The 55323-nt window shown below is 69.0% G+C and carries 53 protein-coding genes (2 of these 53 only partly in view); 23 read left to right on the top strand and 30 right to left on the bottom strand.

Features of this window, described 5'->3' with window-relative positions; translation table 11 throughout:
- The 3 genes in view from ACIP5T_RS17805 to ACIP5T_RS17795 are tightly spaced (each overlapping or abutting the next) and all read right to left on the bottom strand, a layout consistent with a single transcriptional unit that may run on beyond the window.
- Positions 1 to 483 carry the 5' portion of a carbohydrate ABC transporter permease gene (locus ACIP5T_RS17805; RefSeq protein WP_295103432.1) on the bottom strand. It extends 408 nt beyond the left edge of the window, so only the first 483 of its 891 coding nucleotides appear in the window; the start codon lies at positions 481 to 483; the stop codon falls past the left edge of the window.
- Positions 480 to 1502, bottom strand: coding sequence for a carbohydrate ABC transporter permease (locus tag ACIP5T_RS17800; RefSeq protein WP_400866443.1), 1023 nt, complete (start codon positions 1500 to 1502; stop codon positions 480 to 482). The genes ACIP5T_RS17805 and ACIP5T_RS17800 overlap by 4 nt, the downstream gene beginning before the upstream one ends.
- Entirely contained in the window at positions 1483 to 2778 is a 1296-nt protein-coding gene (locus tag ACIP5T_RS17795) for an ABC transporter substrate-binding protein (protein WP_400866440.1), read from the bottom strand. The genes ACIP5T_RS17800 and ACIP5T_RS17795 overlap by 20 nt, the downstream gene beginning before the upstream one ends.
- A gap of 163 nt (positions 2779 to 2941) precedes the next feature.
- On the opposite strand from ACIP5T_RS17795, the gene ACIP5T_RS17790 reads away from it, so the two are divergent.
- The gene (locus ACIP5T_RS17790; protein WP_400866437.1) at positions 2942 to 3940 is read left to right on the top strand and encodes a LacI family DNA-binding transcriptional regulator; all 999 of its coding nucleotides are present in this window, start codon (positions 2942 to 2944) and stop codon (positions 3938 to 3940) included.
- On the opposite strand, the gene ACIP5T_RS17785 is transcribed toward ACIP5T_RS17790, so the two are convergent.
- The 6 genes from ACIP5T_RS17785 to ACIP5T_RS17760 form a co-directional block, all read right to left on the bottom strand.
- The gene (locus ACIP5T_RS17785; protein WP_400866434.1) at positions 3918 to 4793 is read right to left on the bottom strand and encodes a PaaX family transcriptional regulator C-terminal domain-containing protein; all 876 of its coding nucleotides are present in this window, start codon (positions 4791 to 4793) and stop codon (positions 3918 to 3920) included. The two genes, ACIP5T_RS17790 and ACIP5T_RS17785, sit on opposite strands and share 23 nt — an antisense overlap.
- Positions 4783 to 6036: a kynureninase gene (locus ACIP5T_RS17780; RefSeq protein ID WP_400866431.1), complete on the bottom strand. Its 1254-nt coding sequence runs from the start codon at positions 6034 to 6036 to the stop codon at positions 4783 to 4785. The genes ACIP5T_RS17785 and ACIP5T_RS17780 overlap by 11 nt, the downstream gene beginning before the upstream one ends.
- Position 6037: 1 nt before the next feature.
- Complete coding sequence (locus ACIP5T_RS17775) at positions 6038 to 7204, bottom strand: amidohydrolase family protein (RefSeq protein WP_400866428.1); 1167 nt, start codon at positions 7202 to 7204, stop codon at positions 6038 to 6040.
- On the bottom strand, positions 7204 to 8058 hold the full coding sequence (locus ACIP5T_RS17770; protein ID WP_400866425.1) for a tryptophan 2,3-dioxygenase: 855 nt from the start codon (positions 8056 to 8058) through the stop codon (positions 7204 to 7206). Before ACIP5T_RS17770 ends, ACIP5T_RS17775 begins: the two co-directional genes overlap by 1 nt.
- A 92-nt stretch (positions 8059 to 8150) precedes the next feature.
- Positions 8151 to 9866, bottom strand: coding sequence for an amidase (locus tag ACIP5T_RS17765; RefSeq protein WP_400866422.1), 1716 nt, complete (start codon positions 9864 to 9866; stop codon positions 8151 to 8153).
- On the bottom strand, positions 9863 to 10903 hold the full coding sequence (locus ACIP5T_RS17760) for an agmatine/peptidylarginine deiminase (RefSeq protein WP_400866419.1): 1041 nt from the start codon (positions 10901 to 10903) through the stop codon (positions 9863 to 9865). The genes ACIP5T_RS17765 and ACIP5T_RS17760 overlap by 4 nt, the downstream gene beginning before the upstream one ends.
- A 92-nt stretch (positions 10904 to 10995) precedes the next feature.
- Between ACIP5T_RS17760 and ACIP5T_RS17755 the strand changes: the two genes are divergently transcribed.
- Together ACIP5T_RS17755 and ACIP5T_RS17750 are read left to right on the top strand one after the other, a co-directional pair.
- The gene (locus tag ACIP5T_RS17755; protein ID WP_400866416.1) at positions 10996 to 11742 is read left to right on the top strand and encodes a TetR/AcrR family transcriptional regulator; all 747 of its coding nucleotides are present in this window, start codon (positions 10996 to 10998) and stop codon (positions 11740 to 11742) included.
- Positions 11743 to 11751: 9 nt separating this feature from the next.
- Positions 11752 to 13125, top strand: coding sequence for a pyridoxal phosphate-dependent decarboxylase family protein (locus ACIP5T_RS17750; protein ID WP_400866413.1), 1374 nt, complete (start codon positions 11752 to 11754; stop codon positions 13123 to 13125).
- A 99-nt stretch (positions 13126 to 13224) separates the two neighbouring features.
- Here the strand turns inward: ACIP5T_RS17750 and ACIP5T_RS17745 are convergent, their stop codons facing one another.
- Entirely contained in the window at positions 13225 to 14280 is a 1056-nt protein-coding gene (locus ACIP5T_RS17745; RefSeq protein WP_400866410.1) for an alpha/beta hydrolase, read from the bottom strand.
- Positions 14281 to 14402: 122 nt separating this feature from the next.
- Positions 14403 to 14930 carry a TetR/AcrR family transcriptional regulator gene (locus tag ACIP5T_RS17740; protein ID WP_400866407.1) on the bottom strand — a complete coding sequence of 176 codons (528 nt, stop codon included), beginning with the start codon at positions 14928 to 14930 and terminating at the stop codon, positions 14403 to 14405.
- An 81-nt stretch (positions 14931 to 15011) separates the two neighbouring features.
- Here ACIP5T_RS17740 and ACIP5T_RS17735 point away from each other — a divergent pair, with 81 nt between their 5' ends.
- Positions 15012 to 15722: an MBL fold metallo-hydrolase gene (locus tag ACIP5T_RS17735; protein ID WP_400866404.1), complete on the top strand. Its 711-nt coding sequence runs from the start codon at positions 15012 to 15014 to the stop codon at positions 15720 to 15722.
- Here ACIP5T_RS17735 and ACIP5T_RS17730 read toward each other — a convergent pair.
- Genes ACIP5T_RS17730 through ACIP5T_RS17720 form a run of 3 tightly spaced genes read right to left on the bottom strand, consistent with a single transcriptional unit; the run spans position 15719 to position 19042 of the window.
- Positions 15719 to 16270: a cysteine hydrolase family protein gene (locus tag ACIP5T_RS17730; protein WP_400866401.1), complete on the bottom strand. Its 552-nt coding sequence runs from the start codon at positions 16268 to 16270 to the stop codon at positions 15719 to 15721. The genes ACIP5T_RS17735 and ACIP5T_RS17730 overlap by 4 nt on opposite strands.
- Positions 16267 to 17712, bottom strand: coding sequence for a purine-cytosine permease family protein (locus tag ACIP5T_RS17725; RefSeq protein ID WP_400866398.1), 1446 nt, complete (start codon positions 17710 to 17712; stop codon positions 16267 to 16269). Before ACIP5T_RS17725 ends, ACIP5T_RS17730 begins: the two co-directional genes overlap by 4 nt.
- Before the next feature lie 46 nt (positions 17713 to 17758).
- Positions 17759 to 19042 (bottom strand): M18 family aminopeptidase, encoded by a 1284-nt coding sequence (locus tag ACIP5T_RS17720; RefSeq protein ID WP_400866395.1) that lies wholly within the window; start codon positions 19040 to 19042, stop codon positions 17759 to 17761.
- 264 nt (positions 19043 to 19306) lie between these two features.
- On the opposite strand from ACIP5T_RS17720, the gene ACIP5T_RS17715 reads away from it, so the two are divergent.
- The 3 genes from ACIP5T_RS17715 (at position 19307) to ACIP5T_RS17705 (ending at position 22562) form a co-directional block, all read left to right on the top strand.
- Entirely contained in the window at positions 19307 to 20170 is an 864-nt protein-coding gene (locus tag ACIP5T_RS17715) for a hypothetical protein (RefSeq protein ID WP_400866392.1), read from the top strand.
- Between the two features lie 167 nt (positions 20171 to 20337).
- Entirely contained in the window at positions 20338 to 20733 is a 396-nt protein-coding gene (locus tag ACIP5T_RS17710) for a GNAT family N-acetyltransferase (protein WP_400866390.1), read from the top strand.
- A gap of 212 nt (positions 20734 to 20945) precedes the next feature.
- Positions 20946 to 22562 (top strand): DUF222 domain-containing protein, encoded by a 1617-nt coding sequence (locus ACIP5T_RS17705; RefSeq protein WP_400866387.1) that lies wholly within the window; start codon positions 20946 to 20948, stop codon positions 22560 to 22562.
- Between the two features lie 124 nt (positions 22563 to 22686).
- Here ACIP5T_RS17705 and ACIP5T_RS17700 read toward each other — a convergent pair whose 3' ends face one another.
- Entirely contained in the window at positions 22687 to 23340 is a 654-nt protein-coding gene (locus ACIP5T_RS17700) for a response regulator transcription factor (RefSeq protein WP_235558852.1), read from the bottom strand.
- A 226-nt stretch (positions 23341 to 23566) separates the two neighbouring features.
- On the opposite strand from ACIP5T_RS17700, the gene ACIP5T_RS17695 reads away from it, so the two are divergent.
- Positions 23567 to 24709, top strand: coding sequence for a sensor histidine kinase (locus tag ACIP5T_RS17695; RefSeq protein WP_400866383.1), 1143 nt, complete (start codon positions 23567 to 23569; stop codon positions 24707 to 24709).
- A 303-nt stretch (positions 24710 to 25012) separates the two neighbouring features.
- On the opposite strand, the gene ACIP5T_RS17690 is transcribed toward ACIP5T_RS17695, so the two are convergent.
- Positions 25013 to 25756 (bottom strand): GntR family transcriptional regulator, encoded by a 744-nt coding sequence (locus ACIP5T_RS17690; protein WP_400866380.1) that lies wholly within the window; start codon positions 25754 to 25756, stop codon positions 25013 to 25015.
- Positions 25757 to 25925: 169 nt separating this feature from the next.
- Between ACIP5T_RS17690 and ACIP5T_RS17685 the strand changes: the two genes are divergently transcribed.
- The 6 genes from ACIP5T_RS17685 to ACIP5T_RS17660 all read left to right on the top strand — a co-directional run bounded on the left by ACIP5T_RS17685 (position 25926) and on the right by ACIP5T_RS17660 (position 32580).
- Positions 25926 to 26855 (top strand): phosphate/phosphite/phosphonate ABC transporter substrate-binding protein, encoded by a 930-nt coding sequence (locus ACIP5T_RS17685; protein ID WP_400866377.1) that lies wholly within the window; start codon positions 25926 to 25928, stop codon positions 26853 to 26855.
- A 175-nt stretch (positions 26856 to 27030) separates the two neighbouring features.
- Positions 27031 to 27876 (top strand): phosphonate ABC transporter ATP-binding protein, encoded by an 846-nt coding sequence (gene phnC / locus ACIP5T_RS17680; protein ID WP_400866375.1) that lies wholly within the window; start codon positions 27031 to 27033, stop codon positions 27874 to 27876.
- Positions 27873 to 29600 (top strand): phosphonate ABC transporter, permease protein PhnE, encoded by a 1728-nt coding sequence (phnE, locus tag ACIP5T_RS17675; RefSeq protein WP_400866372.1) that lies wholly within the window; start codon positions 27873 to 27875, stop codon positions 29598 to 29600. Before phnC ends, phnE begins: the two co-directional genes overlap by 4 nt.
- Positions 29597 to 30751, top strand: coding sequence for a TIGR03364 family FAD-dependent oxidoreductase (locus ACIP5T_RS17670; RefSeq protein ID WP_400866370.1), 1155 nt, complete (start codon positions 29597 to 29599; stop codon positions 30749 to 30751). Before phnE ends, ACIP5T_RS17670 begins: the two co-directional genes overlap by 4 nt.
- Complete coding sequence (locus ACIP5T_RS17665) at positions 30748 to 31482, top strand: HAD family hydrolase (RefSeq protein WP_400866367.1); 735 nt, start codon at positions 30748 to 30750, stop codon at positions 31480 to 31482. The genes ACIP5T_RS17670 and ACIP5T_RS17665 overlap by 4 nt, the downstream gene beginning before the upstream one ends.
- 9 nt (positions 31483 to 31491) lie before the next feature.
- Positions 31492 to 32580 (top strand): alcohol dehydrogenase catalytic domain-containing protein, encoded by a 1089-nt coding sequence (locus tag ACIP5T_RS17660; RefSeq protein ID WP_400866364.1) that lies wholly within the window; start codon positions 31492 to 31494, stop codon positions 32578 to 32580.
- A gap of 112 nt (positions 32581 to 32692) precedes the next feature.
- On the opposite strand, the gene ACIP5T_RS17655 is transcribed toward ACIP5T_RS17660, so the two are convergent.
- A complete protein-coding gene (locus ACIP5T_RS17655; protein ID WP_400866362.1) occupies positions 32693 to 33223 on the bottom strand; it encodes a CinA family protein in 531 nt (176 codons plus the stop codon).
- The gene (locus ACIP5T_RS17650; protein ID WP_400866359.1) at positions 33220 to 33741 is read right to left on the bottom strand and encodes an FHA domain-containing protein; all 522 of its coding nucleotides are present in this window, start codon (positions 33739 to 33741) and stop codon (positions 33220 to 33222) included. Before ACIP5T_RS17650 ends, ACIP5T_RS17655 begins: the two co-directional genes overlap by 4 nt.
- A gap of 216 nt (positions 33742 to 33957) precedes the next feature.
- On the opposite strand from ACIP5T_RS17650, the gene ACIP5T_RS17645 reads away from it, so the two are divergent.
- The 3 genes from ACIP5T_RS17645 (at position 33958) to ACIP5T_RS17635 (ending at position 36353) form a co-directional block, all read left to right on the top strand.
- Positions 33958 to 34302 carry an ATP-dependent DNA ligase gene (locus ACIP5T_RS17645; protein ID WP_400866357.1) on the top strand — a complete coding sequence of 115 codons (345 nt, stop codon included), beginning with the start codon at positions 33958 to 33960 and terminating at the stop codon, positions 34300 to 34302.
- Between the two features lie 159 nt (positions 34303 to 34461).
- Entirely contained in the window at positions 34462 to 35346 is an 885-nt protein-coding gene (locus tag ACIP5T_RS17640) for an SDR family oxidoreductase (RefSeq protein WP_400866355.1), read from the top strand.
- Between the two features lie 44 nt (positions 35347 to 35390).
- On the top strand, positions 35391 to 36353 hold the full coding sequence (locus ACIP5T_RS17635) for an EamA family transporter (protein ID WP_400866352.1): 963 nt from the start codon (positions 35391 to 35393) through the stop codon (positions 36351 to 36353).
- A gap of 10 nt (positions 36354 to 36363) precedes the next feature.
- On the opposite strand, the gene ACIP5T_RS17630 is transcribed toward ACIP5T_RS17635, so the two are convergent.
- Together ACIP5T_RS17630 and ACIP5T_RS17625 are read right to left on the bottom strand one after the other, a co-directional pair.
- Positions 36364 to 37125, bottom strand: coding sequence for a YidC/Oxa1 family membrane protein insertase (locus tag ACIP5T_RS17630; RefSeq protein ID WP_400866349.1), 762 nt, complete (start codon positions 37123 to 37125; stop codon positions 36364 to 36366).
- Between the two features lie 61 nt (positions 37126 to 37186).
- Positions 37187 to 37459, bottom strand: coding sequence for a DUF6412 domain-containing protein (locus ACIP5T_RS17625; protein WP_400866348.1), 273 nt, complete (start codon positions 37457 to 37459; stop codon positions 37187 to 37189).
- A gap of 103 nt (positions 37460 to 37562) precedes the next feature.
- Between ACIP5T_RS17625 and ACIP5T_RS17620 the strand changes: the two genes are divergently transcribed.
- Positions 37563 to 38609, top strand: a complete 1047-nt coding sequence (locus ACIP5T_RS17620) for an NAD(P)H-dependent flavin oxidoreductase (protein WP_400866346.1) — start codon at positions 37563 to 37565, stop codon at positions 38607 to 38609.
- 1 nt (position 38610) lies between these two features.
- Here ACIP5T_RS17620 and purU read toward each other — a convergent pair whose 3' ends face one another.
- A complete protein-coding gene (purU, locus tag ACIP5T_RS17615; RefSeq protein ID WP_400866344.1) occupies positions 38611 to 39462 on the bottom strand; it encodes a formyltetrahydrofolate deformylase in 852 nt (283 codons plus the stop codon).
- An 85-nt stretch (positions 39463 to 39547) separates the two neighbouring features.
- Between purU and ACIP5T_RS17610 the strand changes: the two genes are divergently transcribed.
- Both ACIP5T_RS17610 and ACIP5T_RS17605 read left to right on the top strand, forming a co-directional pair.
- Positions 39548 to 40762: a cation:proton antiporter gene (locus ACIP5T_RS17610; protein WP_400866341.1), complete on the top strand. Its 1215-nt coding sequence runs from the start codon at positions 39548 to 39550 to the stop codon at positions 40760 to 40762.
- Entirely contained in the window at positions 40759 to 41217 is a 459-nt protein-coding gene (locus ACIP5T_RS17605) for a glutaminase (RefSeq protein WP_400866339.1), read from the top strand. Before ACIP5T_RS17610 ends, ACIP5T_RS17605 begins: the two co-directional genes overlap by 4 nt.
- Before the next feature lie 63 nt (positions 41218 to 41280).
- Here ACIP5T_RS17605 and ACIP5T_RS17600 read toward each other — a convergent pair whose 3' ends face one another.
- The 6 genes from ACIP5T_RS17600 to ACIP5T_RS17575 all read right to left on the bottom strand — a co-directional run bounded on the left by ACIP5T_RS17600 (position 41281) and on the right by ACIP5T_RS17575 (position 49603).
- Positions 41281 to 42003, bottom strand: a complete 723-nt coding sequence (locus tag ACIP5T_RS17600) for a GMP synthase (protein WP_400866336.1) — start codon at positions 42001 to 42003, stop codon at positions 41281 to 41283.
- A 66-nt stretch (positions 42004 to 42069) separates the two neighbouring features.
- Positions 42070 to 42810 (bottom strand): LysR substrate-binding domain-containing protein, encoded by a 741-nt coding sequence (locus tag ACIP5T_RS17595; protein WP_400866334.1) that lies wholly within the window; start codon positions 42808 to 42810, stop codon positions 42070 to 42072.
- A gap of 54 nt (positions 42811 to 42864) precedes the next feature.
- The gene (locus ACIP5T_RS17590; protein ID WP_053097570.1) at positions 42865 to 43272 is read right to left on the bottom strand and encodes a DapH/DapD/GlmU-related protein; all 408 of its coding nucleotides are present in this window, start codon (positions 43270 to 43272) and stop codon (positions 42865 to 42867) included.
- An 82-nt stretch (positions 43273 to 43354) separates the two neighbouring features.
- Positions 43355 to 44128 (bottom strand): DNA-formamidopyrimidine glycosylase family protein, encoded by a 774-nt coding sequence (locus ACIP5T_RS17585; RefSeq protein ID WP_400866330.1) that lies wholly within the window; start codon positions 44126 to 44128, stop codon positions 43355 to 43357.
- Positions 44128 to 44985, bottom strand: coding sequence for an EI24 domain-containing protein (locus ACIP5T_RS17580; protein ID WP_400866328.1), 858 nt, complete (start codon positions 44983 to 44985; stop codon positions 44128 to 44130). Before ACIP5T_RS17580 ends, ACIP5T_RS17585 begins: the two co-directional genes overlap by 1 nt.
- A gap of 34 nt (positions 44986 to 45019) precedes the next feature.
- Positions 45020 to 49603, bottom strand: a complete 4584-nt coding sequence (locus ACIP5T_RS17575) for an ATP-dependent helicase (protein WP_400866325.1) — start codon at positions 49601 to 49603, stop codon at positions 45020 to 45022.
- Positions 49604 to 49672: 69 nt separating this feature from the next.
- Between ACIP5T_RS17575 and ACIP5T_RS17570 the strand changes: the two genes are divergently transcribed.
- The gene (locus tag ACIP5T_RS17570; protein WP_400866322.1) at positions 49673 to 50083 is read left to right on the top strand and encodes a DUF6157 family protein; all 411 of its coding nucleotides are present in this window, start codon (positions 49673 to 49675) and stop codon (positions 50081 to 50083) included.
- 29 nt (positions 50084 to 50112) lie between these two features.
- On the opposite strand, the gene ACIP5T_RS17565 is transcribed toward ACIP5T_RS17570, so the two are convergent.
- Together ACIP5T_RS17565 and ACIP5T_RS17560 are read right to left on the bottom strand one after the other, a co-directional pair.
- On the bottom strand, positions 50113 to 51798 hold the full coding sequence (locus ACIP5T_RS17565; protein ID WP_400866319.1) for an ABC-F family ATP-binding cassette domain-containing protein: 1686 nt from the start codon (positions 51796 to 51798) through the stop codon (positions 50113 to 50115).
- Between the two features lie 254 nt (positions 51799 to 52052).
- Positions 52053 to 52709, bottom strand: coding sequence for an alpha/beta hydrolase (locus ACIP5T_RS17560; protein WP_400866316.1), 657 nt, complete (start codon positions 52707 to 52709; stop codon positions 52053 to 52055).
- 113 nt (positions 52710 to 52822) lie between these two features.
- Between ACIP5T_RS17560 and ACIP5T_RS17555 the strand changes: the two genes are divergently transcribed.
- Positions 52823 to 53422 (top strand): NUDIX hydrolase family protein, encoded by a 600-nt coding sequence (locus tag ACIP5T_RS17555; RefSeq protein ID WP_400866314.1) that lies wholly within the window; start codon positions 52823 to 52825, stop codon positions 53420 to 53422.
- 90 nt (positions 53423 to 53512) lie between these two features.
- On the opposite strand, the gene ACIP5T_RS17550 is transcribed toward ACIP5T_RS17555, so the two are convergent.
- On the bottom strand, positions 53513 to 54580 hold the full coding sequence (locus tag ACIP5T_RS17550) for a threonine aldolase family protein (RefSeq protein WP_400866311.1): 1068 nt from the start codon (positions 54578 to 54580) through the stop codon (positions 53513 to 53515).
- Positions 54581 to 54670: 90 nt separating this feature from the next.
- Between ACIP5T_RS17550 and ACIP5T_RS17545 the strand changes: the two genes are divergently transcribed.
- Positions 54671 to 55323, top strand: partial view of an MFS transporter gene (locus ACIP5T_RS17545; RefSeq protein WP_400866309.1) — the beginning only. It continues 760 nt past the right edge of the window; 653 of the gene's 1413 nt are visible here — the first part of the coding sequence; its start codon is at positions 54671 to 54673; its stop codon lies off the right edge, out of view.

The following is a 55323-nucleotide window of genomic DNA, read 5'->3' as shown; positions in this document are numbered from 1 at the left end:
TCCGCCGAGGGAGTTCATCAGCCCGAGACTGCGCACCACGATGTACAGCGGCGTGATCGCCACGGTCAGCGGAAACATCAGGCCGGCGGCGAAGAAGGCGTACAGCACGCCGCGGCCTGCGAAGCGGTATCGAGCGAGGACGTATGCCGCCATCAGCGCGAGAGCGACGGTGCCCACGGTGGTCGCGAGGGCGACGATGGTCGAGTTGCCCACGAGCCGCCAGAACACGTCTCCGGTGAGGACGTCGAGGTAGTTCGACACCACCCAGGGAGACGGGAACCCCGACGGGTCCGTCGTGATCTGCGCGTTCGTGCGGAACCCGCCGGTGATGATGTACGCGATGGGCGCGAGCATCAGTCCGACGGCGATCAGCGCGACGAAGTACACGGTCGGATGCGCCCACGGGAGCTTCGGCTTGGCGGTTCGACCCGGGCGTCCGAGACGTGCGGGTCGCTGGGTGACGAGCACCGAGGTGGCGGTCATCGGACGTACTCCTTCTGTATGGCGTCTGCATCGGGGCCGGCGTCTGCGCCAGCATCCTGCGGGACGGCATCCTGCGACGCGCGCGACCGGGAGCCGCGCTTGCGACCCGAGGCGCCGGTGAGGGCGCCGTCGGTGTCCTTGCGCAGCACCGCACGCTGATAGATGAGGGCGACCACGAGCGAGATGAGGAACAGGACGACCGCGACCGCGTTGCCGTAGCCGTAGTTGCCGGCATTGCGGCCTTCGGAGACCATGTAGGTCGCCATGGTCGACGTGCCCGCGGTGGACGCGATGTACTGGCCCCAGATGATGTAGACGAGGTCGAACAGCTGCAGTGAGCCGATGATCGACAGGAACGCCCAGATGCGCAGGGTCGGCGCCAGGAGCGGCAGAGTGATGCGCCACTGGATCTGCCAGTAGGACGCGCCGTCGATCGCCGCGGCCTCGTGCAGCTCCTCCGGGATTCCCTGGAGGCCCGCGAGGAACAGGATGACCGCGAAGCCGATGTACTTCCACGTGATGATGGCCATCAGCGTCCAGATCGCGATGCCGGGATCCGACAGCCAGTCGGTGGCGAGGAATCCGAGGCCCATGTTCGTCAGCATCGCGTTGATCGCGCCGTTGGTCTGCAGCATCAGGCTCCAGCCGGTGCCGACGACGACCTCGGAGATCACGTACGGGACGAAGATCAGCACGCGGATCAGCGACTGGCCGCGCATCTTGCGGTTGAGCAGCAGCGCCAGCACGATGGCGATCGGGCCCTGGAGCACGAGGGAGAACACCAGGATGAAGCCGTTGTGCGCGAGCGCATCATGGAACAGCGGATCCTGGAGGATCGTGAGGTAGTTCTTCAGCCCGACGAAGTCGGTGGGAGGACCGTAGCCCTGCCAGCTGAAGAACCCGTAGTACGCCGCCATCAGCACCGGGAAGATGACGAAGGCGAGGAACACGAGCAGGGCGGGCCCGGCCAGAAGGATCACTTCCAGCCGGGCACGCATGTCACGCTTTCGCTGCGGCATCCTGCACAGCCTTGACGAGGTCTTCCGCGCTGCTGTTGCCGGCGAGGAGGTCGACCACGGCGACGTTCAGCGCGTTGCCCACGTTCTGGCCGTAGACCGTGTCGAGCCACTGCGTCGCATACGGAGCGGCGTTGTACGCCTCGAGGATCGTCTGCAGGTAGGGCTCGGTGACGGCCTCCTGTGCGACGGTGTTGACCGGCGGCGCGTTGAAGGCCTTGTAGTACGCGGTCTGCACATCCGAGGTCCCGATGTAGTTCAGGAAGTCGACGCAGGCGTCCGGTGCATCCACCGAGCACGAGTAGCCGTCTACGCCACCCATCATCGAGCCGGGTTCTCCGTCTCCGCCCTCGACCTCGGGGAACGGGAACCAGCTCAGGTCGGCCAGCGGCTTCTGGTCAGGGGTGAGCGAGCCGATGACTCCGGGGTTCCATGCGCCCATGAGCTCCATGGCGGCCTGGTGGTTCGCGATGAGCCCGGCCGAGCTGCCCGCGCCCTGCTGTGCGGGAGTCGTGAGGAATCCGGAGTTGAAGGGCTCGGTCTCGGCGAACGACTTCAGGTCCTCGCCGGCGCGCACCCAGCACTCGTCGCTGAAGTCCATCTCGTCCGCGGCCTTGGCGAGCGTGTCCGAGCTGCACTCGCGCAGAGCCAGCCAGTAGTACCAGTGCGCTGCAGGCCAGGCGTCCTTGGCGCCGAGTGCGATCGGATCGATCCCTTCCGCCTTCAGCGCCTCGGTGGCGACCTCGAGCTCGTCGAGGGTCGTCGGGTTCTCGGTGATGCCGGCCTGGTCGAAGAGGTCCTGGCTGTAGAAGAGGCCGCCGGGGAGCACGGCGACGGGCATGGCGTAGATCTTGCCGTCGAGGCTGTTCGCCTTGTACGAGGCATCGGGGATCTCTTCTGCGGCGGGGCCCGAGATCGCGTCGGTGAGGTCCTTCAGCTGGCCGGCCTTGACCATGGCGGCCATCTTGCCGCCACCGCGCTGCAGGAAGATGTCGGGGGCGTCTCCTGAGTTGAGGGCGGTCTGCAGCTTGCCGTCGAGATCCTCGTTCTGGATCGATTGGATGTCGATCGTGACGCCGGGATTGTCCTTCTCGAAATCTGCGACCGTCTGTTCCCAGAACTCCACTCCCGGGCCGGTGGTGGAGTTGTGCCAGAGGGTCATGCTGGTGTCGCCGCCATCGCCGGTGCCGGACGAGTCTGCTGTGCAGCCCGAGAGCGCGAGCGCTCCGACGGCCATCGCTGCGACCGCGGAGGCGAGGGGGAGCCTTCTGCTGTTCATGTGATCGTTCTCCTCATCGAGTTGCGCGCCGCGTCACTGCGGGGCGCCTGCGGACGCTCAGGTGAGACCGCAGTGGCATGAGTCTCCGGCGGACGCGCCCGATCGTCAAACGTTTTCGAAAACAGTTTCCATCGCATTCCGCGAGAGGCTACGCTGGCGTCTCATGGGGGCACGCACGACGATCCATGACGTCGCCAAGGCGGCAGGAGTGTCTGTGTCGACCGTCTCGAAGGCAGTGAACGGCCGGTACGGGATCGCGGACGCCACGGTGCAGCGGGTGCTCGACGCGGTGAAGGAGCTCGGCTACGAGTCGAGCCTCGTGGCGAGCAGCATGCGCGCACGGCGCACCGGTGTGATCGGCGTGCTGCTGGCGGACTTCGAGCCCTTCAGCGCCGAGATCCTGAAAGGCGTCGGCTCTGCCGTGCACGACACGGCGTTCGATCTGCTCGCGTACAGCGGCTCCAACCTCGGCGCGGGCGACGGATGGGAGCGCCGATCCCTGAGCAGGCTCTCCGGCACGTTGATCGATGCGGCGATCATGGTCACCCCCACGGTCGTCAGCGCCGGCACCGAGATCCCCGTCGTCGCGATCGATCCCCACACGGGTCGGGCTGATCTGCCCACAGTCGAATCCGACAGCTTCGGGGGCGCGCTCGCCGCGACCAGGCATCTGATCGAACTCGGCCACCGCCGCATCGGGTTCCTCGCGGGCCGCCCCGACCTCAGATCCGCCGGGCTCCGAGATGCCGGCTACCGCAGGGCCCTGTGCGACGCGGGCATCCCGGTGGATCCCTCACTCGTCGGCGTAGGCCGTTACGAGCTCGACGCGACCAGGGAGTCCGCCCGGATCATGTTGAGCGGTGAATCCCGGCCGACGGCGATCTTCGCCGCGAACGACCTCTCGGCGATCGCGGTGATCGACGTCGCGCACGAGCTCGGTCTGCGCGTGCCCGACGATCTCTCGGTGATCGGGTTCGACGACGTGCCGGAGGCCACGAGAAGGGCGCTCCCGCTCACGACGATCCAGCAGCCGATGCGCAGGCTCGGGGCTGTCGCGGCCGACATGGTGTTCACGCTGCTCTCGGGGCAGGAGATCGACGAGATGCATGTGATCCTGCCGACGCGGCTGGTGGTGCGGGCTACGACCGCGCCGCCGCGGTGACCTGGGCCGAGGCGGTGTGCGTCGAGGTGACATCGCGCACGCGCTGCCACGCGGCATCCGATACCTCTGTCGACAGCCTCAGGAACTCCGCGACGCTCCGCCTGCCCGGCCAGTCCGCCGGCAGCATCGAGGGCGGCAGACCCGGATCGATGTAGGGCAGCACGCGCCAGCGGTCGATCAGCTGCACGTAGGCGGCGAACGGCGCGGAGGGAAGCGTCGCGAGCGAGGACTGGAACTCGAGGTGCTCGGTGCGCAAGGTGTCGAGGTCCCACCAGTCGGCGGCCGCCTGCGGCAGTGTGCGCGAGGTCGTCGGGGCGCCGGCCTGGAACAGCGTGACCCACTCGCTGGCGTCGAGGTCGTCGACGATCTCGAGAACCTCGTCCTGCAGATGCCCGGGGCAGATCCACAGCGCGGGAGACACGACGCCCGCCCCGATCCACTGCAGGCGGCGGCGAAGCTGGTGCCTCGTGGCGCGGGCGGTCTCGGGCATCGAGAACGAGATGAGGCACCACGTGTCGGCATCCGTCATCTCGCGCATCTCGAAGATGCGCCGATCGCCCCGCTCCAGCATCGTGACGGCATCGGGATTCAGTCGATACCCGACTGCGTTCCTGCGTTCGGCGAGCAGCAGGCCCTTCTGCTTGAGGCGGGTAACGCCGGTCCGTGCCTGCGCCGGAGGAATCCCGAGATCGCCCGCGAGCGCGACCAGGTCGGCCGCCGAGATCCAGCCGCCGAGCGGTCGCAGATACAACCCCACCAGAGTGCGCAGCATCGATGCCGTGCTTCCCGGTCGCGCATCGATGTCGTCGAGCACGGGGCCTGCGGGCGCCTGCTCAGCGGGGTCAGCGGTCATGCGACTCCAGGGCGTCGCGCACGGCGAGGACGCCGGTGAGCGTCTCGACGTACGAGGTGCTCAGCGGTGAGAGCCCCAGGCGGATGCCATCGGGAAAGCGGAAGTCGGGGATGATGCCGTCGGCCCACAGGCGCTGCGTCACGGCCCGGAAGTCAGGGTGGCCGATCGTCACGTGGCTGCCGCGCAGTGCAGCATCTCGCGTGCTCAGCAGCCGCACGCCGAGGGGCGCCAGCACCTCGTCATACGCACGCACGGCGAAGTCGGTGAGTGCCAGTGACTTCTCGCGGACGGCCTCGATCGACGCCTGCTCGATGAGGTCGAGCATCCCCTGCATGGCGAGCATCGAGGTCACGGGCGGGGTTCCGCTCAGCAGCTGCCGGATGTCGCCGGCCGGCACGTACTCCGGTCCCATCGCGAAGATGTCGGCGGCGCTCCACCAGCCCTGGATCGGCTGGCGCAGCACGCCCTGATGCTCGCGTCGCAGGTAGGCGAACGCGGGGGAGCCGGGGCCGCCGTTGAGGTACTTGTAGGTGCACCCGACCGCCATGTCGACGCCCCAGGCGTCGAGCTGCATCGGGATCACTCCGGCCGAATGGCAGAGGTCCCACATCATCAGCGCGCCGACCTCGTGCACGGCGTCGGTGATGCCGGGCATGTCGGCGAGGGCACCGGAGCGGTAGTCGACGTGGCTGAGCGAGACGAGGGCTGTGCGTTCGGAGATGGCGGCGACGACATCGGCGATCTGCACCCCGAGCATCGGGTCGGGCTCGATCCAGTGCACCGTCATGCCGGTCTCGGCGGCGACGCCCTCGGCCATGAACCGGTCGGTGGGGAAGTTGCCCGCCTCGATCACGAGCTCGGTGCGCGACGCGTCGGCGGTCGCGGCGGCGCGCATCAGCTTGTAGATCAGCACGCTCGTCGAGTCGGCCACGACCGTCTGTCCAGGCGCGGCGCCGAGAGTGAGGCTGCCGATGCGGTCGCCGAGCTCCATGGGCAGCGCCATCCACTGCTCGTCCCACGAGCGGATCAGTCGGGTGCCCCAGTCGTCGCGCACGAACGCGGCGAGCCTCTCGGGCGTCTCCTTCAGCGGGCGTCCGAGCGAGTTGCCGTCGAGGTAGGCGCCGACGCCCGGAGCCTCGGCGAACGCGTCGAGGTGGACATGCAGCGGATCGGCGGCGTCGAGGGCGCCGGCGAGGTCGAGAAGCGAGCGTTCGATGGTCGCGGCGTCGCGGATGTCGGTCATGTCAAGCCTTCAGATCGGCGCTGGTCAGCGGTCGGGCGAGTGTCGGGTCGGCGTCGATGCCGGGGAGTGCGAGGAGCAGTGCAGCGGGGTCGAGGGGGTTCTGCGGGGCGAGCGTGCGGAGCAGGTCGATGCCTTCGATGCCGGCGTCGCGCAGGGAGGTGAGCTCGGCGGGGTTCAGACCGATGGGCGTCGGGCCGTTGCCCATGTCGGTGGCGTAGAGCACGGTGCCGCCGGCGGCGTGGAAGCGACGGACATTGTCGACTGCGGTGACTCGCTCCGCGCTGTCGGCGTCGTGGATCGCGAGAGTCGATACCCAGGCGACGGATGCGGCTTGTGCGACGATCTCGTCATCGTCGAGCCGCTCGGTGAACGGGGCGTGTGCGAGGCGGGTGGCACCGAGTCGAGCGGCGCGCTGCGCTTCTCCGGTGCCTTCGGCATGCGCGACGACCGGGAGCCCGCGTGCGGCGGCGGCCCCGACGATCGCGCGGAACAGTTGGTCGCTGAAAACAGGGCCGGCGGTGGCGTTGCTCGCGACCTTGATGCAGGATGCGCCGGCATCCGCCAGCTCGGCCACAGCGCGTTCGGCGGCTGCGGTGTCTGCGATCTCGCGGAAGGACCCCTCCGGCGCCCAGTCCCGGTCGCTCGGGTAGCCGCCAACCGGAGTGAGGAATGCGCCGGCGAACTCGACCGAGACGGGGTGCGTAGTCGGGTGCGGGGCCGTCCCGTGCGGGGTCGTCGACCCGTGCGGGGCCGTCGACCCGTGCGGGGTCGTCGTCCCGTGCGGGGTCAATAACGCACCGGAGAACGTCGATTCGGATGCGTTTTTGGCCCCGCAGGGATCAGCGGATGCGTTTCTGGCCCCGCCCGAGGTCGCGCACGTGTTCTCGGCCCCGCGCATCTTCGCCGAGAGGGCGGCGACGACGGCCGGCTTCGCGCCCAGATCTGTGACGCGACCCAGCGCCGACGCGTGCAGCAGCGTGTGGTCCACGAGCTGCAGGTGCACGTGGTGGTCGGTGAAGCCGCCGACGATCACGCCGTCGAGCCTCGGCAGACCGGAAGAGCGCAGATCGGATGCCGGCGACTCGTCGCGCAGCAGCATCCGTCCGTCGATGATCTCGATGATGCCGTCGCGCCATTCCTCGCCATCGAAGAAGGTCGCTGCGTTCATCAGCTGCCGATCTCGGTGCGCACGGTGTACAGCTCGGGGAAGAACGTCAGGTCGAGCGCGCGCTGCAGGAAGCCCACGCCGCTCGAGCCGCCGGTGCCGACCTTCATGCCGATCGTGCGGGCGACGGTCTTGAGGTGGCGGAAGCGCCAGAACTGGAAGTTGTCCTCGAGGTCGACCAGGTCTTCGCAGGCTTCGTAGAGGTCCCAGTGCTGCTGGTGGTTCTGGTAGATCTCACGGATCGCGGGCACCAGTTCGGGGGTCTCGCGGTAGGGGAGGCGCACGTCGCGGTCGAGGATCTCGGCAGGGATCGGCAGGCCACGCCGCGAGGCGTAGCGGAGGAACTCGTCGTAGAGCGTGGGCTTGTGCCACTCGGCGGTGAGCAGCGCGAGGTTGGCGGGGTGGTCGCTGAAGACGCTGAGCATCTTCTCGTTCTTGTTGCCGAGGGCGAACTCGACCGCGCGGTACTGCACCGACTGGAAGCCCGAGGAGTTGCCGAGCGCTCCGCGGAACTGCGCATACTCGGTGGGGGTGAGGGTCGCGAGGATCGCCCACTGCTGCGTCATCACGTCTTGGATGCGCTTGACCCGGGCCACCCGCTTCAGTGCCTCGCGCAGGTCATCGCTCGCGAGCAGTTCGCGGGCGGATGACAGCTCATGCAGCAGCTGCTTCAGCCAGAGCTCGGTGGTCTGGTGCTGGATGATGAACAGCAGCTCATCGTGGTGCTCTGGAACGCTGACCGGATTCTGCGCGGTGAGCAGCTGGTCGAGCGAGAGGTAGGACCCGTAGGTCATCCGCCCGGACAGATCGGTGACGATGCCGGCCTCGAGCTCGCGCTCGTTGTTCTCGGAGGTCATGGGTCGCTTCCTGTCGTGACGGACAGGGTAAACATATAACAATCGTGTCGAGCGTCACAATAGTGAAATGTCTTGCGTGCGGCGATGCGCAGTCAGAGCCTCGGCGTCCTCGGTGGTGGCGTGCGGCGCTCACCCGGTGCGCCGATCGCCTCGAACGCGGCGGCGAGACGCAGCAGGGACGCGTCGTCATAGGCGCGCCCGGCGAACGTGAGACCGATCGGCATGGCGATGTCGGCCATGAGTCCCATCGGCACTGTCACGGTCGGGATGCCGAGGTGACGCACGGTCAGGTTGCCGTTCGCGATCCAGGTGCCGTTGCGCCAGCCGAGGTCGGCGGATGCCTCGTTCACATCCATGTCGGCGGGGCCCACATCGGCGACGGCCGGGAAGACGACGGCATCGAGCTCGTGCTCGTCCATCCATTCCTCGAGGTCGATGCGACGCGTCTCCTCCAGGCCGCGCAGGCCGTCGGCGAGCTCCGGCATGTCCTCGAACCCGATGCCCTGGTTTGCGCGCACCCAGTCGGGGTATTCGGCGATGTCGTCGTCAAACCCCGTGTAGCGGTCGGGGAGTGCGCCCTCCGGGTGCGGGAAGATCGTCGCTCCGTCGACCTCCCCGAGCGAGTGCAGTCGCGGGTCTCCGTTCGCCTGAAGGAAGTCCTCCCACCCCCACGCAGACAGGTCGACGATCTCGCGGCGCAGATACTCGGGCGTCACCAGACCGCGCGTCGAGATGGTCGGTGCGCCTGGCCGGTCGCCCTCATAGTTCGACACCACGGGGAAGCCGACCTCGACGACGGTCGCGCCGGCACCCTCGAGGTCGCGTCGTGCGGATTCCCAGCGCGCGATCACCGAGGGGCGCGTCTCGATGCGCTGCCCCGTGGGGCCGCCGATGCCGGGGTCAGCGGCGGTGCCGGCAGCCGGGTCCGCATTGATGTACATGCGGGGGATGCCGATGCGGACGCCGCGCAGAGCCGTCGCCGCCTCGGCGGCCAAGGCGCCATACGACTCCGGTCGCACCTCGGAAGACAGCGGCAGCGTCACCCAGGGCTGCGCGCGCCAGAAGTCGCCGCGCGTCTCCGCATCGTCGGCGACGATCACGTCGAGCACCTCCAGCAGGTCGGCCATCGAGCGAGCGTGCGGCACGACGACGTCCATGGTCGGCACGAGCGGCCAGTTGCCGCGCGTCGAGATCACGCCGCGCGAGGGCGTGTAGGCGCAGAGCGCGTTGTTCGTGGCAGGCCCGCGGCCGCTCGACCACGTCTCCTCGCCCAGGCCGAAGGCTCCGAAGCTCGCCGCCGTCGCGGTGCCGGAGCCGTTGGAAGACCCTGAGGCGAAAGGTGCGGTGAGGAAGCCGGCGTTGTACGGATTCTCAGCCCGGCCGTAGACGCCTCGCTGCATGCCGCCGTTCGCCATCGGCGGCATGTTCGTGAGTCCGAGGCAGATCGCGCCACCCGCCCGCAGACGTTCGATCGTGAACGCATCGCGCTGCGCGACGAGCTCGGCGAAAGCGGGGCTGCCGGCGGCGGCGGTCAGCCCGCGCACCAGGTAGCTGTCCTTCGCCGTGTACGGGATGCCGTCGAGCGGGCCGAGCGCCTCGCCGCGTGACCGTCGAGCATCGGATGCGGCTGCCTCTGCGCGGGCATCGGGGTTGCGGACCACGACCGCGTTCAGGGCCGTGTCGGTCTCGGGGCCGTCGTAGGCATCGATGCGGGCGAGATAGGCGTCGACCAGCTCGACGGCGGTCGCCTCGCCGGCCTCGAGCGCTCGCCGCAGTCGGGCGATGGAGGCCTCGACCACGTCGATCATGCGGGCGCCCCCACGCTCGGCTGCTGCTGGGTGATGCAGTGGATGCCGCCGCCGCGGTCGAACAGCGGGCGCGCATCGACGGTCACGACCCGGCGCCCGGGGTAGACGTCGGCGAGGATCGCCCGTGCCGCGGCATCCGCCTGGTCATCGCCGAAACCGCACGCGACCACCCCGTCGTTCGTGACCAGGTGGTTGACGTAGCTCCAGTCGACGAACCCCTCGTGGTCGCGCAGGGTCGCAGGCGCCGGCAGGTCGACGATCTCGAACCGGCGACCGGCGGCATCCGTCTGCTGAGCGAGGTGCGCGCGCAGCTCGCGGGTCACCTCGTGGTCGGGATGCCCGGGGTTCTGCTGCTCGTGCAGCAGCAGTCGGCCGGGGGAGACGATCGTTGCGACGATGTCGACGTGCCCGTTCGTGCCGAAGTCGTCGTAGTCGCGGGTGAGGCCGCGAGGCAACCACACGGCCTTCGTGGCGCCGAGTGTGCGTGCCATCTCGGCCTCGACACGTGCCTTGTCTGCGTATGGGTTGCGCCGGGGGTCGAGCTGCACGGTGTCGGTGAGCAGCACCGTGCCCTCGCCGTCGACGTGGATTCCACCGCCCTCGTTCACGAGGGTCGAGCTCACGAGCTCGGCGCCGACGGCCCCCGCGATGATGCGCGCGTGCTGCGCAGCCTTCTGCCACTGCGCCCATGCCGGCGCGCCCCAGCCGTTGAAGATCCAGTCGACCGCGCCGAGCACGCCCGGCCGCTCGGGGTCGATCACGAAGGTCGGGCCGGAGTCGCGCATCCAGAACTCGTCGACCGGCGCCTCGACGATGTCGATGCCCCCGCTGAGCATCCGTCGTGCTCGAGCGACCTCAGCAGGGTCGACGATCATCGTGACCGGCTCGAACTCGGCGACCGCGTGGGCGACGGCGGTCCATGTCGCGTAGCCCTCGTCACGCTCGGCAGAGGTCTCGCCCAGCGTGGGTCCCTCGGCGGGGAATGCCATCCAGGTGCGGTCGTGCGGTGCGGTCTCGGCGGGCATGTGCCAGGCCATGATTGTCTCCCTCGCTGCTGATCGCGACCTCGGGCGTGAGGAGCCGTGACGCCTATTGAACACGTGATCAACGAGTGATACGGTATCCCGTGATGAAGACAACGTCAAGAGCCGACGCGCCTCGCCGTCTGCCGCCTGAGGAGCGCGAACGCTCGATCGTCGACGGTGCCGTGGCCTTGGCGGCGGAGAGCGGACTCGAGGCCCTCACCGTGCGTGCCGTCGCCGCCAGGGTGGGCGTCACACCGGCCCTCGTCGCGCACTACCGGCCGGTGATGGAGTCGTTCGTCGCCGAGGTGTTCACCACGATCGTCGCGGCCGAACGGGACGAGGTCATCGCCTCGTACGACCCGAGCGTCGACCTGCGCACCAACCTGCTGCGGCTCATCGAGACGCTGCTCGACGACTCGCGCGACGACGTCGCGATGGTGTGGGTGCAGTCGTGGGCACTCGGTGCCCGCAACGAGGCGCTCGGCACCAGGGTGCGCGCTGAGATGGACCTCTGGCACAGCGCCCTCGAAGACCTCATCGCCCGCGCGATCGTCGAAGACCCGGTGCTGAGAGATGACCCGGTGCTGAGAGAAAACCCGGTGCTGAGAGATAACCCGGTGCTGAGAGAAAAGCCGGGGCAAGTCGACCCCGCCTCGTCTGCATGGATGCTGCTCGCCATGGTCGACGGCATGAGCGCCCACTCGCTCGTGCATTGGGCGCCCCGCGATCGAGCCGATCTCGCTCGCCGCACCCTCTCCGCGGTGCTCGATGTTCCGGCGGCCGATCTACCGGTACGCGTCCGCGAACACCCCGCAGAACACCCCACACAGCCCGCAGAAACCCTCAGGTAAGGACAGCTCATGGGAGCAGAACGCATGCACGCGGCCTCGGCCGAATCGACGGCGATCGTCGACGCGGTGCTCGACTACTCGCGCCGGCGGATGCTGGCGGCCGATGTGCCTCTCGACAAGCCCCAGTCGCCGGCCGAGCTCGATCGTCTGGTCGGCACGACGATCACCGATGCCGGGCTCGGCTCGCAGCGAGCGCTCAGCGTGTTCGAGCACATCCTCGCTCCGGCCTGTCTGACGACGAGCCACCCGTCGTATCTGTCGTTCATCCCGACCGCGCCCACGATCGCATCGATCGCCTTCGACCTCGTCGTCTCGGCATCCGGCCTCTACGGAGGCAGCTGGCTCGAAGGCGCGGGAGCCGTGCACGCCGAGAACGAGGTGCTGTCGTTCCTGGCCTCCGAGTTCGGCCTCCCCGACACCGCAGGCGGAGTGTTCGTGCAGGGCGGCACGATCGGCAACCTGTCGGCGCTCGTCGCCGCACGCGAGGCGGCGAAGGCGACGCTGCTCGAGGCGGGCAAGGAGCTCCCTCGCCGCTGGAAGATCGTCTGCAGCGTCGAGGCGCACTCCTCGAACAAGTCGGCTGCGAAGGTCATGGACGCCGACGTGCTGCTCGTGCCCGCGGGCGACGACGGCAAGCTGAGAGCGGATGCCGTGCGTGAGGCGCTCGCGGAGCATGGCGACGAGATCTGCGCGGTGGTCGCCACCGGCGGCTCGACCAACTTCGGCATCGTCGACGACATCGCCGGCATCGCCGCGCTGAAGGACGAGTTCGATTTCTGGCTGCACATCGACGGCGCCTACGGGCTCACCGCGATGCTGGCCCCCGAGGCTCGTGGCGTCTTCGCGGGAGTGGAGCGCGCCGACTCGGTGATCGTCGATCCGCACAAGTGGCTGTTCGCTCCGTTCGACTGCTGCGCGCTGATCTACCGCGACCCCGACGCGGGACGCCGAGCGCACACGCAGCACGCCGAGTACCTCGACACCCTCACCGACGCCGGCGACTTCAGCCCGTCGGACTACTCGATCCAGCTCACTCGCCGCCCTCGGGGGCTGCCACTGTGGTTCTCGCTCGCGACCTACGGCGTGACCGCCTATCGCGAGGCTGTGAGCGCGACGCTCGCTCTGACACAGAGGGTCGCCGCCGAGATCGCCGCCCGCCCCGAGCTCAGACTCGTGCGCGACCCGCAGCTCTCGGTCGTCGTGTTCGAACGCGAGGGCTGGGAGCGTGCGGACTACGACCGCTGGTCGGACGAGCTCCTCGACTCGCAGCGCGCGTTCGTGGTGCCCAGCTCGCACGCGGGGCGCCCGAACACCCGGTTCGCGATCCTCAACCCGCTCACGACGTTCGACGACCTCGTCGGCATCCTCGACACGATGAAGTAGATCGGCGACCGATCTGCACACGATGTCCCGATTCGCGGACCCATCTCGGGACATCTGTTGCGGAACGGGGCACCCTGTGCGGAATGGGGCAAGGCTTCCTCACCGCGTGGTGTGGGCGTCGAGGAAATCGATCGTCTGCTGCAGCGCCGTGCGTGCGTCGGGCATGTCGAGGTGGAACTGATACTCGTGCGGCAGTGCAGGCTCGTGTGACGCCGGCCAGAACAGGGTCGTCACGTCGACGCCGAGCGCGTCCAGCCGCTTCGCCATCGGGATCGACTGCAGCCAGGTGAGCCCGTCGCCGTTCCCGCCCGAGATGTACGTCGTCGGGAAGTCCTCGGTCACCCAGTCGATCGTCGACATCGTGGAGCCGGTCGGGCCCTCTGCCCAGGTCTTGGTTCCGGCATACGCCCACATCGACGTCTTGAGGCCCCAGCCGACGACGCCGTCGAGGGCCGCGAGTGCCGCGAGGTCGTACACGCCGCAGTTCAGCACGGTCGCCACGACCTGCTCGGCCTTCAGCGCCGGGGTGATGTCCATGATCTCGGCGTATTCGGGGCTCGTGATCAGCGTCGCCATCTGACTGGCCAGCTGACCTCCGGCGGAGTCGCCGGCGAGCACGATCTGGTTCGGATCGACGTTCAGTTCCTCGGCGTGCTCGTCGATGTAGGCGAGCGCGTCGTTGAGCTGGTGCACCGCGAGCGGATACTCGCCTTCGGGGCCGATCGTGTAGTTCACCGCGATGGTGGTGTAACCCTCGGCCGCGAGGATGCGCATATACGGATCCACGTTCTCCTTCGACCCCGAGATCCAAGCACCGCCGTGGATCCAGACGACCGCAGGCAGCGGCGCGGTGGCGGATGCCGGCGTGAAGACGTCCATCGTGGTGTCCGCACCGCCGTCGGCGTACGCGACGTCGAGCTGCTCGGTGAGCTTCGTGTCGGGCACGTGCTTGTCCATCTCGGCGGCGGTCTCATCGCCGCCCTTCGTGAACACCGAGCGGATGAGCATGGCGGAGGGCCAGGGCGTGAGTGCGCCGATGATCGCCACCACAGCGGCGACGAGGAGGACCAGTCCCACCGCCACCTTCGTGCGGTGCCACGGGCGTCGAGCCCTCTTCGGGCGGACGGATTCGTCTTCGTGCGCGCTCGTGGTCATGGAAACCCCTCTCCGCGCATCATCTTGGCAGTATTCCGGTCGATCTCGGCGCACCCGCACTGGCAGCGGCAGCGGCACCGCCATCAGTGCCGGCGTATCGGCTTCCGCTCACCGGCGCGTGCTCAATGGGCGGTCAGCCCGGCGATGATCCGACCCATCGCATAGTCGAACGCCTCGTCGACGTCGCCTCCCAGACGGAACATGCCGGCGAGCTCCATCTGCAGGAACCCGGTCGCCCAGGCGGTGAAGAGCCGGGCGGCGTCGAGCGCATGTTCTGTCCCCACGAGGTCGGCGCACGAGCGCAGCACCGGAGCGGACGTCCGGTGGAGGGCGTCTTCGGGCGCGGACGCGGTGAACAGCAGGCGGAACGCCTCGGGGTGTTCGTGCGCGAAGGCGCGGTAGGCAGCGGCGAGGAGGGGGAGTTCGTCGCCCGCGGTGTCGAGGCGGTTCGTCAGCGCATCGGCGGAGGCCTCCGCGACCGCGGACATCAGCGCGTCACGATCTCGGATCCGCTTGTAGAGCGATGGTGCCCGCACACCCACGCGCTCGGCGACCGCCTGCATCGTGAGGCCGGCCGGTCCGGCGGATTCGAGGATGTCGCGGCCGGCGTCGACCATGGCCGCCAACGAGGTGCGTTCGGGGGTCGGCATCAGGGCTCCTTCATGGCTATTGACAATAGCTATGATAGCTACGTACTGTAGCCATCATAGACCACCGCGAAAGGGACGACCATGAAGCTCGCACCGCGCCTGCATCGACTCGGCAATGACGTCGTCGCCTCATATCTGGTCGATCTGCCCGAGGGGATCACTCTCGTGGATGCGGGTCTGCCCGGCCACTGGAACGACCTGCAGCGAAAGCTGGCCGAACTCGGCCGGCCGCTCTCCGACATCCGCGGCCTGGTGCTCACGCATGGCGACAGCGACCACATCGGCTTCGCCGAGCGACTGCGTAGCGAAGCGGGCGTGCCGGTCTTCGTGCACAGCGCCGATGCGCATCGAGTGCGCACGGGGGAGAAGCCGAAGACCGCGATGGGGCCCGCCCGCATCGGTCCGACGCTCGGGTTCTTCGCCTACAGCGTGAGCAAGAACGCGCTGCGCACGAAGCACGTGTCCGAGGTCGTGACCGTCGTCGACGGCCAGGTGCTCGATCTCCCCGGAGCACCGGTGGTCATCGGGATGCCGGGTCACTCGCCCGGGAGCATCGCGGTGCATATTCCCGGTGCGGACGCGGTCTTCGTGGGCGATGCGCTGACCACGCGCCACGTGCTGACGGGGCGCGTGGGTCCGCAGCCCGCCCCGTTCACCGACGAGCCCGAAGAGGCCGCCGCGTCTCTCGACCGACTGGCCGCCGTGTCCGCGTCCTGGGTGCTTCCCGGGCACGGGGCACCATGGCGGGGGTCGCCCGCCGAGATCGCCGCGGCCGTGCGCGCTGCGGGCTAGCGCTCCGCCAGCACTGCCGCCGTGTCGCTGACCGTGATCTGCGGCGGATACAGACCCATGATCCGGATCGCGGCGGCGTGGTTCTCGGCCGTCGATCCGGCGCAGGCGTCGGCGGCGATCGTGACGTGCGCCCCGGCATCCGCTGCGGCCAGCGCCGTCGAGATGACGCAGCAGTCGGTCGAGACTCCCGCCAGCACGACGTGCGCGCCACGGCCGACGATCTCCTCGATCACAGAGCCCCACTTGCCGAACGTCGGCAGATCGAGGGTCGGATGCGGCGACAGGCCGACCGCGTCGGGAACCAGGTCGAACAGCGGATCGCCGGACGGCTGGTCTGCGAACGGCCACGCGGCGAAGTAGGCGCCCCATGACGTCGAGCGGTCGGCGGTCGGCATCCAGCGCGTCACGATCACACGATCGCCGAACGACTCGGCGAGTTCGCGGATGCGGGGCATCACGTCGCCGAAGAACGGAGACGCCCAGGCCGAGTCGGGCGAGGCGAAGATCGCCTGCGGGTCGATCACGACCAGCCAGGAATCCCTGCTCACGCAGCTGCCTCCTGGGCGCGGATCCGTCCGGCGCGAGCGAACCAGGTGAAGACGAACGACAGCACGAGGGCGAAGAAGACCCCGAGGTTCGCATACGCCCAGTCGCCGTCGACCCCGCCGACGAGGCCGAGCAGGTAGCCCTGCCAGTTGTTCCACGGGGCGGCATCGGCGAAGCCGTTGAGCACGAAGCCCCAGCCGATGACGCTGGCGACGACCATGGTGCCGATCGAGATCCAGTCCCAGGCGCCGTATCGGCCGCGGCTGTCGAACAGCGCCTCGTCGTCGTAGTCCTTCTTGCGCCGGAGGATGTCGGCGATCAGGATGCCGGCCCAGGAGGCCAGAGGCACGCCGAGCGTGATGAGGAAGCTCTGGAACGGGCCGAGGAAGTCGGTCGCGAAGAACACCACGTAGATCGTTCCGAGGGTGAGGATCACGCCGTCGATCGCCGCGGCCGACGGACGGGGGATGCGGATGCCGAGGCTCAGCAGAGTCAGCCCGGAGGAGTAGATGCCCAGCACGGCGCCGGAGACGAGCGCGAGCACGGCGGTGAGCAGGAACGGCACGAGCACCCAGAGGGGCAGCAGCGTGGCCAGGGCACCGATCGGGTCGGCGGCGATCGCGGCGCTGAGGTCGTCGTCGGATCCCGCGAGCAGCAGCCCGAAGACGACGAGGATCACGGGCGCGACCGAGCCGCCGATCGTGTTCCAGGCGACGATCGCCCCATCGGATGCCGTGCGCTTCTGATACCGCGACCAGTCGGCTGCGATGTTGATCCAGCCGAGTCCGAAGCCGGTCATCACCATCACGAGCGCGCCGATGACCTGGCCGAGTCCGCCGTCCGGGCGGGCCAGCACGGCGGCGAGGTCGATGCTGGGCGCGGCGAGGATGATGTAGAGGATCGTCACGGCGCCGGTGACCCAGGTGAGCACCGACTGCAGCTTCATGATCGTGTGATATCCGAGCACGGAGGCCACGACGATCAGAGCGGCGACGATGACGGTGGCGGTGATCTTCAGCGCGACGCTGTCGCCGTCACCGCCGAGCTGCGTGATGACGGTGGCCGTGGCGAGCACGGCCATGATCGCGAGGAAGGTCTCCCAGCCGATGGAGGTCAGCCACGAGACGATCCCGGGCACCTTCTGTCCCTGCACGCCGAAGGCGGCGCGCGAGAGCACCATGGTCGGCGCCGAACCGCGTTTGCCGGCGATCGCGATGAGTCCGCACAGCAGGAACGACACCACGATGCCGATGACCGACACGAGAGTCGCCTGCCAGAACGAGATCCCGAAGCCCAGCACGAACGATCCGTACGACATGCCGAACACCGACACGTTGGCCGCGAACCACGGCCAGAACAGGTCGCGAGGCTTGGCCGTGCGCTCGGATTCGGGGATGATCTCGATGCCCGCGCGCTCGATGAGAGCAGGCTTGATGTCCGTCATGCCATCATCCTGGCACTGCGCAGGCCCAGCGAGGGCGCTGCACGGCTCAGCCGGTGAAGAAAGCTCCCGCGACGCGTGTGAGGTCGTGCAGATCCGAGACCCCGGCGAGCTCGCGAGCCGAGTGCATCGACAGGATCGGGATGCCGACGTCGACCGTGCGGATGCCGAGGCGTGTCGCCGTGATCGGGCCGATCGTCGACCCGCAGCGCACGTTGTTGTTCGACACGAACTCCTGCGTGGTCACGTCGGCGGTGTCGCACCAGTCGCGCCAGGCGGCGGAGCCGATGGCATCCGTCGCGTACCGCTGGTTGGCATTGATCTTGAGGATCGGTCCGGAGCCGAGCACCGGCTGCACCACCGGGTCGTGCTTGTGCACGTAGTTGGGGTGCACCGAGTGGCCGACGTCGCTCGACAGGCACCACGACGAGGAGAAGGCGCGGCGGCGCTCGGAGGCGTCGGCGCCGAGCGCGTCGTACACGCGTCCGAGGATGTCCTCGAGGAACGGGCCAGCCGCGCCGGAGCGCGAGTTCGAGCCGAGCTCCTCATGGTCGAACGCCGCCAGGATCGCGATCGGTCCGGACGCCGCGGTGTCGATCGACTCGAGTGCGACCACGCCGGCATGCACCGAGGCGAGGTCGTCGAGACGACCTGAGGCGAAGAACGCGCGATCCTTGCCGAACACCGCTCCGCGTGCCGTGTCGGCGATCACGACGTCGTAGCCGCGGATGTCGGATGCCGAGACTCCGGCGGACTCGGCGAGCTCGGCCAGGATGTCCTCCTGCGTCGGGTCGCCGAGACCCCACACGGGCTGCGTCTGGAACTGCTTGTCGAGTGCAAGGCTCGTGTTCGCCTCGCGGTCGAGGTGGATCGCGAGCTGGGGGAGGCGCAGCAGCGCGCCTGTGTCGGCGAGCACGACGCGTCCGTCGGCGAGGGCGAGTCGGCCTGCGAGACGCAGTTCGCGGTCGAGCCAGGAGGTCAGCAGCGGCCCGCCGTAGACCTCGACGGCGACCTGCAGCCAGCCCTTCGAACCGGTGGTCGGCTGCGGCTTGAGCTTGAAGCCGGGGGAGTCGGTGTGGGCGCCGAGAATATGCGCAGGTGTGGTCGTGGTGGCATCCGCCGGCACCGTCCATGCGATGGCGGCGCCGTCCCGGACGACGACGTAGCGACCGCCGGGGGTCACCTCCCAGGCCTGGTCCTCTTCGAGGCGCGCGAACCCGGCATCCTCGAGTCGCCTCGCCACCTCAGCGGCGGCGTGATAGCTCGAGGGCGAGGCGGCGACGAAGTCGGCGAGATCCTCGGCGTGGGCGAGAGCGTCCGGGGTGACGGGCATGGGAGACCTTCCTGCAGGGGCGGTCCTTCGATCGTAATCGCCGGGCGCACCGCGACGATTCCGTCGGCTGGAAGGACGAGGTCGTTCACCCGCCGGACACCTGCGTCTCTTATCGTCGCTCTCGATAGCGCCTAGGGTTCCGGGGTTCGTCCCGTCTGGTCCGAGCGGCGCCACGGTGCTCCTCCGCAGGGGTGCCGTCATCTGACAGGACAAAAGCCCGGAGGACCCTGTTCGTCGCGCCCGCGATGAACGGAAGGGTCTCTGTTGTCCGCTCTCGCCTTCGCTCTCGTCATCGCCGCAGCCATCACGCACGCCGCGTGGAACATCGTCGCCCATGGCGTGAGTCGGGCGGGGATGCCGTTCCTGTGGTGGGGTGCCGTCGGAGGCACCGTCGTCTGGATCGGCGTCGTCCCCTTCACCGGCGGGCTCGGCACTGACGATGTGCTCGCGTTCCTGTGGGGCGTCGGAGTCTCCGGGGTGCTGCACGTCGTCTACATGGCCGTGCTGCAGCGCGGATACCGCGAGGGCAATCTCTCCACCGTCTACGCGACGGCGAGGGGCACCGGGCCGTTCCTCTCGGTGATCATCGCGGTGCTGGTTCTCGGAGAGCGGCCGTCGGCCCTGGCTCTCGTGGGCGTCGCGGCGATCATCATCGGAGTCGTCGCGATCGGTCTCGTCGACCGCGGAGGCGCCGATCGATCACGACGTCTCGACCCGGGGCTCATGTTCGGTCTGCTCACCGGTGTCGCGATCGCCGTCTACACGATCTGGGATGCCAACGCGGTGCGCACCTGGAACCTCTCGCCCGTCGCCTTCATGGTCGGAACGATGCTGCTCGAGATCCCGTTCTACTCCCTCGGCGTGCGCGGCAGATGGGCGGCGGTCCGCATGCTCGGACGCACACAATGGCGACGTATCGTGGCGTTCAGCATCCTGTCGCCGCTGTCGTACATCCTGGTGCTCACAGCCATCCAGATCGCTCCGGTCGCCCTGGTCGCACCACTGCGGGAAGTCAGCGTCGTGCTGGTGAGTCTCTTCGGAGTCTTCGCACTCAAGGAGAGCAGGCCGGGATGGCGCCTGGGTGCGTCAGCGGTCGTCGCGGGGGGAATCGTGCTGCTCGCTCTGTAGCTGTGCGGTCTGTGGCTGCGGAGGGGGCATGGATGCTGCGCGGTGCTAGTGGTGCGGATGCTGTGCGCGGTGGGTGCCGGTCTGAGAGTGCTGCTCCTGATGGTTGTATGGATGCTGTGTCAGCGGGATGGAGTCTTCGAGCGAGCAGCCCTTCGGATGCCGTCTGGATGGCGGAGCTGAGAGCGGTCGTGATGCGACCTGATCTCGAGCGACTCGGGCGATATGACCGGGTGCGCGTGCGGCAGCGCTTCCTCGACGCGTTCGTTCCCGAGAACACGTGCGTGATCGTCGTCGACGGCGAAGACGTCGGCCTCGTGGCGGTAAGGCGTGAACCGGACGCCCGCTGGATCGAGCATTTCTATCTCGCGCCGCGATCGCAGGGCCGCGGGATCGGGGCAGCCGTGCTGGCCCATCTGCTCGCAGACACCGATGGCGCGCGGCCTTTCCGGCTCAACGTGCTGCAGGCCAGCGCGGCACGTCGGCTTTACGAGCGTCACGGCTTCGTTCTCGAGAGTGAGGACGCTGTCGATGTGTTCATGAAGGCAGAGCCCTCCCTCGGGTGATGCCTCCCGCGGGCGATGCTTCCGCGTTCTCGTCGTCTCGTTCTCTCGTTGTCCTTCTCCGTGCCCCGTCCTCTTGCTCTCTCGTCGTTTTCGCGACCGTGGTTCATCCGCAGTGATGCGCTGTATCGGGAGATTGGAATACGGCTTTGAACTGGGGTAAATGAGGGTGGTTTCGGGCGTCGAATGTCGGTGGTGGCGGGTTGACTGGGGGTATGAACAGCACCGCAGAGCTTCTGGATCGGGTCATCGCCGACCTCGATTCGGTGCTGTCCGATGACGCGCTGGCGGGGTTGTGTGACACGGAACGTGTCACTGTTCTGGTGGCCGCGGGGGCGGCGTTTCGGCGGGTGGAGGCAGTGGTCGTCGAGACCGTCGCGACGGGCGAGATGGGTGGCTTCTCCCATGCCGCAGGCTGTCGCGGTGAGAACGAGCTGCTGCAGCGGACGGTGCTCGTCGATGCGCGAGGTGCAGCGCGGGTGGGGAAGGTCATCGACCGTGTCCGGCGCGATGTGAGTCTCGTGTCGGGGGAGCGGCTTCCTGCCCGGTGGCCGGAGTTGCGGACGGCTTTGCTGGACGGGGTTGTCGGGGTGGATGGGTTTCTTGCCGCGACCGGTCCGATCGAGCGGGTGTGGGAGCGCCTCACGGTCGATCAGCGGTTGGCAGCGGATGTCGCGTTGGCCGGGTGCGCACGCGGGCACGGCCTCGAGATCGATCTCGACCCGGACACGGACCCGGCCCTTGACCCGGACGTGCCTGGTCCGTCGCCGACGACGGAGGATCTGCGAGCTCTCGCTGAGGATCTCGCGTCGATGTTCGACCCCGACGGGGAAGAACCCAAAGACGACGACGCGAAACGGCGCCGGGGCATCACTATCGGCCGGCTCAAGGACGGTGTGCATGCGATCCGCGGGTATCTGACCCCGGATGTCGCGGCGCAGTTCCAGCTCATCATGGACGCGCTCCTCAACCCCAAAGGCGACGGTCCACCCGTGCCCGGGGTGTTCTTCACCCCCAGCGGTGGCACGGACTCTGGTGCTGACGCGGGCGCGCACGGCTTCGCTGAGGCTTTCGGCGCGGATGCCGAGTCGGATGATGGCGCGGACGCGGACGCTGACACGGATGCTCGTACAGGCGGGGATGCGGGAGAGGATCCGTTCAACTCGGATGAGCGGAGCGTGCTCGATGACCGCACCGCGGCGCAGAAGCGTCATGATGCTCTCGCGGCGGCGCTGGCGATCGCGGCCCGACATAAGGACATGCCCACGTTGGGTGGCGCCTCACCGGTCCTCGTCGTCACCGTCGACGTGAAGGATCTCGCGCACGGGACAGTCTTCCGCGTCGGCGTCGGCGCAGGTGGCGCCGCCGGCAACGGCGGGTGGGCGACGATCGCCGGTTCCGGTGCACACGTCCCCGTCTCGGTCGCGGCGCAGGCCGCGTGCAGTGGGGTGATCCAACGGGTTCTGTTCGACGAGGGCAGGATCATCGGGATCACGACCACCGACAGGGTGTTCACCGTGCACCAGCGACGGGCGATCATCGCCCGCGACAAGGAATGCCTGATCCCCGGATGCCATGTGCCGGCGTCCTGGTGTGAGATCCACCACGTCACCGAACACGCACAGGGCGGGCCGACCCACACGGACAACGGTGTGCCGTTGTGCTGGTGGCATCACCGATCCCTCGGCATGTCCGCGTGGGAGATCCGCATGAACGAGGGCCTCCCACAGGTGCGCGGACCGGAGTGGTGGGACCCCGCCCAACACTGGCGCACCCCAAAACTCAGCCTCCCCGCCGACCTGCGCCCTACATCCCTCGCCCGAACGGGTTGAAGCGCTGTCTGGTCGTCGGCCGTCGCGTGCCCTCGCGTCCGGTCGGACTTCAGTGACGCCCGATCTCAGCGCAGCCCGACCAGCGAAGCTCGACCAGTGACGCCGATCTCAGCGAAACCTGATCTCAGCGGAAGTCGACGAGGCCGGCGTGCGCTGCCGTCACCAGGATCTGCACGCGATCGCGCACGTGCCACTTCGACATGATGCGGCCGAGGTGCGCTTTCACGGTTCCCTCCGACACGATCAGCGTGCGAGCGATCTCAGCATTCGACATCCCCTGGGCGAGACGCTGCAGCACCTCCTGCTCGCGATCGGTGAGCGCCTCGAGCGAATCGTCCCCGCCCACCGGCTCCGTGTCGCGCACGTGCTTGATCAGCAGCGAGGCGATGCGCGGTGACAGTGAGCTGGCTCCGCTGTACACCTCTCGCACGCCCTCGAGAATGCTCGCCGCGCTGGAGTCCTTCAGCAGATATCCCGAAGCGCCGGCACTCAGCATCGGAAGCACGGTGTCGCTGCCGTCGAGCGTCGTGACCGCCAAGATCTTGACCTCGGGCCACCGTTCGCTGATGACGGCGGTCGCTTCGATGCCATTCATCTCGGGCATCTGCACGTCCATCATCACGACATCAGGATGCTCGCGTTCGACTGCTTCGATGCCCTCCAACCCCGTCTCTGCCTCGGCGACAACGTTGATTTCGGGGTCGCGCGAGACGAAGTGCGACAGTGCTGAGCGCACCAGTGGGTCGTCATCGACGATGAGAACGCGGATTTCCGGCATGTGGGAAGCCTAACGGGGGTGGATGTACGGTGTGCGGGCCTAGACCTTTGGCTAGAGAGGTCTAGCCCTGAGACAGATGTGCGAGCTGCAGATCACCGAGAAGATGTAGTCATCACTAAACAAAAGACCAACTCAGGAGGTGAATTAATATGACTTTTTGGCAGGGTGTCAGCAAGTTCTTTGGCTTTACTCGCTAATCTACCTGGCGAATAGGAGATACTGAAGCATGGCTTTAGGTCTGAGAAGCGATCTCGAATCCCACGTGACGCGTCTCGGCAAAGGCGAACGACTGGTCGCGATCGAGCGGATCTTCGTTCTCGTGATCATCGGAACGATCCTGGTGGTCGACGTCGTCGGTCTCTTCTTCCCCTCAGATGTGAGTCTGTTCGCCGCCGTGATCGGTATCGCATCCACGGCCGTGATCGCCCTCTATCTCTGGTCGCCGCTCTACGCGACATGCGCCCTCGCGCTCGTGTTCGCACTTTCATTCCTCGCAGGTACCGAGGCTTACGTCCTGACCGCCGCCGCTTTCGCGGCCGGTCTGATCGTGCGGTTGGGGTGGAATGCCCTGATCCTCTCGTATGCCGGTGGGTTCCTCCTCGCGACTGCTCTCGTCGCATGGCTGGACACGCAGGCACCGATCAACATCGCCATCTATCTCGTCACAGCCGCGGTCTCCGGGGCGGTCGGCTTCGCACTGCGCTTGGCCTTCGCCCGAGGGAGCAGGCTCGAGAAGCAGCTGGCCGAGAAGGCCGAGCAGGAACGCCAGGCCGTACTCGCTGAGCGACGTTGGATCGCCGGCGAGTTGCACGACAGCATCGCGCACCACCTCACCGTGGTGGCGCTGCACGTGCAGATGCTCGACGACGATCGCACCAGCAGTGAATCGCAGGAGGCGATCCGCATCGCCGCACGCAAGGCGATGACCGACCTCCGCTTCGTGATCGATCTCGCAGACGACGGGCCCCGATCCGCGGGCATGCCCTCGGGCGATCTGGCGGCCTCCGTCGACGAAGCCCAGCAGGAGTTCGAATCCGCAGGTCATGCCGTGATCGTCGACGGCGACCCCGCCGACGAGCGCATCCCCCGCGCAGCCGAGATCATCCTGGCGCGCATCCTGCGCGAGTCTGCCACCAACGTCCTCAAATACGCGGGCAAGGGCGAGGTCGCGATCCGATTCGACATCGACGACGACGCCGCGAAGCTGACGGTGAGCAGCCCCCTGTCGACGACGCCGCGTCGCGAGCTCTCGTCGAGCCGCACCGGAGTCGGGCGCATGGCGGAGCGCGTCCTCGGTGCCAGTGGCGAGTTCAGCGCCGGGGAAGTGGACGGACGCTGGGTCGTGTCCGCGCTTCTGCCGATCGTCTGATCGAACCAATATTCCAGCATCTCGGCGACGAGATTCGGCCCAAATCGTCAACCGGCATTCCGGTACTTTAGAAGCAAAACCGCGGAATTCCGCGGGTTTTGGCCCAAGGAGTAGACGAAAGTCCAGGGTATGTCTCGACTATAGACCGTGTTCCATGGTGTAGCCGGGAGCATACATTGGGCATACCCCAGAAATAGCGCATCCCCAGCGCTGTGATCGCGAGCGCGGTCTTTGGAATCTGATCCCCAACGCGCTCGCGATCGGCTTCTTCTCAAGGATCGACCGACGTCGACCGGCAGGCTCCTAGCCGCCCACTGCACGCATGTAGTGTCCGTCCGTCGATATCCCGGACGCCGCGACCGTGAATCGCACAACCTCGCTGAGGTAGCGGTCCTCGGATGCCTCGAAGATCCGCCCGCTCGCATCGCGTGAGATGCGGCTGAGTCGAAGGATCGGCGTTCCCATGGGCACGCGCAGCAGGGCAGCATCCTGTTCATCTGCCGCGACCGCGTCGATCTGGTGTTCGAGCCCGACGATGGGGTGTCCGACCGACCCCAGGTACTCGGTGATCGAGATCGCATCGGTGTCGACGTCGAGCAGTCGTCGTCCGACAGCCTCGGTATAGAAGAGGCGCTCGAGCATCGTCGGCCGGCCGTCGAGCAGCCGGAGTCGCACGACGCTGACGATCGTGTCATCGGGGGAGACTCCGAGGAGCTCGGCGCGATCGCCGGCCCTTCGGAGGCTCAGCTCCTGCGTCTGCGCACCGGGAGTCACACCGAGATCTCGGGCCCAGCGCGTGAAAGGCACCGACACATCGACGGCCTGGCTCGCCTTGCGGGAGACGACCCGTGCGGGACGGCCCCGGCCCGTCTCGATCAGGCCCTCGCTGCGCAGAGCGGCCAGGGCATTTCGGATCGGGCCGCGAGACGTGTGCCAGCGCTCGGCGAGCTCAGACTCGGTGGGCACATCATCGCCGGGGCGCAGGGTGCCTGTCGCGATCTGCGCGCGCAGGTCGTCCGCGATCTGGGTGTATACAGCTTCAGCCACATAGGCATACTACTTGGCGGCACGCGGAAAGAGGTCGGCGTTCTGTCGACGTTCATCCGGGGAAAATCGGGGTGAACGAACCTTGAACTCTTCCGAGTTAGGTATATATCTCGATCGCAGCCCTGTCACAGTTGCTCATGGATCACCCCTCCCACTCTGAAAGGTCCTCATGAAGCTCCGCGCTCTCCCCGTACTCGCCGGTGCCGCGATCCTCGCGCTCGGCCTCGCCGCCTGTTCCGGCTCCGCAGAGGCCACCGGTGCGTCCGGTGCCGACGCATCGTCTGCCGCCGGCGGCTTCGCGGTCGACGAGAACACGCTCGTCTTCGGCGTCGTGCCCGACTCGGTCGACACCGAGACGAACTACCAGCCGCTCATGGACTACATCGCCGAGATCACCGGCAAGTCGGTCGAGTATCACGAGTCCACCGACTACGCCGCCCTCATCGAGGCCGCGGTCGCGGGCAAGGTCGACGTCGCCTCGTTCTCGGGCTTCACCTACGTCACCGCGACCAACAACGGCGCCAAGCTCACCCCGATCTCGTCGATCGTCACGGAAGAGGGCCAGGAGCCGGGCTACTTCTCGCAGGCGATCGTGCCGGCCGACAGCGACATCTCGAGCATCGAGGACTTCAAGGGCAAGAAGGTCTGCTTCGTCGACCCGTCCTCCACATCCGGATACCTGTTCCCCTCGTACAACCTGATCGAGGCGGGCATCGACCCCAAGACCGACATCACCCCCGTCTTCGCAGGCAAGCATGACGTGAGCGTGCAGAAGACCGGTGAAGGCGTCGAGTGCGAGGTCGGCTTCGCCGAGGACTCCGAGGTGGAGAAGTCGGATGCCGTGAAGGTCATCGACGAGACCATGGTGCCCGGTGCCCCGCTCGTCTACTCGTCGACCCTGCCCGACGACGTCGCCCAGAAGCTCATCGACGGCCTCTCGGAGATCACGATCGACGACATCATCGCCGCCGGCATCGACAGCGCCGACACCGACTCGTTCCGCAGCGTCTTCTTCGCCACGAAGCCGGTCGACGACGCGTACTACGACCTGATCCGCGACATCTGCAAGGAGACCGAAGCGGAGCAGTGCCAGGGCTGACACCCCGTCGCTGACCCCGGTCAGCCGAGCGCCCTTCGTCTCATCGCCTCGCTCCAGGCGAGAACCGAGACGAGGGGCGCTCACCCGCAGACAGCGCACCGGACAAACCCCGAGCACGACACATCCCCGAGCACGACCAGCCCCGAGCACGACGCGAAGACACTGGAGAACTGACATGAACACGGCATCGGATGCCCTCATCCGCCTGAACGGTGTGACGAAGACCTTCGGCTCGACGACGGCGCTGAAGAACGCGTCGCTGCAGGTGTCTCGCGGCGAGATCGTCGTGCTGCTGGGGCTCTCGGGCTCGGGCAAGTCGACGCTTCTGCGGCACCTCGACGGACTCGAAGTGCCGACATCCGGCGACATCGAAGTGCTCGGATCCCCGGTGCCGACCCTCAAGGGCAAGGCGCTGCGCAGGCTCCGCAGTCGCGTCGGGTTCATCTTCCAGCAGTTCGAGCTCGTGCCTTCGCTCACGGTGCTCGAGAACGTGCTCACCGGATCGCTGTCGGAGGTCCGCGGACCCAGACTCGGCCTCTGGGGGTATTCGAAGGCCGCGAAGCTGCGCGCCCTCGAGCACCTCGACCGGGTCGGACTCCTCGACCGCGCCTACCAGCGCAGCGACACCCTCTCCGGCGGCCAGCAGCAGCGCGTCGCCATCGCCCGCGCTCTGATGCAGAAGCCCGACATCCTGCTCGCCGATGAGCCCGTCGCCTCGCTCGATCCCGAGTCGAGCGACCAGGTCATGGCGCTGATCCGTGAGATCGCCGCCGACGAGGGACTCACCGTCGTCTGCAGCCTGCACCAGGTCGACCTCGCGATCTCATGGGCCGACCGCATCGTCGGTCTGCGCCACGGCGAGATCGTGCTGGACACCCCGACCGGCGACCTCACCAAGGCCGAGGTCATGGAGATCTACGGGCGCGTCGCCACGACCACTGCAGAGATCCGCGCCGTCCGTGATGAGCTCGTCGAGATCACGGTCGATGTCGCCGACATCGACAAGGCCCGGGTCTCATGACCGTGCTCTCGGACGCGCCCGCTGCGCCCGCACGCTCCACCGTCTCCGATCGCGCCCCCCGGCGCCCGATCTCGGCCGAGCGCATCGCTGCCGGGCTCACCCTGGTCTCGCTCCTGGTGCTGGGAGTCCTCGCGGTCGACGAGGTCGGCATCTCGATCCCGGCGATGGTGCAGAGCTGGGGCAACGCCGAGAACTTCATGGCCCGCGTCGGCGGACTCTCGTTCCCCGAGCCCGCCGACCTCGCCTGGTTGATCGCCCTCACCGTGGGGCTCGTGCTCGTCGGCACGCTCCTCGCCGCCGTGCTCTCGGTGCCGATCGCCTACCTCGCCGCCTCCAACACGACACCGGGCAACGGGTGGCGGGCCGCGGCCCGATTCGTGGGTGTCCTGACGCGCGCGCTGCCCGATGTCGTGCTCGCCATGGCGTTCGTGCTCATGTTCTCGCTCGGCACCCTGCCCGGAATTCTCGCGATCGGCATCCATTCGATCGGCATGATCTCGAAGATGTTCGCCGACGCGATCGAGCAGATCGACGAAGGCCCCAGGCTCGCGATCCGCGCCGCCGGCGGATCGAAGATGCAGGAGTTCGCCTCCGGCATCCTTCCCCAGGTGCTGCCGAGCTGGGTCGCGACGGTGCTGCACCGCAACGACATCAACCTGCGGGGCAGCGTCGTGCTCGGCTACGTCGGCGTGGCGGGCCTCGGACTCGAGATGTCCTATGCGTTCAAGTCGTTGAACTACGGCAGGGGTCTCGGCATCGCGCTGGTCATCTTCATCCTGTGCGTCGCGATGGAGATCGTGTCGAGTCTGGTGCGCGGGGCGATGCTCGGCCAGCAGAGGCAGACCCGCTCGTGGATCGACCGCATCATCCACCCGCGGCTGCGTGACGCGACGACAACGGCGGTCGCGGGTCCGCCTGCGTGGGCGGCCAGCCCTCAGACGGCGGTGCGTCGCCCGTGGACGGCAGAGCGTGTGCGCAACACGAGCGGCATCATCGTCGCCGTGCTCGTGGTGATCGGCAGCGTCGTGGTCAGCCAGATCAACTGGCTCGACTTCTTCACCTTCTGGGCCAAGCTCCCCGAGGTCGCGGCCAGGTTCTGGCCGCCGTCGTTCGGCAGCTACGAGGCCTCCGCGATGATCGCCGCCATGCGCGACACGGTCGCGATCGCACTCGCCGCGACCGTGCTCACCCTGCTGCCGTCGCTCATCCTCGGCTCACTCGCGGCGAGCAACGTCGCACCCAGCCCTGGTGCACGAGGCGTCGCGCGGTTCCTGCTCGTCGGCATCCGCGGCATCCCCGAGCTGATCCTCGCGATCGTGCTCGTCGTGATCACCGGCCTCGGTGCGCAGGCCGGAGTCATCGCGCTCGCCATCGGCGGCATCGGGCTGCTCGGCAAGCTGATCGCCGACTCTCTCGAAGAGGTCGACCGTGGCCCCGAGCGTGCGCTCCGCGCGGTCGGCGCCACGCGTCTGCAGACCTACGCGTCAGCGACCGTGCCGCAGGGGATGCAGGCGCTCATCGGGCACAGCTTCTACATGCTCGACACGAACATCCGCGCGGCGACCATCCTCGGCATCGTCGGCGGTGGCGGGGTCGGCTACTACCTGCTCAATGCCAGTCAGGGCTCGCGTTACGAGACCGTCACTGCGATCGTGCTGATGATCCTCGTCACGGTGCTCGTCGTCGAAGGACTCGCGATGTGGATGCGCAAGGTGTTCCGATGAGCGGCACGCAGCGCGGTGGAGACCGTGAACACGCAGATGTCGTCGTCGTGGGCTCCGGCATCATCGGCCTCGGCGCAGCCTACGCGGCAGTCAGACGCGGTCTGACGGTGATCGTGATCGACAGAGCGGATGCGCCGGTCGGGGCGACCATCCGCAACTTCGGCCATCTCTGCATCGGTGCGCAGACCGGCGAGGCGCGCCGGTACGCCGATGTCTCCCGGGACCTCTGGCTGCGTCTCGCGCACGATGCGGGCTTCTGGATCCGCGAGTCAGGCACGCTGGTCGCCGCGCGCCACGCAGATGAGATCGCCGTGCTCGAGCACGCAGCGGCAGACGGCGGCATCCGGATGCTGGAGACTGACGAGCTGCTGCGTCTCGCCCCGCTCCGCGCGGAGGCGCTCGTCGGCGGAGCGCACATCGAGACCGACCTGCAGACCGATCCGCGCACCGCCGCGGCGGCGATCGTCCGGCACCTCGCCGTGCACGGGGTCGACTTCCGCTTCCGCACTGCGGTGACCTCGGTCGCCGGACGACGCGTCGAGACGACGAGGGGTGCCATCACGGCCGGCGCCGTGGTCGTCGCGGCCAATCATGACATCGACCAGCTGCTTCCGGAGGTGGCCGAGCGCGCCGGTGTCGAGCGGTGCGCGCTCGACATGATGCGAGCGGCGGTCACGGTGCAGCATCCGCTCGCGGCTCCGCTGCTCACCGGCTGGTCGCTCGTGCGCTACGGACGCTTCGACGGCGGTGCGGCCTCCGCCGCTCTCCGCGAACGCCTGCACGCCGAGCGCCCCGACCTCGCGGCACTCGATCTCAACCAGATGTACACGCAGCTGCCCGACGGCACGCTGATCATCGGCGACTCGCACGCCACGTCGACGGCGCCAGCGCCGTTCCAGCCCGAGGCGGCCTTCGCCGCATTCCTCGCCGAGGCGGAGGCGCTGTTCGACATGCCGGTGCCGCGAGTGCTGGAGCGCTGGCAGGGCGTCTACGCCAAGGCGCGGCACGACTTCCTCATCGACCGAGTCGAGGAGGGGGTGCTGGTGCTCGCCGCGACCACCGGCATCGGAATGACCACGGGTCTGGGGCTCGCAGAAGAGAATCTCACCGCCGCCTTCGGGTGGGCACCCGCAATGGAAGGAACCTCATGACCACTCAACTCCCCACAGGTCCGGCGAGTCCCGCACTCGAGCTCGTCGTGCTCGACATGGCCGGCACCACGGTGCTCGATGACGGGGTCGTCGAGACGGCATTCCAGCGCGCCGCGGAGCGCACCGGAGTCGCAGATCGGATGCCGTGGGACGACGCGCTCGCCCACGTGCGCGCGACCATGGGGCAGTCCAAGATCGACGTCTTCACTCATCTTGCCGGTGGCGACCGGGCTGCGGCCGAGCGGGCGACGGCGGCGTTCGAGGGCGCCTACGCCGAGATCGTGGCCGAGCAGGGGGTCACGGAGATCCCCGGGGCCGCGGATGCGATCCAGGGCCTGAAGGATGCCGGTCTGACGGTCGTGCTCACGACCGGATTCGCGCCGGTCACCCGCGAGGCGCTGATCGACGGCCTCGGGTGGCACGGCCTCGTCGACCTGGCGCTCTCGCCGGTCGACGCGGGGCGGGGCCGCCCGGCACCCGACCTCGTGCTCACGGCGCTGATCCGCACGCACGCATCGTCGGTCGCGGCGGTCGCCGTCGCGGGAGACACCGTCAGCGACGTCGAGTCGGGTCGCCGCGCCGGCGCCGGCTTCGTGGCCGGTGTGCTCACGGGCGCACACGACTCGAGCGCCCTCGAGCTCGCCGGCGCCGACGTCGTGCTCTCGGACGTCACACGTCTTCGCGGTGCGTTCGCCGAGCGCGGGCTGCTCCCGCTCGTCCGCAGCGCCTGAGGGGCTGACATGGGAACTCTGCTGATCCGACCTCCCGGCCATCGCCGCGACGTCGCCCTGCGTCCCGCTGCCACAGCCATGGTCTGGATCGGCGAGGGCCACCCGCACGAGACGATCGCGGTGCCCGGTGTCGCTCTCGGCGACAACGACGTGCTGGTCGCGGTCGAGATGTCGACCGTCTGCGGGTCCGACGTGCACACCGTGCAGGGGCGACGATCGGCTCCGGTGCCCCTGGTGCTCGGCCACGAGAGCGTCGGACGCGTGATCGCCATGGGCGACGCCGGAGCGGTCGCGGTCGACGGCACCCCGGTGCGCATCGGCGACCGGGTGGTCTGGTCGGTCACCATCTCATGCGGCACCTGCGACCGGTGCACTCGGGGCATGCCGCAGAAGTGCCGCACGCTGGGCAAGTACGGCCACGACCGGATAGGCGTGCACGGCGATCTCTCCGGCGCCTTCGGCACGCACGTCCAGGTGCGATCCGGAACCGCGATCGTGCGGGTGCCCGAGTCGCTGCAGGCGTCCGTGCTCGCGCCGGCATCGTGCGCGACCGCGACCGCCTGGGCCGCTGTCGCCAGAGCAGCACGCGACCACGACCTCGAGGGCGCAGCCGTGCGCATCCACGGAGCGGGACTCGTCGGGCTCTCGGCAGCCGCGATCGCCGCGGAGCAGGGCGCGACGGTCGAGGTGCTCGACCCCGTACCGGGACGAGTCGCGCTGGCCGCGCGTTTCGGCGCCGGCCGGCTCGATCGCGATCCGGACATCGTGATCGAGGCGTCGGGTCATGCCGTGTCCGAAGCGATCGCCGGCGTCGGCATCGGCGGGACGGTCGTGCTCGTCGGAAGCGTCTTCCCCGCCGAGCCGGTGCCGCTCGATGCCGAGAGCATCGTGCGTCGGCTGGTGACCGTGACCGGCGTGCACAACTACACCGGGGCCGAACTGGGCGAAGCAGTCGGATTCCTCGCCGGACGAGGACGCGCCTACCCGTTCGCGGAGGCGGTGGGAGAGGTGCGGCAGCTCTCGGCCATCGATGAGGCGATCGCCGCGGCATCCGCTCCGGGTGCGCCCCTGCGCATCGGACTCGTGCCGGGGCGCTGAACTCGGAGGGACCCAGCGGAGCCGGGATCCATCGGAGGCGGGGATCCTGCGGAGCCGGGATCTCGGGAGAGGTCCTGGCTGAGAGAGGTGGAAGGCTGAGAGCGGAGTGCTCTCAGCCCGCTGTCTCGTCCGGCGCGGTCGACGCGGATCCCGAGCGCCTGGGGCCGGCGGGCCGGATCCCCTCGGCGTGGAAGGCGAGCAGCCGCAGCGCGGTGTCGACCGTCTCGTCGAGGACCTCCTGCGGATCGCCGGTGAGCGCCAGCATCCGATGACCGACTCCGTCGCCGGTGGCCCATCCGACGAAGACGGTGCCCGGATCATGTCCGCCCTCGGGCTCGGGGCCTCCGACGCCTGTGGTCGAGATGCAGACGTCGGCGTCGAAGAGCCGTCGAGCGCTCTCGGCGAGATGCTCGGCGCACTCGGCTGAGCACGGATCGGTTCCCGGCGTGAGACCGAGCAGGGTCTCCTTGACGTCGGTGAGGTACGCCACGATGCCGCCGGCGAACCAGTCGCCCGCGTTCTCGCCCGCGCCGATCGTGCTCGCCAGACGGCCCGACGTCAGTGACTCGACGACGCAGATACGCAACCCGCGCTCAGTAGCGACCTCGCTGAGGCGATCCAACGACAGGTGCTCTGCTGTCACTTCTCCTCAGCGGAGTCGGCGTGGGTCGGAGCATCCGATTCGATGCTCGCCTCGTCGGAGTAGTCGGGGCGCTCCGGCTGCAGCGGCTGATCGGAGTACTCGCCACCGAGACGCCCGCCATAGGGGCGACCGTGGTCGGCGAACTCGTCGCGGGCGTAGACCAGCTCCCACTCTCCGACGGTGAACCGCGCACCCGTCCGCAGCGTCTGCGACCTGTCGCCGGGGTGGGTCGCGGTGGCCTCGGGGTTGCTGTTCATCTCGCCCGCGCCGTGCAGCTCCAGCACGTACTCGTCGCGGTCGTCGTGCGTGATCGTCGCATGCACGGGGTCGGCGCCGTCGAGCCGCAGCTCGTTGTCGGCGGCCGAGCCGATGCGAACCACGTCGACCTCGAGGGCGAACTCCGCTCGCTCGCCGTCGCGGGTGACCCGCAGGCGGGGGTTGCCCTCGCCGAACTCGGCGTGAGTGGTCGTGGGGGTGTAGCCCTCGTCGGAACGGTCGTCGATGTGTCGTGCGTTCATGGTGGGTCTCCTCGCAGTCCCTGACAGGATATGCGGCGAAGGAATCCGAGCGCAGGGGGTTGACTTCGGTCAGCTGCGCACCCGTCTGGGCGGCTGGTCCATCGCGGACCGCGAGGTCTCCACATCGGCGGTTTCGCGCCGCTTCGGTCGACGTGGCGACGGCTCGGATTCCCATAAACTTCAAGGCGAAGACCCGTACACCTGAGGAGACGCCGCATGGGCAAGTTCATCTACGAGGGCAGCGTGAAGACCGAGATCGAGGATCGCGCCCTCACCCACCTGCAGCTCGTGATGACCGCCAAGCTGCGCCGCGCCGAGCCGTTCCCGTTCAGCTGGCGCGAGGACACGAGCGTCGGCGGCGGCCGCACGACGGTGTGGGTGCAGCCGGGCAGCTCCCTCGTCTTCAAGTACTTCGGCAGTCGACAGCCGTCGATCAACCGCGCCTGGGTCGAAGCCCTCGCATTCACGGCCAACGCTCCGAGCGGTCTGTATCTGGTGCCCGAGCCTCAGGAGGCTTCCGGTCCCGTCGTCGACGACGGGCCCGCCGCGCCCGCGTCCTGAGTCGGGTCCAGACCCTCGCTTCGCGCTCGGCGCCCCGCTCCTCGACCGGGGCGCCGATTGTCAACCCCCTGCCGAGGGCGTCGAGAGGCCGCGAGTCTCGATTGACGCCCGACCTGCGCCACGAACGGTGGTCGCGAGTCGCGAGGTAGAGGAGACACCATGGCAGACAGCACGCCCGACCCCCGCAGCCAGCACCGCCAGGAGGAGTTCCCCGGTCAGCAGCAGGACCAGCCGGGGCTGACCGACCAGATGCGTCCGGTTCCCGATCACGGCGAGAAGTCGTATGTCGGGCACGCGCGTCTCGAGGGTCGTCGAGCCCTGATCACCGGCGGCGACTCCGGAATCGGCCGGGCCGTCGCGATCGCCTTCGCCCGTGAGGGAGCCGACGTGGCGATCGTGCACATGCCGGAGGAGCAGTCGGATGCCGACGAGACGATCGAGCTCATCCGTGCAGAGGGGAGGCAGGGGCTCAGCCTCGCCGGAGACCTGCGCGACGAGGCCTTCGCGACCGAGGTCGTCTCCGAGACGAGGAGCGCGCTCGGCGGCCTGGACATCCTGGTGCTGAACGCCGCCTACCAGCATGACATCGACGGCTTCGAGAACCTCGAGACGGACCGCCTTCGCCGCGTGTTCGAGACCAATCTCTACGGACTGCTCTACTCGGCCAGGGCCGCCTACCCGCATCTGGAACCGGGGTCGAGCATCATCGTGACCTCGTCGGTGCAGGCCTTCGAGCCGTCGCCGAACCTCATCGACTACGCGATGACCAAGGCGGCGCAGGTCGCTTTCGTCAAGGCACTCGCCGAAGAGGCAGGAGAGCGAGGCATCCGCGTGAACGCGGTCGCCCCCGGACCCATCTGGACGCCGCTCATCCCGGCCACCGGATGGAGCGACGAGCGGGTGAAGACCTTCGGCTCCGACACGCCTCTCGGCCGGGCAGGACAGCCGGCCGAGCTCGCCGGCGCGTACGTGTACCTCGCCTCCGCCGAGTCGTCGTACACCTCGGGTGCCGTGCTCGCGGTCACCGGGGGTAAGCACCTCTGACCGCCGGAGTTCGTCGGCACCTCCCTGCGCCGTAGGCTTGCGGGGTGAAGCAGTCCGCGTCGTCCCGTCCGCTCGTGGGAGTCGTACTCGTCGTCTGCTCCTGCCTGTCGCTGCCGTTCGGGGCCGCGGTCGCGGCGCAGCTGTTCCCGGTGCTCGGCCCCTGGGGCGTGACCTCGCTGCGGGTGGCGATCGCCGCGCTGCTGCTGGTCGTCATCGTGCGCCCACAGCCACTGCGTTGGACGAGGGCGCAGTGGCTCGCGGCCGTGCTGTTCGGAGTGTCGCTCGCGGCGATGAACGGCTTCTTCTACGCGGCGATCGACCGCATCCCGCTCGGTCCCGCTGTCGCCATCGAGTTCCTCGGGCCGCTCGTGCTCGCGGCCGTGCTGACCCGGCGTCTCGCCGATGCCGCGTGGGTGGGTGTCGCGCTGCTCGGAATGGTGCTGCTCGGCGTCGACGGTCTGATCGGCGCCGAGCCGCTCGATCCGCTGGGCGTCGTGTTCATCCTGATCGCTGCGGTGTTCTGGGCGATGTACATCCGCATGAGCGCCCGGGTCGGTGCGATCATCCCCGGCAGCAGCGGGCTCGCGGTCGGACTCGTCGTCGCCGCAGTGCTGCTGATCCCGGTGGGAGTGCCCGCCGCGGTCACCGTCGCCGGCGACATGCAACTGCTGTTGCTCGCCTCGGTCACGGCTGTGCTGTCGTCGGTGATCCCCTACAGCTTCGAGCTCGCGGCGCTCCGTCGGCTGCCGCAACGGGTTTTCGGCGTGCTGCTGAGTCTCGAACCCGCCTTCGCGACCCTTGCGGGGTGGCTGATCCTCGGTCAGTCCGCGACTCCGCTCAGGATGCTCGCGATCGCGCTGGTCGTCGCCGCGAGCGTCGGCACCACGCTCGGCGTGCGGCGTCAGCGCCGCCGCGCCGATGCCGCTGCGCGAGACGACGACACCGGCACGGACGACCGCGGCGACGAGACCGGGCCGTTCACGGCGCCGATCCCGCTTCCCGAGTGACCGCCGAGACTCAGGCGCTGACCCCGGAAGGCACGGGCAGGGGGTAGCGACGACGCAGCAGCATGCGCTGCACCAGCGTCCAGACGACGGTCACGGTGAGATAGAGCGCGGCCGCGAGTGGCACGAACACGGCGAACACGGCCGTCAGATAGTGCAGCGCGCTCGTCACCCTCAGCATCGTCGGCGAGTTCAGAGGCGAATCGCCCTCGACCGGCGTCGGCCGGAAGACCCGCCGCGTGATCTCGGCCACCACGATCATCACCACGATCAGCGCGCCGAACACGAGCAGCGTCGCAGGCGTCGCGGTGCCGCCGAAGACCGCCGAGACGAGGCTCGTTCCCAGCGGAGCGCCGAACAGGTCGTGCGTGAGCAGGTCGTTCGGGTGCCCGGCGATCTCGGGGTGGATGAACAGCGTGTACAGGATGCCGACCACCGGCGCCTGGGCGAGGACCGGCAGCATGCCCGCGAACGGGGACGTGTTCTCGGAGCGGTAGAGCTCGAGCATCTCCTTCTGGAGGCGTTCCGGGTTCTTCTTGTGTCGGCGCTGCAGCTCGCGCAGCCGGGGCGCGAGGCGGGCCCTGGTCTGTTCGGCCTTCGCCTGCGAGATGCCGACGGGAATCAGCAGGGCTCGCACGAGAAGCGTCACGAGCACCACGGCGAGGGCTGCGGCAGATGCTCCGGCGAGGGGCTCGAGCAGAGCGGAGAGCCCGGCGAGCGCGCCGTACGCCGCATCGAGCAGAAAGGTCAGGGGTGGGAAGGCGAAGATGTCCATGGAAGTCCGTTCGTGTGTCGGGAAGGGTCGGCGAAGCCGCGCAGTCCCGTACGAGGACGGACTACGCGGGAACGGCGACTCCCGGCGCACGAGGGCGCGGGTGACCGGCGGCGTCAGGATCGCTCTGGGCGAGCAGAGTCGAGACGTCGATCGCCCGGAGCGGGTGCACAGCGGTGCTCGGCGAGGGCGGTGCGAGGCTCAGCGCGACGACGATCGTGAGCGTCGTGAGGGCGATCACGGCGATCGCGAGACCGAGCGCTGCGGCATCAGGCATCGCGATGATCCCGAGCGCGGACGCGATGAAGCCGAGCATCTGCCCGAACCACTCGCTCATGCGCGCCTCCTGATCCCTCCCGCCGAGGTTATCACCGGCATCCGAGCGCGGGATCGGTCGCGCGGCTCGCCGCGAGGCGGGGGAGCGGAGATAGCCTCGAGACATGACTGATCTGCGTGCGCTGCTCGGCATCGAACACCCCATCCTCCTCGGTCCGTTCGGCGGACTCTCGTCGGTCGCGCTCACCGCGGCCGTCAGCGACGCGGGGGGACTGGGCGGCTACGGGCTGTACGGCTACGACGGCGACCGCATCCGTGCGACGGTCGCGTCCCTGCGGGAGGCGACCTCGCGACCGTTCGCCGTGAACATCTGGCTGCCGACCGGCGACGAGGTCGAGCCGAACCCGCAGCACACCGTGTTCGCGCAGGCGCTGCAGCCGTTCTACGACGCCGTCGGCCTCGAGGTGCCTGCGCGCCCCGAGCGGTACCTGCCACCGCTCGAGGAGCAGCTCGATGCGATCTGGGAGGCCGCGCCACCCGTGCTCAGCACGGTCTTCGGGGTTCCGTCCGGGGCCGTCGTCGACGAGGCGCACCGCCGCGGCATCCGTGTCGTGGGAACCGCGACGACCGTGGCCGAAGCCGTCGCGCTCGCGGACGCAGGGGTGGATGCCGTCGTCGCGACCGGCTTCGAGGCCGGCGGCCACCGGGTGTCGTTCCTCCGTCCGGCCGAGGAGTCGCTCGTCGGGACCTTCGCGCTCGTGCCGCAGGTCGTCGATGCCGTGGATATCCCGGTCATCGCGGCCGGCGGCATCGCCGACAGACGCGGGGTCGCCGCCGCGTTCGCGCTCGGGGCCTCGGCCGTGCAGGTCGGCACAGCCTTCCTCGCGACCGCGGAGTCGGCGGCGAACCAGGCGCATCGCGACGCCATCCGCGCCACGCCTGCCGACGGCACCGTGCTCACGAAGGCGATGAGCGGGCGCCTCGCCAGGGGTGCCCGAAACCGGGTCGTCCGTGCGATCGAGGCCGGCGGCATGATCGCCCCGTTCCCGATGCAGAACTGGCTCACCGGCCGATTCCGCGCGGCAGCGGGCGAGCAGAACCTCGGTGAGCTGCAGTCGCTGTGGATGGGCCAGGGGGCACCGCTCGCCGACTATCCGACGGCGGCCGAGGCCTTCGCCGAGATGCTCGCCGGGGCGCCGCAGAAGCCCTGACTCAGAGGATGACGGTCGAGCGGCCGTGCACGATCACGCGGTCCTCGGCATGCCACTGCACGGCCCGCGCGAGCACCAGGCGCTCGACGTCGGCGCCGCGGCTCTGCAGATCGGCCGCCGACTCGGAGTGCGTGACGCGGGTCACGTCCTGCTCGATGATCGGACCCTCGTCGAGGTCGGCCGTCGCATAGTGCGCGGTCGCGCCGATCAGCTTCACGCCGCGGTCCTTCGCGCGGGCATACGGGTTTGCCCCGATGAACGCCGGCAGGAAGGAGTGGTGGATGTTGATCACCGGAGCGTCGAGGCCGGTGATGAAGTCATCGGTCAGGATCTGCATGTACCGGGCGAGCACGACGAGATCGACGTTCCCGCGGAGGAGCTCGAGCTGACGCTGCTCCATCGCCTGCTTGTCCCCCGAGGGGATGTGCACGAACGGCACGCCGAACGAGCGCACCGACTCCGCCAGATCCGGATGATTCGAGACGACCATCGTGATGTCGATGTCGAGCTGGCCGCGCTGGGTGCGCCACAGCAGCTCCATCAGGCAGTGGTCGTACTTCGACACGAAGATCGCGACACGCTTGCGTCGTGCGGTGTCGTGCAGCGACCACTCCATGCCGAACCGGTCGCCGACCTGCGCGAGATCGGCTTCGAGAACGATGCGGGCGGCCGACAGGCCGGGCAGGTGGATCACGGTGCGCTGGAAGAACCGACCGCCCTCGGAGTCGGTCGAATGCTGGTCGAGCGAGATGATGTTCGCGCCGTGCGCTGCGAGCACTCCGGCGACCGCGGCGACGATGCCGGGCTGGTCGTCGCAGGCGATGAGCAGGCGGGCGGTGTCGGGCTGAGACATGGGGGCTCCTCGGGGGTGTGCATCGATTCTGCCGTGGATGCGACCACCGGGCGAATCGCGGGCGCACTCTCGCTACTCTGAGACTGTGAACGCGGGCGATCTCGGACTGGTGCTCATCCCGCTGCTCGCCGTGGCAGCGCCGCTGCTGGCGCGCGGCATCCGCCCCGTCATCCGCGTGCCGATCATCGTGTTCGAGCTCGTGCTCGGGATTCTCGCAGGGCCGGCCGTGCTCGGCTGGGTCGAGCCGACGCCCATTCTCGAGAAGCTCAGCGACTTCGGTCTCGCGATGCTCTTCTTCATCGCGGGGTCCGAGATCGACTTCCGGGCCGTCTCGGGGCGACCGCTCGTGCGGGCCTCGACCGGCTGGGGCATCAGCGTCGTGCTCGGGATCGCGATCGGGTTCTTCCTCGCACCGGGTGAGGGGATGGTCGTGATCGCCATCGCCCTCAGCTCCACGGCACTCGGCACGCTGATGCCGATCCTCAGGGATGCGAAAGAGACGGACACCCCGTTCGGTCGTGCCGTCACCGTGATCGGAGCCGTCGGCGAGTTCCTCCCGCTGATCGCGATCTCGCTCTTCCTCAGCACGCGCACGACGCCGATCGCCGCGGCGGTGCTGCTCACGTTCGTGGTGCTCGCCGGCCTCGCCGTGCTGATGGCTCATCGGATGCCGCACGGGCGGCTGCACTCGTTCGTACGCGCGACGCTGCACACCTCCGACCAGTTCGGCGTGCGCTTCGTGCTGCTGCTCATCGCGGCGCTGGTCGGCCTCAGCGTGATGCTCGATCTCGACATGCTCCTCGGCGCATTCGTCGCGGGAGCCGTGTGGCGGATCATCATGGCCCGTGCGCCGAAGAAGGACGCCGAGGCGATGGAGACCAAGCTCGAGGCCATCGCGTTCGGGCTGCTCGTGCCGATCTTCTTCCTCTACACCGGCGTGAACTTCGACCTGCAGGCGCTCACCGGTTCGTCGTCGGCGATGCTGATGCTGCCCCTGTTCCTCGTCGCGCTGCTGGTGCTCCGCGGCACCACCGCGCAGCTCTCGGCTCCTGCCGGTGCGAGCGTCAGGGACCGCACGGCGCTGGGGCTGCTGGCCGCCACGGGCCTGCCGATCATCGTCGCCGTGACGGCGATCGGTGTGGACCAGAAGATGATCGACACCGGCACGGCCGCGGCGCTCGTCGGCGCCGGGATGCTGTCGGTGCTGCTCTTCCCGCTGATCGGCATGCTGATCCGTGGAGATGCGGCGCGTCTGGTCGATCCCCGGCTCGTTCGCGCGACACCCCAGGGAGAGCTGTGACGACGGCAACCGCGCTCGTCGCCGACACCGTGCGCGCGCTCTCAGGCCAGCCCCGGGAGGGACTCGGCGAAGAGCGGGACTCACGGTGGCGCGGGCGCCGCATCGTGCGGGTGGGCGAGGCATGGCACCTCGGAGTGCTGCTGCTCACCGAGACGCATGCTCTGGCGACTGCCGAGGTGCTGCGCGCTGCCGACCCCGGCCGCCGCGGCTACACGGCCGAGTCCGCGCGCGAGCGCGCCGAGCGACGAGCGCTGGCGCTGCGGGGCGGATTCGACGAGGGCGACGTCGTGCACGTCGGGTGGTCGGTGATCGACCTCGCCGCCGTGGATTCGGGTGGCGCATCAGGCCCGCTCGCGACGATCGACTCCGTGCCGTCGGTGCGGTGGAGCAGCGCCGGCGGATGGATGCCGCTCGAGGCATACCTTCGTGAACGCGTGGACCTGCTGCGCGGCTGATGCCCGACGGCACGCCTGCGCGCGTGAGGCCGCGGTGTCAGGCTGCGGTGTCAGGCTGCTCTGTCAGGCCGCGGCGAACGTCTGCGCGAAGCGGCGCAGCAGGGCCGCGCCCTCCGTCACCGATGCCGACAGCACCTGCCCCTGCACGACGTCGAACTCGTCGGGGTCGAAGTATCCCGTCGTGCGGTAGAACGTCATCCGGTCGGCGAAGTCCCTGGGCGTGGGCTCGGGGTGGAACTGCGCCGTGTAGAGATGCGTGCCGACCCGGTAGGCCTGCACCGGGCAGGTGTCGTTCGTGGCGAGCAGCACCGCACCCTGCGGCAGAGCTGCGGCGCTCTCCTTGTGGGCGGTGAAGACCGTGAGAGCGGGGGAGCTCGGACCGAACACCGGATCCGCCGCGCCGGCCTCGGTCGTCTCGATCACGGTGGCGCTGGCCGACTCCGGGGTGTCCGACGTGACCTCGCCGCCCAGCATCCGCGTCACCACGCCGATGCTGAAGCAGGTGAAGAACGCCGCGATCCTGCGTTCGATCGCCAGCCGGGCGATGTGCTCGAGATCGGCTTCGACGCGGAGCTGCACCGAAGACTTCTCGGCGTCGCTCACGTTGAAGGGCGAGCCCCCGACGACGACGCCGCTGTATCGCGAGAGGCGGGCGGGGTCGAGCGGTTCGGTGAGCAGGTCGAGGCGGTCGACGACGTCGACGCCGAGCGCCCGTCGGAACGAAGCGTGCTCGGCGTCGGCCGCCCCGAGCTCGGGGCGCACACAGACGTAGAGAAGCGAGACCACCACGAGAGTCTAACGACGACAGGAGGGGGTCGCCGTCACCGCCGTCATCGAGAGGTCACGCTCGAGTCATCGTGACGAGTTGGATGTGCGACCGCGCACGATTCCGATGAACGTCTCGACATCGGGGGTCGTGTGGTCGCGGCGCCAGGCCAGGGCGACCGTCGACGTCGGTCCGTCGACCAGGCGGCGGTGGTCGACGTCCTTGCGGTGGTGCAGACGCGCGAGAGACATGGGGACGACCATGATCCCGGTTCCGGCGGCAGCAGTCGCGATCCCCTCCGAGACCGGCATCGGTGCGAAAGCGGGGACGAGGGCACCGGGGATGTCGATCGGACCCAGAGGATCGTCGGTGGGGGTCATCACGATCTCGCCCGCGAGGTCTGCGATGCTCAGCTCGTCCGCGGCGAGCAGGTGAGAGTCGATGGAGGCGACCACGACGGGCACTTCGTCATAGAGCGTGATGACGTGCAGGTTCTCGTCGGTCAGCGGCAGGCGCACCAGCGCGGCGTCGAGATCATCGAGCGCCGCGTTCTGATCGGCGACCTGCACGGGCACGAGTTCGACGGGCACGTGCGGCATCCGCTGCTTCCAGGCGTCGATCCACCTGCCGGGCGTGGCTCCGGGCACGACGCCCAGCCGGAACGTGCGCGGCTCCTCGGACTCGGCCTCCGGCGCATCGAACACGACCTTGGCGGTCTTCTTCGGGGGCTTCGGTGCAGGGAAACGCTGCGCCGGTGCCGCCCTGTTGCGTCGCACGGGCGAGCCTTTGCCGGCACGCCCTGCCGGTCGTCGTCCCTGAGTCGCCATGTGCTCCAGGGTACCCGGAGGATGCGGTGAGGCGGCCGGAGGCCGGGTCGCTGATCAGGCCGCGAGCCACAGCCCCTTGGGGTCGGTGGCGACCGTCAGCCCTGCGGCGACCGTCTCGTCGTCACCGATGCGAGCACCGCGCACGATGCGAGCACCTGCCCCGACTTCGGTGCGGACGCCGATGTGCGCGCCGTCGCCGACGGCGGCGCCCTGGCCGATGTGCGCGTGCGCGTCGACGTGCGCACCCTCGCCGATCACGGCATCCGGTTCGATCCATGCGCCGCGGGCGATGGTCGCCCCGGCGCCGATGCGCGCACCGGGTTCGATGTAGGCGCCCGCTTCGATGTGCGCCTTCGGATGGACCTTCGCGCCGTGCGCGACGAGACCGCGACCGTTGGCGTGCTTGCGGTATCGCAGCGTGGCGCCCTGGTCGTTCTCGATGTCGACGTAGTTCTTACCCACGATTCCTCCCCGTGCTCCGGAGTTCTCCGGATATATCAATAACCACGGGGGTGCGTGATTCATTCCCGAGCATGGATGCGGGTCATCGCTGACACACGGGGCACCAGAAGGTGATGCGCTCGCGGGTCGGATCCGCGCCCAGCTCGCCGCGTTCTATGAGCGTTCCACAGCGGCGGCAGGGCTTGCCGGAGCGGCCGTAGACCCATGTTCCCTGACCGGGCCGATCGACTCCGGTGAAGGTGCGGTGGCGGCGATCGCGGTTGGTTCGGATCGTGCGCACACCGAGGTCCAGCAGCGCAGGCACGTCGACCTCCGGCGCGGGGGTGGTCGGCAGGATCCCGCGCAGGAACAGGAGTTCGGCGGCGTACTCGTTGCCGAACCCCGCGACGTTGCGCTGATCGAGCAGGGCGACGTGGATGCTGCGGACGTCGGCGCCGACGCGTCTGGCGGCCTCTGCGGCGTCCCAGTCGGGGCCGAGGGGATCCGGCCCGAGGTATCCGACGAGCTCGTCTTCATCGCGGGTCGGCACCACCTCGATCTCGGCCAGGTCGATGCCCACCGCCTCGCGCTGTGCGGTGCCGACGATCGCGCGCACCTTGAACGCCGGATGCCGCCATCTCTCACCTGCCCGATAGACCAGCCAGGCGCCGTCCATGCGCAGATGGGAATGCAGTGTGCTGTCGCCGATGCGCAGCAGCAGGTGCTTGCCTCGGGCGATCGAGGCGATGATCGGCTGACCCGTGAGATCAAGGGTCGCGAAGCGCGGCACGCGGAGGTCGAAGCGCGTCACCTCGGCGCCGACCAGCGCCTCGTCGAGACGTCTGGCCGCGCGGAAGACGGTGTCGCCCTCGGGCATCAGACGCGCCCGGATCCGGCGGGTGGTGGCAGGGGCGCGGAGACGCTGCCGGGAGCGGGCGGCGCGGGCGGCGCGGGATGCGCGGGATGCAGCGGATCCGGCTGCATCGGCGTGTGCTGCGGCAGCGGCGTGCGCTCCAGCATGGTGCGGGCGAGAGTCGTGGCGCCTGCGACGGCGGCGGGCATCACGGCGACGGCGCCACCGGGGATCAGGAAGCACAGCTGCGTCGCCACGCCGAATCCGAGCACTCGTGCCCGGCTGCCGCGGAACAGCACGGCACGGTCTGCGGGGGTGAGATCGCGGGCGTCGAAGGCCCGCGCCGTGAGCTCGCGTGCGAGCATCCGCCCCGACAGCACGACGCCGCCGACCGCCGCGAGGACTCCGCCTACGAGGGGGATGAGGCCGAGCAGCAGCACGAGGATCGCGATCAGGATGCCGAGGAGCACCAGCCGCAGGCCCTCGCCGACCGCCATCCAGAATCCACCGCCGTCGGATGGCGGCGCATCGCCGAGGTCGGCCTCGACGGCCCGCCAGATGCGCTGGTAGAACGGGTCGCCGATCGCCAGGGCGAGTGCGCTGAACACTGCGCTCGCGAGAGCGAGGGCGGCGACGAAGATCACGATGCCGACAGCAGCTCTGAAGGCGGATCGCCAGGCGGGGATCCAACCGTCGGCGAAGGGCGTCAGGGCGTCGGAGATCGGCGCGAGCGACAGCGCGAGCGGAACGAGACCGGCGAGCAGCACGAGCGCCGCGATGAGGCCGGGCAGGAGTCCGAGGGCCATCAGGCCGGGGCGACGTCGCCAGGTGCCGAAGCCGCGCAACAGAGTGCGGATGCCGTAGACGAATTCCCCGATCATGGATCCAGCCTAGGAGGAGAGATCATGGCGTCGCTCAGATCGCCTTGCGCAGGGTGTAGCCGCGCGGCGTCGCGACGAACCCGGCGTCTTGCAGGGCCAGGGCGAGCTCGGTGCCGTAGACGCCTTCGCCGTTGACCTTCTCGACCGTGAGGGTGTCGAGTCGGCGCGCACGGGCCGTCGCGGCGAGGTCGGATGCCGCGGCTCGCAGCACCTCGGAGTCGTCGGTGAAACACAGCACCGTGCGTCCACCCCGTTCGAGGTAGAGCACGAGCGAACCGTCGACGATCACCACCAGGCCGCCGGCCTTGCGTCCAGGGCGATGCGAGACCTCATCGCGCTTGGGCCAGCCGAGAGCCGCGCCATAGGGGTTGGCGGGGTCGGTCGCGGCGAGCGTGACGGCGTTGCGCGGAGGCGGATCGGCGAGCCCGGCGAACGTGCGCAGGCGATCGACGGTGGCGGATGCCGCGAACTGCGCCGCTCCGAGTCGTTCGATCACGTAGCCGCGGCGGCAGTGCCCCGCCTCTTCGAATCCGGCGAGCACCCGGTAGGTCTGGGCGAAGCCGCCTGGCACGCCCTCGGCCTGCACCGCGCCTCGTGTGACGACGCCGTAGCGGTCGAGGAGCAGCCCCGCGGTGACGGTCGCGCGTCGAGCGGCATCCGTGTCGACCGAGGGGAGCAGCGACCAGCGTCCGCCGATCGACGAGGGGCGAGGCGCCGTGCGGGCGAGCGACATGCCCCGGTAGGTGCGCGTGCGCGGGGCGCGTCGGGTCACGCGGTGGGCCTGCGATCCTCCGGCCAGCAGCGATCGGATCGGCGCGAATGTGTCGTTCGTCACTCGCCCTGCCCAGGTCAGCGACCACAGCGCCTCGAGCACCGACTGCTCGTTGTCGGCACCGGCCATGTCTTTCAGCTGGCCCGCGAAATAGGCTCCGCCTGCGTCGAGTGCCGCCAGAACGCGTGCCTCGAGAGAGTCGGCGGCGATCTCTTCGTCGGGCTCTGGGAGGGTGAAGGGCGCGAGATCCGCGGGGTGCAGCGACACCCAGCCGTCACGACCGGGCAGCGTGCCGTGACCGGACCAGATGACCTCTCCCGCGGCCGTCAGCTCGTCGAGCAGGGCGGGGGAGTAGTCGCGCACGCGGGAGGGAAGCACCAGCGACTCCCAGGCGCTGGCGGGAATCGGCACGCCGGCGAACTGCTCGATCACGGCGAGCACGCCGTCGAGTCCTTCGAGGGGACGGCCGAGGTGCTGCCAGTCGGGGAGGAACCGCGCGTACGCCTCGGGAGACACCGGCTCGACGCTGCCTCGGATCGCGGCGAGCGACCGCATCCGCAGGCGACGCAGCACCTCGGTGTCGCACCATTCGGTCTCGTTGCCGGAGCCGGAGGCCTCCGGCAGGAAGTAGCCGCTGGTCAGCCTGCCCGAGTGCTCCAGCCGCTGCAGCGTGTGTCGGGCGACGGCCGCGCCCAGACCGAAGCGCGTCGCGATGGCATCCGTCGTGAAGGGTCCGTGCGTGCGGGCATATCGCGCGACGAGGTCGCCGAGGGGATCAGCCAGGGGTTCGAGGAACGCGACGGGGATGCCGGTGGGCAGCGCAGCGCCGAGCGCATCGCGCAGACGGCCGGCGTCCTCGATCGCCGCGATGCGCGTGGTGCCGGCGACGGTGACGGGGATCGCTCGGCGGGCGGCGATCAGCGCATCGAGGTGCTCGGACGCCGAGCCCGTCTCGGGATCGAGTCGCGCGTCGATCTCGGCGGCATCCATCGGACCGAGCATGCGCAGCAGGTCGGCGACGCCCTCGAGGCCCCGCGCGCGTCGTTCGGGGTCGAGTCGCTGCGCCTCGCGCTCGAACTGGGTGATGACGTCGGGATCGAGGAGCTCGCGGAGCTCGACCGTGCCGAGCAGCTCGCCGAGCAGCGCGGGGTCGACGGAGAGGGCGGCCGTCCGGCGCTCGGCAAGGGGCGAATCGCCCTCGTACATGAACGCACCCACGTAGCCGAAGAGCAGATCACGTGCGAACGGCGAGGGCTGGGACGGCTGCGTCTCGACGAGTCGGATGCGTCGGTCGGCGATCGACACGGCCAGCTTGCGCAGCGACGGCAGGTCGTACACGTCCTGCAGAACCTCGCGCAGGGTCTCCAGGATCACCGGGAACGTCGGATGCCGACGCGCGACTTCGAGCAGCTGCGCAGAGCGCTGGCGCTGCTGCCACAGCGGGGTGCGCTTGTTCGGGTTCATCCGCGGCATCAGCAGCGCGCGGGCAGCGCACTCGCGGAAGCGGGAGGCGAACAGCGCCGATCCGCCGACCTCCTGCGTGACGAGCTGCTCGAGCTCGTCGGGGTCGAACACGAAGAGCTCGGCGCCGGGAGGCTCGGCCTCGGCATCCGGGATGCGCACGATGATGCCGTCGTCGCTCGCGACCGCCGAGCCCTCGACGCCGAGGCGCTCGCGGATGCGGGCGTTGATGGCCAGGGCCCACGGCGCGTGCACCTTCATGCCGTAAGGGGAATGAAGGATGACCCGCCAGTCGCCGACCTCGTCGCGCCCGCGCTCGACCGTGAGGGTGCGGTCGGTGGGCAGGGTGCCCGTCGCCTCCCGCTGCTCGGTGAGATGCGCCATCAGATTCATCCGGGCCTGCTCGTCGAGTCCCGCCTCGATGAGTCTCTGAGCAGCCTTCTCGGGCGTCGCAGCCGATACCTCTCGCGAGAACTTGCCGAGCGCTTCGCCGAGTTCGAACGGGCGGCCGATTCCGTCGCCGTGCCAGAACGGCACCTTGCCCGGCTGGCCGTACGCGGGGATGACGTTGACCCGGTCATGCGTGATCTCGGCGATGCGCCAGCTCGTCGTGCCGAGCGTGAACACGTCGCCGACGCGCGACTCGTAGACCATCTCCTCGTCGAGCTCGCCGACGCGGGCACCTGTCGACTCCCCGGCGACGAACACGCCGAAGAGCCCGCGGTCGGGGATCGTGCCGCCGCTGGTGACGGCGATGCGCTGGGCGCCGGGGCGACCGGTCAGCGTGCCGGCGTCTCTGTCCCACACCAGACGAGGGCGCAGTTCGGCGAACTCGTCGGAGGGATAGCGTCCGGCGAGCAGATCGAGGGTCGCCTCGTAGGCCGACCGGGGGAGCGACTGGAACGGCGCGGACCGGCGCACGGTCTCGAACCACTCCTCGACGCTGATCTCACCGAGGGCACTGGCGGCGACCGTCTGCTGAGCGAGGATGTCGAGCGGATTGCGAGGGACCTGGATCGCCTCGATCTTGCCCGCCAGCATCCGCTCGGTGACGATCGCGGTGTGCAGCACGTCGCCGCGGTGCTTGGGGAACAGCGCCGCGCGGCTGATCTCGCCGACCTGGTGGCCGGCTCGACCCACGCGCTGCAGACCCGAGGCCGCCGAGGGCGGCGCCTCGACCTGGATCACCAGGTCGACCGCTCCCATGTCGATGCCGAGTTCGAGGCTGCTCGTCGCGACGACGCACCGCAGGACGCCGGACTTGAGCTCCTCCTCGACCTGGGCGCGCTGCTCCTTCGAGACCGACCCGTGGTGCGCCTTGGCGAGCACGGGGTCTGCTCCGGCGGTGGCACCCGCCTGCGCCATCATGGCTGCCGGTACGGACGCCTCGGGCAGCGCGACGCCGATGCGCTCGGAGTAGATCTCGTTGAGTCGCCCGGTGAGGCGCTCGGCGAGGCGACGCGAGTTGGAGAACACGATGGTCGACTTGTTCTGCAGGATGCGATCGACGATCGCCTCCTCGACGTGGGGCCACACGGAGCCGGTGACCTCGGTGTACTCCGCATCCGTGGCATCGCCGGCGTCTTTCGGGGCGCCTGGCGGCGGAGGCGGGTTGGTCATGTCATCCATCGGGACGACGACGCCGAGCTCGAATGTCTTCGATGCGGGCGGCGCGACGATCTCGACCGGAGCCGCGCCGCCGAGGAACCGCGCGACCTCGTCGATCGGACGCACGGTCGCCGACAGGCCGATGCGCTGCGCCGGCTCGTCGTGGCCGTGCGTGCGTCGCAGGGCGTCGAGACGCTCGAGGCTCACCGCAAGATGGGCGCCGCGTTTGGTCGCGGCGACCGCGTGCACCTCGTCGATGATGACGGTGTGCACATCGCGCAGGGTCTCACCGGCGCGACTGGTGAGCATCAGATAGAGCGACTCGGGGGTCGTGATGAGGATGTCGGGCGGATCGGAGACCAGCTTGCGGCGGTCGCTCGAGGTGGTGTCTCCCGAGCGCACGCCGACCGTCACGGAGGGGGCCTCGACGCCGAGGCGCCTGGCCGACTGTCCGATGCCGATGAGAGGGGAGCGCAGGTTGCGCTCGACGTCGACGCCCAGTGCCTTCAACGGCGAGATGTAGAGAATGCGCGTGCGCGAGGAGTCCGCGGCCTTCGCGGGCGGGGTGGGCTGCGCGGAGCGCTCGCGGAACACGCTGTCGATCGCCCAGAGGAATGCGGACAGGGTCTTGCCCGACCCTGTCGGCGCGACGACGAGGGCGTGTTTGCCGGCTGAGATCGCATTCCACGCGCCGGCCTGCGCGGGTGTGGGTTCGGGAAAGGCACCCCGGAACCAGTCTTGCGTGGCAGGGGTGAAGCGGTCGAGCACGTCGCTCATCCCTCCATCATCACCCGAGCCACCGACATCGGGGTCGGCATTGTCCGACGGTGAGGGCATGCTGTAGGCATGGCGACGCACACCACGAACTACCTGAGCACCTTCATCGAGGTCGCCGAGGACTGCCCTGTCGACCATGCCGAAGAGCCGCCGACGGGTGAGGAGCCCACGATCGCGGCTCTGCACTACCGGCTGATCGCCGAAGATCCGTATGCGCGCACCTCGGACGACGTGATCTTCGAGACCTACGCGCTGCGCAGCGGGATCGCCCCTCACGACACCGCCGCACGCGAGTCGTTCTTCTCGAAAGGGCAGCCGTGCCTGCGCTCATCGCCTCTGGGCAAGCGCTACGGGTGGGGCATCGTGCACGACGGCGAGGGGAGGGTCGCGCTCGTGCCTCGCGAGTCGGAGGACTACGCGCTGCTCGCCGCCGACCCCGCGATCACCCACACTCGGGCGATGCGGAGCCGACGGGCCTGAGCGCGGGTGCCCGAAGACACCCGCGCCCCTCACATCGCTGCGAGCGAGCCATCCGGCTGGATCTCGAGAGTGAGATCCAGATCGAGTCGCGCGAGGAACGCGTCGTCGTGGCTCACGATGAGCACCGCCCCGCGGTAGGCGCGCAACGCCTCGACGAGCTGGTCGACGGTGTCGATGTCGAGGTTGTTGGTGGGCTCGTCGAGCACCACGAGGTGCGGCGCGGGGTCGGAGAGCAGCAGTTTCGCCAGCGCCACCCGGAAGCGCTCGCCGCCTGACAGAGCTGCGACCGGACGCTCGGCGGTGGCTCCTCGGATCAGGAACCTCGCCAGGCGATTCCGCAGCTCCTTCTCGGGCACCTGCGGCGCGGCATCCGCGATGTTCTCGTATACCGACCGCTTCTCGTCGAGCCCGTCGACCCGCTGCGGCAGGTAGCCGATGCGGTCGGTGAGCGCCGTCGCCGCGAGTTGCGCTCCATGACTCCGGAGATCCTCCCCGACGGCGCGTGCAGTGGGACGTTCGGCTCCGCCCGATGCCGAATCTCCGGAGTTGTGGAGCGATCCGCCGGCGGCATCCGCCACGAGCCGTTCGAGCAGCGTCGTCTTGCCGGCGCCGTTGCGCCCGATCAGCGCGACGCGATCCGGGCCCTGGATGATCCACGAGCTCTCACCGTCGCCGATCATCGCTATGCGCCGGGAGCGTGACACCTGCGGATCCGGAAGCTCGATCTTCATCGACGCCTCCGAGCGCAGCCGCCTGCCGGCCTCGTCGAGCGCAGTGCGAGCGGCATCCTCCTTCGCGCCGACCTCCGTGCGCAGCCTGCCCGCCGACACCTCGGCCGCCATCTTGCGCCCGTGCGCCACGATCTTCGGCACGCGCTTCTCGATCTCGGCCTTCTTCGCCGTGCGAGCTCGGTGCGCGAGCTTCACCTCGGCCTCGATGCGCTGACGCTTCTCCTTCCTGAACTCCTGCTTCGCGGTGACCTCGGCCTGCCGGGCGGCCTCCTGCTCGGCGTCGAGCCACGCTCGCCATTCGGAATACGGGCCGCCGAACACACTCAGCGTCTGCGCGTACAGCTCGGCGGTGTCGTCCATCAGCTCGAGCAGAGAGAGGTCGTGGCTGACCACGATGAGTGTGTCCTTCCACGCCCCGACCATCGCCGCCAGCTTCGCGCGGGCGTCACGGTCGAGGTTGTTGGTCGGCTCGTCGAGCAACGTGATCGGCGCGCGCCGCAGACGGATGCCGGCGATCGCGACGAGCACCGCCTCGCCGCCCGACAGCTCGCCGACCGTGCGGTCGAGGAACTCGGGGGCGAGGCCGGCCTCGCCCAAGGACATCTCGGCGCGTGCCTCGATGTCCCAGTCGTCGCCGACCGCATCGAAGTGCGCCTGATCGACGTCTCCGGCACCGATCGCTCTGACCGCGTCCAGGGGAACGGCGACTCCGAGGAGATCCGCGACCCTGCGATCGACGTCGAGAGTGAGCTGCTGCGGCAGATAGGCGACCTCGCCGGTCGCCGTGACGAACCCCGAGGTAGGGGTCAGCTCGCCCGCCATCAGCCGCAGCAGCGTGGACTTGCCTGCGCCGTTGCGGCCGACGAGTCCGGTGCGGCCGGAACCGAAGGAACCCGAGACCGCATCGAGCGCGGTCGTGCCGTCCGGCCAGGTGAAGGTGAGTCGGTCGAGAGTGACCGAGGAGTGAAGAGTGGGGACTGACATGGTGTCTCCTGTCGAGTGCGAGGGTGCACTGACACCGGTCGCCCGAGGGCCCCGTCTGAGCGGGGCGCTGTCGGAGGACAGCGGGCGTGGTCTGCCGTGGAGTCGGCGATCGTCGGGTCAGCGCGCGGATGGATGAGCGCGGAGGCGACGGATCAGATCAAAGGACTTCCAGACACGGCGGACAGGACTCCACGACGATACCCGGGCGTGTCGGAACTTCGCAACCCCGGGCGTGTCGGGCTCGGGCGTCATGGTCAGGCCTTGGCGGCGCGCTCCAGCCACTTCGTGAGGAAGACGTGCACGTCGCGAAGCTCTTCCTCCGAGATGCTGTGCGTGAGTCCGGTGTAGACGCGCCCGGACAGCTCGGAATGCGCGGGCAGCCACTCTGCGGTGTGCGCGACCAGTGCCTCGGGGATCACCTCGTCGTTCGTGCCTCTGCCCCAGAACACGTGCGGTCGCGCCACGGTCAGCGCCTCATCACCCGGCAGGTCGCCTGCGGCGGCATAGCCGCTGAGCGCCACCACGGTGTCGATGCTCTGCGGGGCGAGACGCATGGCCTGCAGGGCGACGGCGGCCCCCTGCGAGAAGCCGAGCAGAGCCACCGCAGGAGCATCCGCACGTGCGTCGTCGAGCCAGCGCAGGAATGCCTCTGCCGCCAGCGTCACCGATGCGGCACTGCGGCCGTCGAGGCCCTCGATCGCATACCAGGACCGCCCGGGCATCGGCCACGGGGGTGCGAGCGGGGCGGCGACGGATGCCACGGCGATGCCGTCGGGCAGATACGGGACGAGCCCGAACAGGTCGTGCTCGTCGGCGCCGTATCCGTGCAGCAGCACCAGCAGCGGCATCCCCGCGCGGTCTTCGGTCGACCAGCGCGTGAGGAGCCCGTCGATCATCAGTTCTTCGCTCACCCGTCCATCCTGCCAGCGCCCTCCGACACGCGCAGGCGTCGATCGTCGGATCGTATCCCGGTCGTGGCCGCAAGTCGGTGTTCGGGCGAGGACGCTGCTGGTAGAAAGGAGACATGTCCGTCCGCACACCTGATCCCGATCCCGAGCCCGACGACGGCCTCGAGGGCTTCGGCTCCGCACAGCCCTCGCGCGACTCCAATCCGGGGTGGTTGAGCGAATTCGAGCTCGCAGAGGCGAGACGCCACCTGCCGATGCTCTACGTCGAGGCGATCCCGGTGCGCACCGACGGCTCAGGGCAGGTGACCGAGATCGGCATCCTGCTGCGGTCCACGCCCATGGGCGAGATGACGCGCACCATCGTCTCGGGCCGAGTCCGGTTCGGCGAGACGATCCGCGATGCGCTGTTCCGCCACGTCGAGAACGACCTCGGCCCGATGGCGTTCCCGCTGCTCCCGCCCCAGCCGCTGCCCTTCACCGTCGCCGAGTACTTCCCGATGCCCGGGGTCAGCGCCTACCACGACGACCGTCAGCACGCCGTCTCGCTCGCGTTCGTGGTGCCGGTCACCGGCACGTGCGAGCCGCGACAGGACGCGCTAGAGGTCACCTGGTTCTCGCCGGAGGCTGCGGCGTCAGACACCGTCGCCGCCGAGATGGAGGGCGGGCGCGGCACGCTCATCCGTCTGGCGCTCGCCAACCTCGGTCTGCTCCGCTAGCGGCGCAGTCACCGCATACGCGAGAGACCCACCGTCACGACTTCTGATGGTGGGTCTCTCTCGTCGGTCGCGGGCGCCGCGACCGGATTCTCAGCGCGTGGTGAGGCGCGCGAGCTCTGCGACGAACTCGTCGACGTCGGACTCCTCGGTGTCGAAGCCGCACATCCAGCGGACCTCGTTACGCGCGGCATCCCAGTCGTAGAAGCGGAACTTCTCACGGAGCTGGTCGGCGATGCCGTCCGGCAACTGCGCGAAGACGCCGTTCGCCTGGGTCGGCTGTGTGAACGAGACTCCGGCGATCTCGCCGGCAGCGATGCCGGCCTCGATCGCACCGCGCAGCCGCTGGGCCATCGCGTTCGCATGCTGGGCGTTGCGCAGCCACAGGTCGCCCTCGAGCAGAGCGATGAGCTGCGCAGAGACGAAGCGCATCTTCGATGAGAGCTGCATGTTGAACTTGCGGGAGTACTGCAGGCCTGTCGACGCCTCAGGGTTCAGCACCACGATGGCCTCTCCGAGCATGGCGCCGTTCTTCGTGCCGCCGAAGCTGAGCACGTCGACACCGGCGTCGCGGGTGAAAGCGCGCAACGGCACGTCGAGGGCAGCGGCGGCGTTCGAGATGCGTGCTCCGTCGAGGTGCAGCATCATGCCGCGTTCGTGCGCGTGGTCGGCGAGCGCGCGGATCTCATCGACGGAATACAGGGTGCCGAGCTCGGTCGACTGCGTGATCGAGACCACGAGCGGCTGCGCGCGGTGCTCGTCGCCCCAGCCCCAGGCCTCGCGGTCGACGAGGTCGGGGGTGAGCTTGCCGTCGTCCGTCGGCACGGCGAGGATCTTGAACCCGCCGATCCGCTCGGGGGCGCCGCCCTCGTCGACGTTGATGTGGGCGCTCGACGCCGCGATCACGGCACCCCAGCGCGGCAGCATGGACTGCAGGCCGGTGACGTTCGCGCCGGTGCCGTTGAACACGGGGAAGGCCTCGACGCCCTCTCCGAAGTGCGAGCGGAACACCTCCTGCAGACGCGCCGTGTAGGCGTCCTCGCCGTAGGCGACCTGGTGGCCGCCGTTCGCCGCTGCGATGGCCGCGAGGACCTCGGGGTGGACGCCGGAATAGTTGTCGCTGGCGAAGCCCCGGACGGCGGGGTCATGCTGAATACTCACCGCACAAGCCTATTGCCGGATGCCGACCCCAGATGCCGCGCTGAGGAACCCGCTCTACCGAATGTCCGAGGCCGCGCCTACCCTCTAAGCATGGAGCGCACCGCAGCGAAGACGGCCTTCGCGAACGTCCTCGTCAACACGCTCATCGCGAACGTGACGACGAGCTTCCTGTGGTTCGCGCTGACGTTCTGGGTGTACATCGAGACGCAGTCGGTGCTCGCGACCGGCATCATCGGCGGCGCCTACATGCTGTTCGTCGCCTTCTTCGCGATGATCTTCGGCACGATCGTCGATCGCAACCGCAAGCACACGGTCATGCTGCTCTCGAGCGTCATCTCGGCGGTGGCGTTCCTGATCGCGGGGGCGCTGTACGTCTGGCAGCCCGAATCGGCGCTGCTCGACCTCGGCGGTCCGTGGTTCTGGCTGTTCTCGGCGATCATCCTGTTCGGCGGGGTCATCGAGCAGCTGCGCAACATCGCGCTCTCGACGACGGTCACGCTGCTGGTGCCCGAAGACCGGCGGGCCAACGCCAACGGTCTGGTCGGCACGGTTCAGGGGCTGGCCTTCCTCGTGACGAGCGTGTTCTCGGGGCTCTCGATCGGCTTCCTCGGCATGGGGTGGACTCTGGCGATCGCGATCGGCGCGATGGCGCTGACCTTCGTGCATCTGCTCTTCATCCGCATCCCCGAGGGGACGCCGCAGCCCGACCCCGATGCCAAGAGCGCACTCGACTTCCGCGGCAG

The sequence above is a fragment of the Microbacterium sp. NPDC088619 genome (genome assembly GCF_044752825.1).
GTDB lineage: Bacteria > Actinomycetota > Actinomycetes > Actinomycetales > Microbacteriaceae > Microbacterium.
Note: the sequence above shows the minus strand (reverse complement) of the source record. Positions and strands in the feature narration are given on the sequence as shown.

Coding starts and splice junctions, on each gene's coding strand:
- ACIP5T_RS17800 (WP_400866443.1), bottom strand. CDS start 1,502: ATGCCGCAGCGAAAGCGTGACATGCGTGCCCGGCTGGAAGTGATCCTT.
- ACIP5T_RS17795 (WP_400866440.1), bottom strand. CDS start 2,778: ATGAACAGCAGAAGGCTCCCCCTCGCCTCCGCGGTCGCAGCGATGGCC.
- ACIP5T_RS17790 (WP_400866437.1), top strand. CDS start 2,942: ATGGGGGCACGCACGACGATCCATGACGTCGCCAAGGCGGCAGGAGTG.
- ACIP5T_RS17785 (WP_400866434.1), bottom strand. CDS start 4,793: ATGACCGCTGACCCCGCTGAGCAGGCGCCCGCAGGCCCCGTGCTCGAC.
- ACIP5T_RS17780 (WP_400866431.1), bottom strand. CDS start 6,036: ATGACCGACATCCGCGACGCCGCGACCATCGAACGCTCGCTTCTCGAC.
- ACIP5T_RS17775 (WP_400866428.1), bottom strand. CDS start 7,204: ATGAACGCAGCGACCTTCTTCGATGGCGAGGAATGGCGCGACGGCATC.
- ACIP5T_RS17770 (WP_400866425.1), bottom strand. CDS start 8,058: ATGACCTCCGAGAACAACGAGCGCGAGCTCGAGGCCGGCATCGTCACC.
- ACIP5T_RS17765 (WP_400866422.1), bottom strand. CDS start 9,866: ATGATCGACGTGGTCGAGGCCTCCATCGCCCGACTGCGGCGAGCGCTC.
- ACIP5T_RS17760 (WP_400866419.1), bottom strand. CDS start 10,903: ATGGCCTGGCACATGCCCGCCGAGACCGCACCGCACGACCGCACCTGG.
- ACIP5T_RS17755 (WP_400866416.1), top strand. CDS start 10,996: ATGAAGACAACGTCAAGAGCCGACGCGCCTCGCCGTCTGCCGCCTGAG.
- ACIP5T_RS17750 (WP_400866413.1), top strand. CDS start 11,752: ATGGGAGCAGAACGCATGCACGCGGCCTCGGCCGAATCGACGGCGATC.
- ACIP5T_RS17745 (WP_400866410.1), bottom strand. CDS start 14,280: ATGACCACGAGCGCGCACGAAGACGAATCCGTCCGCCCGAAGAGGGCT.
- ACIP5T_RS17740 (WP_400866407.1), bottom strand. CDS start 14,930: ATGCCGACCCCCGAACGCACCTCGTTGGCGGCCATGGTCGACGCCGGC.
- ACIP5T_RS17735 (WP_400866404.1), top strand. CDS start 15,012: ATGAAGCTCGCACCGCGCCTGCATCGACTCGGCAATGACGTCGTCGCC.
- ACIP5T_RS17725 (WP_400866398.1), bottom strand. CDS start 17,712: ATGACGGACATCAAGCCTGCTCTCATCGAGCGCGCGGGCATCGAGATC.
- ACIP5T_RS17720 (WP_400866395.1), bottom strand. CDS start 19,042: ATGCCCGTCACCCCGGACGCTCTCGCCCACGCCGAGGATCTCGCCGAC.
- ACIP5T_RS17710 (WP_400866390.1), top strand. CDS start 20,338: ATGGCGGAGCTGAGAGCGGTCGTGATGCGACCTGATCTCGAGCGACTC.
- ACIP5T_RS17705 (WP_400866387.1), top strand. CDS start 20,946: ATGAACAGCACCGCAGAGCTTCTGGATCGGGTCATCGCCGACCTCGAT.
- ACIP5T_RS17700 (WP_235558852.1), bottom strand. CDS start 23,340: ATGCCGGAAATCCGCGTTCTCATCGTCGATGACGACCCACTGGTGCGC.
- ACIP5T_RS17695 (WP_400866383.1), top strand. CDS start 23,567: ATGGCTTTAGGTCTGAGAAGCGATCTCGAATCCCACGTGACGCGTCTC.
- ACIP5T_RS17685 (WP_400866377.1), top strand. CDS start 25,926: ATGAAGCTCCGCGCTCTCCCCGTACTCGCCGGTGCCGCGATCCTCGCG.
- phnC (WP_400866375.1), top strand. CDS start 27,031: ATGAACACGGCATCGGATGCCCTCATCCGCCTGAACGGTGTGACGAAG.
- phnE (WP_400866372.1), top strand. CDS start 27,873: ATGACCGTGCTCTCGGACGCGCCCGCTGCGCCCGCACGCTCCACCGTC.
- ACIP5T_RS17670 (WP_400866370.1), top strand. CDS start 29,597: ATGAGCGGCACGCAGCGCGGTGGAGACCGTGAACACGCAGATGTCGTC.
- ACIP5T_RS17665 (WP_400866367.1), top strand. CDS start 30,748: ATGACCACTCAACTCCCCACAGGTCCGGCGAGTCCCGCACTCGAGCTC.
- ACIP5T_RS17660 (WP_400866364.1), top strand. CDS start 31,492: ATGGGAACTCTGCTGATCCGACCTCCCGGCCATCGCCGCGACGTCGCC.
- ACIP5T_RS17650 (WP_400866359.1), bottom strand. CDS start 33,741: ATGAACGCACGACACATCGACGACCGTTCCGACGAGGGCTACACCCCC.
- ACIP5T_RS17645 (WP_400866357.1), top strand. CDS start 33,958: ATGGGCAAGTTCATCTACGAGGGCAGCGTGAAGACCGAGATCGAGGAT.
- ACIP5T_RS17640 (WP_400866355.1), top strand. CDS start 34,462: ATGGCAGACAGCACGCCCGACCCCCGCAGCCAGCACCGCCAGGAGGAG.
- ACIP5T_RS17630 (WP_400866349.1), bottom strand. CDS start 37,125: ATGGACATCTTCGCCTTCCCACCCCTGACCTTTCTGCTCGATGCGGCG.
- ACIP5T_RS17625 (WP_400866348.1), bottom strand. CDS start 37,459: ATGAGCGAGTGGTTCGGGCAGATGCTCGGCTTCATCGCGTCCGCGCTC.
- ACIP5T_RS17620 (WP_400866346.1), top strand. CDS start 37,563: ATGACTGATCTGCGTGCGCTGCTCGGCATCGAACACCCCATCCTCCTC.
- purU (WP_400866344.1), bottom strand. CDS start 39,462: ATGTCTCAGCCCGACACCGCCCGCCTGCTCATCGCCTGCGACGACCAG.
- ACIP5T_RS17595 (WP_400866334.1), bottom strand. CDS start 42,810: ATGGCGACTCAGGGACGACGACCGGCAGGGCGTGCCGGCAAAGGCTCG.
- ACIP5T_RS17585 (WP_400866330.1), bottom strand. CDS start 44,128: ATGCCCGAGGGCGACACCGTCTTCCGCGCGGCCAGACGTCTCGACGAG.
- ACIP5T_RS17580 (WP_400866328.1), bottom strand. CDS start 44,985: ATGATCGGGGAATTCGTCTACGGCATCCGCACTCTGTTGCGCGGCTTC.
- ACIP5T_RS17575 (WP_400866325.1), bottom strand. CDS start 49,603: ATGAGCGACGTGCTCGACCGCTTCACCCCTGCCACGCAAGACTGGTTC.
- ACIP5T_RS17570 (WP_400866322.1), top strand. CDS start 49,673: ATGGCGACGCACACCACGAACTACCTGAGCACCTTCATCGAGGTCGCC.
- ACIP5T_RS17565 (WP_400866319.1), bottom strand. CDS start 51,798: ATGTCAGTCCCCACTCTTCACTCCTCGGTCACTCTCGACCGACTCACC.
- ACIP5T_RS17555 (WP_400866314.1), top strand. CDS start 52,823: ATGTCCGTCCGCACACCTGATCCCGATCCCGAGCCCGACGACGGCCTC.